Raw genomic sequence first — 51,182 nt, 5'->3', positions numbered from 1 at the left:
CCCGGTCCCGACCGGCTCGATCACCGAGTTCGTCGTCAGCCTCGACGAGACGGTCACCGAAGAGGAGGTCAACGCCGCCTTCCGCGACGCCGCGGACTCCGGCCCGCTCGCGGGCGTCCTCGGCTACACCGACGAGGAGGTCGTCTCCTCCGACATCGTCGGCCTCCCCTTCTCCAGCTACGTCGACCTCCAGTCGACGAACGTCGTCGCCGGCGGCAAGCTGCTGAAGATCCTCACCTGGTACGACAACGAGTACGGCTTCTCGAACCGGATGCTCGACATGGCCGCGTACGTCCACGACGAGGCGTAAGCGCGGCCTCCCGCCCGGCCCCGAACCGCTTCCCGACGGCACCGCGCCCCGGAGCGCCACCGCTTAAGTGACCCATCGACGACCGTTCATCCATGCCCACCTTCGACACCATCGACGACCTCCCGGCAGACAGTCGCGTCCTCGTCCGACTGGACCTCAACTCCCCCATCGAGGACGGCGAGCCGCAGGACAACCGCCGGTTCGAGCGCCACGCCGAGACCGTCCGCGAGCTGGCCGACGCCGGCCACCGCGTCGTCCTCATGGCCCACCAGGGGCGGCCCGGCCGCGACGACTTCACGTCGCTCGCCGGTCACGCCGACATCCTCGCCGACCACGTCGGCCGCGACGTGGCGTTCGTGGCCGACACGTACGGCGAGGCGGCGCTGGACGCCATCGACGCGCTCGGCCCGGGCGAGGTCCTCTTACTGGAGAACACCCGGATGTGCGACGACGAGCTCCCGGAGGCGTCGCCCGAGGAGAAGGCCGAGACGGAGTTCGTTGAGACCCTTGCTCCGCGCTTCGACGCGTACGTCAACGACGCCTACTCGGCGGCGCATCGGAAACACGCCTCGCTGGTCGGCTTCCCGCTCGCCCTCCCCGCGTACGCGGGCCGCGTGATGGAGACCGAGTACGAGGCTAACACCGCCATCGCGACCCGTGAGTTCGACGGCCCGGTCACGATGGTCGTCGGGGGGACGAAGGCGACGGACGTGATCGGCGTGATGGACGCCTTGGACGACCGCGTCGACCGCTTCCTCCTCGGCGGCGTCGCCGGCGAGCTCTTCTTACGCGCCGCGGGGCACCCCGTCGGGCGCGACGTGGGAGAGATGGACCTGTTCGACGAGCAGTGGGAGGGGAACCGCGAGCTGATCGAGTCGGTCCTCGACGAGCGCGGCGACGCGGTTCGGCTGGCGAGCGACCTCGCGTACGAGGGGGCCGACGGCGACCGCGCCGAGGTCGCCGTCGACGACATCGAGGAGAAGCGGGAGGCGTTCCTCGACGTGGGCGCCGCGACGGTCGCCGACTACGAGCCGGCGATCCGCGAGTCCGACGCCGTCTTCGTGAAGGGCGCGCTCGGCGTCTTCGAGGACGAGCGGTTCGCCGACGGCACCGTCGGCGTCCTCGAGGCCATCGCCGAGACTGACTGCTTCTCGGTCGTCGGCGGCGGCGACACCTCGCGGGCCATCGAGATGTACGGCCTGAGCGAGGACGACTTCTCGCACGTCTCCATCGCGGGCGGCGCGTACATCCGCGCGCTGACGGGCGAGCCGCTCCCGGCGGTGGAGGTCCTGGAGGCGGCGGCGGACCGGTAGGCGGGAATCGGTCCGGAGACGGGGCGAATTACTCCTCGACGTCCAGGTCGAACTGCTCGTTTTCCGTGACCGCGTTGAGGACGACGCTCGTGTTCGACTCGCGGATGTCCGCGTCCGTGAGGATCGACTTGATCTGGTCGTTCATGCCGTCCGTGTCGGTGAACTTCCCGATGGCGATCACGTCGTAGTCGCCGGTGACCTCGTAGACGCTCACCATCTGCTTCTCCTGGCGCAGCTTCTCGGTGACGTCCGGCAGCGCGCTCCCCTCGACTTTGAGCTGGAGCACCGCGGTCACGTCGTAGCCGAGCTTGTCGTAGTCGACGACGGGCGTGTACCCGCGGATCACGCCTTCCTCTTCGAGGTCGCGGAGGTGGTTCGAGACGGTCGTCACGGACACGTCGAGCTCGTCGCCCAGGCTCCGGAGGCTCGCGCGGCCGTTGCTGAGCAGCGAGTTGATGAGCTTCGCGTCGAGGTTTTCGTACGTCATCACACCCAACCACGCTTCCGGGGGTTTAGAATTTTACGAACGTCCAGCAGTTTTGCCTGTCCGGCGGTTCATGCGCCAAGCGATAAGGCCTTTATACTGGCAGATAACGAATCAAACGTCCAGAACATGACGGACGAACAAGCGAAACCGGACGGCGGCCTCACGGCCGAGGAACAGGCTGTACTCGACGAGATCGAAGAGAAGAACGTCGACTTTCTGCGGCTACAGTTCACCGACATCCTCGGCGTCGTGAAGAACGTCTCCGTGCCCGCCCACCAGGCGGAGAAGGCGTTCACCGAAGGCATCTACTTCGACGGCTCCTCCATCGAGGGGTTCGTGCGTATCCAGGAGTCGGACATGCGGCTCGTCCCCGACCCCGACACGTTCGCGGTGCTCCCGTGGCGCAGCGACGGCGACGGCGACAGCGGCGCCGCGCGGCTCATCTGTGACATCGTCGGCACCGACGGGGAGCCGTTCGCCGGCGGTCCGCGGCAGGTGCTGAAAAGCGTCCTCGCCGAGGCCGAGGAGATGGGCTACTCCGTCTCGATCGGTCCGGAGCCGGAGTTCTTCCTGTTCGAGAAGGACGAGGACGGCAACGCGACCACGATCCCGCACGACAACGGCGGTTACTTCGACCTCGCCCCGAAGGACCTCGCGTCCGACGTGCGCAAGGAGATCATCTTCACGCTAGAGGAGATGGGCTTCGAGATCGAGGCCTCGCACCACGAGGTCGCCGAGGGCCAACACGAGATCAACTTCAAGTACGACGACGCGCTCTCGACCGCGGACAACATCGCGACGTTCCGCGCCGTCGTCCGCGCCGTCGCCGAGCAGCACGACCTCCACGCGACGTTCATGCCCAAGCCCATCGCCGACATCAACGGCTCGGGCATGCACAGCCACATCTCGCTGTTCGACGAGGACGGCAACGCGTTCGCCGACGACGACGACGAGTTCAACCTGAGCGAGACCGCGTACCAGTTCATGGGCGGCATCCTGAACCACGCGCCCGCGTTCACGGCCGTGACGAACCCGACCGTGAACTCCTACAAGCGGCTGGTGCCCGGCTACGAGGCGCCGATCTACGTCGCCTGGTCCGACACGAACCGCTCGGCGCTCGTCCGCGTCCCCGACGCCGCGGGCGTCTCCGCGCGCTTCGAGGTCCGCAGCCCCGACCCGTCCTGTAACCCCTACCTCGGGATGGCGTCGCTCATCGCCGCCGGCCTCGACGGGATCAAGACCGGCGCCGACCCCGGCGACCCGGTCCGCGAGGACATCTACGAGTTCGACGACGAGAAGCGCCAGGAGTACGGCATCGAGACGCTGCCGCCGAACCTCGGCGCCGCCGTCGAGGAGCTGGAGGCCGACGAGGTGCTCCAAGAGGCGCTCGGCCCCCACACCTCCGAGAAGTTCGCCGAGGCGAAGTCCCAGGAGTTCAGCGAGTACCTCACCCAGGTGTCGCAGTGGGAGGAGGACCGCTACCTGGAGACCTTCTGAGGCGACGGCGCGGCCGCTCGGCGCACGGCACTCGTTCGACTCGCCTTCGATTTTTTTACGGTTCGCCGTCACGCTCCCAGACAGACCTCGGTACGTCCGGCTGGGCCGCTACGGCGCGTAGATGAACGTCGAGACCGCTCAGGCCGTCCGGCGCGCGTATCGGGGCAGCGCCGGTAGCGCGACGACGGCGACCACGGCGGCGGTGGTCGCGACCAGCGTCACGGGGAGGGTCCCCGCGAGCGCGTCGGCGCCGACCCAGAGCCCGCCCGTGACCGCCAGCGCCGGGACCGCGACCCGGACCGGGACCGCGGGCTCGTCGCCCTCGACGAGCCGCCAGCCGACCGCGCCGCCGGCGCCGGTGGCGATCCCGACCCCCGCCTCGACGACCTTGCCGGTGTACCCGCCGGCGACGGCGACGGCCAGCGCGCCGGCCGAGACGACCGCCGCGAGGAGGAACGCCGGCGCGGGGTTCAGGTCAGCGGTGGGGCCGGCGGCCGTCTCCGCGCTCGCCGAGCGGCGGACCCGCGGGTCGCCGGCCAGCCACAGCGCGACGGCGACCGTCCCCGCGCCGACGGCGAGCCCGGCGAGCACGTCGACGAGGAAGTGTACCTCGATGACCACCCGCGAGGCCGCGACGGCGACCGCGACCGCCCCGGCGGCGACGTAGCGGGCGCGGTCCGTCCAGAGCCGGTCGTACAGCAGCGCCAGCGCGAGGTACGCGGCCGCGCCGCCGGTGGCGTGGCCGCTCGGGAATCCGAACCCGTCGGAGAGCACCTGCGCCTCGTACCACCCGGTCAGCAGCGCGGGGAGCCACGTCGGCACGTCGGCGGGCGGCATCGCGCCGGGCGGCCGGGGGACAGCGAACCACGCCTTGCCGAGCGCCGTCGCGGCGTACGCGCAGGTGACGGCCGCGATGGCGGTCGCGCCGGCGCGGCGCGGCGACCCCGCGACCCCCTCGCTCGCGAACCAGTAGCCGACCGCGAGCAGCGCGAAGAGGAACCACGGGTCCGCCAGGTGGGTGACGGCCGCGAAGAGGACGACGACGAACTCGGGGAGGGCGTCGACGACCGCGATCTCGCCGAGCCCGCGGTCGGGGGCGACGATCCCCGTCACGGGTCGGTCACTCCGGGAGGCGTCGCCGGCGCGGCGGTCGCCGCGTCAGTCATCCCCGCGGCGGCGGGCGTAGTCGAGCGCCTTGCCGGGCGTCTCGATCAGGTTGAGGCCGATGCCGACGACGACGAATATCGTGTACAGCCCGAGCGTCGACAGCCCGAGGACGACGATGGCGCCGACCGCGTAGATCCCCTGTAGCGATGTCAGCGCCGCGAGCGTCAGCACCGTCCCGTACAGCAGCACGAGGTACGGCCCCCAGCCGCGGGCGTGACCGCGCCGCATCCGCGAGCGGACGTACCGCTTCAGCTCCGACTCGACCTCCGGTTTGTCGACCGTGCGGCGTTCCACGTCGTCCTCGAACTCGTCGAGCTGCGACCGCAGCTCGCGGACCTCCGCTTCGAGGGCGGCGACGTCCGGCGCGCCGCGCGGCCGTTCGCCGTCGTCCCCGTCGGGGTCCGACTCGCCGTTCATACCCGTGGGTCGGTCGCGGTCCTGTTGTAACTGCCGGTCCGCGGCGTCGTTCGGGAGGCCGGCGGGCCCGACCTCGCGCTCGTACGGGCGGCCGTCGCCGCCGTCGCCGCGGTCTGCGAGCACGACGTTGACCACGCCGCCGAGGACGACGACGACCGCCGCGAGGTACAGCCAGGTGACGAGGAGGAGGATCCCGCCGATGACGCCGTACGCCTGATACTGCGCGGCGCCCGCGGCATACACCTGGAACCCGGCCTGAAGCAGCGTCCAGCCGACGGCCGCGAACGCCGCGCCCGGCAGCGCCTCGCGGACGCCGACCGCCGGCTGCGGGAGGAGGTAGTACATCGGGAGGAACACGACCGCGAGGAGGACGGGCAACGCGAGGACGCTCGCGACCTCGACCAGCGGGAGCGCGTTCGCGGCCGCGACGAACGCGCCGACGGCGACCATCGCGCCGAGGCCGAGGCCGACGCCGACGACGACCGAGGCGGCGTCGGCGACCTGTTTGAGGAACCCGGGCGTCTGGTCGCCGCCGTACAGCGAGACGAACGCCGTGTCGAGCCCGCGGAACACCTTCAGCGTCGACCAGAGCAGCACGCCGACGCCGAGCAGGCTCGCGCCGGTCCGGCCGCCGGCCGAGGAGACCGCGAGGACGACCGCCTCCTCCCCGGCCGGCGTGAGGAAGTCACCGGTCGCCGCGACCAGCTGCGCGGCGATGGTCTCGCCGAAGACCGCGGTGGCGACGACGACGAGCAGCAGGAGCGCGGGGACGAGCGAGACGAACGCGTAGTAGGCGATGGCCGCGGCGAGGAACGTCACCTGGCGGTCGATCGCGAGGTCGGCGACGCGCCGGACCGTGCCGAACGCGCTGCGCGAGTGTCGGGACACGCCCGGCAGTTCGACCGAGGGCGACAAAAACCAGCGGGTGCCGGCCGCGCGACGGGGTCCCCGCCGAGGCCGGCGTCGTCAGTCCGCGTCCTCGCCGAGGACCGCCTCGCGCATTTCGGGGATCGAGGCCGTGCTCTTGACCGCCGTCCCGCGGTAGTGCGCGCGGCTCGCCTCGTGGCCGGCCCCGCGCAGGCGCTCGACGAACTCGTCCATCCCGATGGCGGGCTCGCCCCACTGCTTGTACAGCCGGTGCTGGTCGTAGTGCGTGGGGGTGTCGAGCTCGCGCGCGACGGTGCCCAGGAGCTTACGCGCGCGTTTCGCCTCGCCCATGTCGTCGGTCACCTCGCGGCGGACGGCGCGCGCGAAGTCGGGGTCGGCGACCGGCCCGAGCCAGATGGGGCCGGCCGTGAGGACGCGGTCGCCCCCGCACTCCGGACAGGCGTCGACCGGGTCGGCGACGTGCCCCGGCGTCGCCGCGCGCCAGAGGCAGTCCTCGCAGTGGTCGACGTACCCGACGCCATCGAGGCAGTCGTCCGCCGCGCGGGCGCCCGACTCCAGTTCGAGGTAGGTCCGCGCGTAGTGCCGGGAGACGTGCGAGAGGATCGGCGTCGCCGCCTTGTCGTAGCGCGCAGCGGTCCGGACGAGCGCCGAGATCAGCGTCCGGAGCCCCATCTCCGGGTGGTAGTCGGTGTTCCGCGGGACCGCGCCGTACTTGCGGATCCCGCTCTGGAGGTGGGCCCCGCACAGCGGCGCGGTGTCGGTGGCGGTGACGCAGACCAGGTTGCGCCCGTTCGCGAACGCCGCGTCCGCGAAGGGGATCGGCGTGCCGTACGGGTCGAGGTCGACGACGTCGAACGGGCCCTCGTCGTACAGCAGGGCGTTGACGTCGCGGTGGACCGCCTCGCCGTCGAGGTCGTTGGCGTCGAGGTTCGCGGCGGCGAGTTCGACCGCCTCCTCGTCGACGTCGGCGCAGGTAACCCGGTACCCCTCGGCGGCCGCGCGGACGCCTCGGATCCCCGAGGCGGCCATCGCGTCGAGGTACGAGGCCGCGCGCGGCTCGCGGTCGCGGTAGGCGCGCAGCGTCGCGACCGTCACGTCGCGGTTCAGCTCCTGGGTCGGGTTGAAGAAGACGCCGCCGCCGGTGCCCTCGCTGGCGCCGTCGCGCGCCTCCGGGACGGAGACGGTGAGTCCGCCCTCTTCGATGTCCATACCGTCGATTCGGCCAGCCCGGGCTAAAAGGACCCCGCTCCGGGACCGGCGGGCCGCCGAAGCGCCGAACGGCGCTCGGGGACGGAGACAATGAGTGGCTTTTACGCCGTCGGCGCGGAAGGTAAACGTATGAACGGAGACGCCGCACGGGGACGGCCCGCCGCAATCGACGACGGAACGGAGGGGCGAGGATGGTAAGTCCGGCGCGAGTGGACGCGATAACCGACATCGCGTACGGCGCCCTGATCGTCGTGTCGATCGTGTTGATCGCGACGACGCAGATGAACAACGTCGCGATCGCGTTCGGGATCGGGGTGTTCGCCTCCTACGTGATCCACGTGGTCTGGAAGATGGCGCGGTTCGACCCGGACTGGATGACCCGCGAGGTGGCGGACCAAGTCGGCAAGAAGGTCGAGGAGAGCGTCGGCGAGACCGTCGACAAGGAGGTCGAGAAGACCGTCGGTGAGACCGTCGAGAAGACCGTCGGCGAAACGGTCAACAAGGAGGTCGAGAAGACCGTCGGCGAAACGGTGAGCAAGGAAGTCGAGAAGACCGTCGAGGAGACCGTCGGCGAGAAGGTCGAGGAGACGGTGAGCAAGGAGGTCGAGAAGAGCGTCGGGGAAACCGTCGAGAAGACCGTCGGCGAGACCGTCAACAAGGAGGTCAGCGAGGTCGCCGACGACGTGAGCGACACCGTCAGCGAGGAGGTCACGGGCAAAGTCGAGGAGACCGTCGGCGAGACGGTTGAGAAGACCGTCGAGGAGAAGGTCGGCGAGGCCGTCGAGGAGAAAGTCGGCGAGACCGTCGAGGAGAAAGTCGGCGAGACCGTCGAGGAGAAAGTCGGCGAGACCGTCGAGGAGAAAGTCGGCGAGACCGTCGAGGAGAAAGTCGGCGAGACGGTGGAGAAGACCGTCGAGGAAACGGTCGGCGAAAAGGTCGAAGAGACGGTAGAGGAGACCGTCGAGGAAACGGTCGAAGAGACGGTGGAGGAGACCGTCGAGAAGACCGTCGGCGAAACGGTCGAAGAGAACGACGACGAGGAATCCGAGCGGCGCGGCGAGTCGTAGCTCCTCTCGGGCGGCGACGTCCGACTTCCGTGTCGGTGGCGTAGCGCGACCCGGTTCCCCGTCGGCCGCGTATCAGAGCGACTGACGCGACGGCGTCGGCGGGCGTCAGTAGTCGCGGTCGACGACGATCACCGGGTCGTCGGTCTCGTTCGCGATGCGGTCGGCGAGCGTCCCGAAGACGTGATCGCCGAGGGTGGACTCGGGTTCGTACATCACGACCGCGTCGTAGTCGGCCGCCACGCGGAGGATCTCCTCGTCGTGCTCGTCCCCCTCGACGACCAGCGTGTCGAGCGCCGCGGCGTCGAACCCGTCTTCGATCAGGCGGTCGCGCGTCTCGGAGACGATCTCCTCGCCGCGCTCGCGGGGCTGCTCGCCCTCGACGACGTGGAACAGCGTGATCCGCTGGGTCGAGTCCTCGCTCAACACGCGGATGAACCGCGGGAGCCGTTCGAACTCCGCCACGTCCGGGAGCGGCACGAGGATGCGCCGCACGCCGTCGGTCGGCGCGGGGTCGAGTTCGGCGGCGCACCCCTCGTCGGTCGCGACCTGCTGGATCGCGGCGGCCCGGTCCTTCCCGAACACCAGCCGCGTCCGGACTGACGCCCCCGCGTTGGCGAAGGCGTCGGCGACCTCGTCGAGCGTCGCCCGCGCCGCCTCGCCGAACTGCTCGCGGGCGGAGCTGGCCGGCGTCTGCTCCGGGAGGGCGTAGTGCCCGAGCACCACGACGTCAAGCGACGAGAGGTCCTCGATCAGCAGCGGCGACAGCGGCTCGGGGTCCGGGAGTTCGAGCGGCACGAGGATCGTGTCTGCCATGCGGCACGATTGGTCGGCGGGGACAATAAACGCGGAGATCCCGGGTCGAACGGACGAACCGGCGGCTGGGAGGGGCGGTACTCGACGCGAAAAGGATGTGTCGCGGAGCGCTACTCGTTGCCGAACATCTGGCGCATCATCGGGTGCATCTCCATCAGCTGCTCTTCCGCGATCTCCTCGTACAGCTTGTACGTGATAGAGACCGCCAGCAGCAGCCCGGTTCCGGAGACCTGACCGATGGTGCCGAGCAGGTTCGCCATCACGGCGAGCAGCCCGACGAGGGCGCCGCCGATGACCGTCACCTGCGGGATGTACCGCTCCATGACCTTCTCGACGACCTGCGGGTTCCGACGGAACCCGGGGATCTGCATCCCGGAGTTCTGGATCTGCTTCGCGGTCGCCTCCGGCCCCATGCCGGTGGTCTCGACCCAGAAGATCGCGAAGATGGCGCCGCCGACGATCATGAACGTCAGGTCGACGGCGAGCCGGACCGCGATCATCCACGGCTCCACGGAGGCCGGGATCTCGCCGAGGAACCACATCCACTGTCCGCGGCTCTGGATGGGGTTCAGGTAGTAGAACAGCCCGGAGATGGGCTGTCCGGCGTCGCTGTACTCGCCGAGGAACGCCGGCATCCCCGCCCACTGCGAGGAGAGGATCTGGCCGAGGAACTGGATGTTCGCCTGCAGCGCGCGAACGAGGATCATCGGCAGGACGGACGCGTAGATGAGCTTCACCGGGAAGCGTCCGCGAGCGCCCTTCACGCGGGCGTGCGACAGCGGGATCTCGACGCGGACGGACTCCGCGTACACGACGATCCCGAAGATGAACACCGTGGTGAAGAGTGCCAGAATGTTCCCGGGGTCGAAGAGGAGGTTCTGGAGCCCCTCGGCGGTGAACGGCGACATCGACACCGGCACGTTGCCGAAGATGACGCCGTACCAGCTCGCGAAGAAGCCGGACGCGCCGAGCGCCGAGAAGCTGAAGAAGCCGCCGACGATCTGCTGGCTCACCGACGCGATGATGAACAGCCCGACGCCGGAGCCGACGCCCCACTTGCTCACGATCTCGTCCATGAACAGGATGAGGATGCCGCCGACGAAGATCTGCGCGAAGATCAGCAGCTGCACGCCGAACGTGCCGATGCCGAGCGCGCTCGCGACCGCGTCGTCGGCCGGGAGGAAGCTCCCGGTGAACACCATCGGCGCCGCCGTCAGCGCCGAGACGATGATCACGAGCAGCTTCTGGAGGCCCTGATAGAGGACCTGGTCACGCGGGTCGTTCTCCGTGTCGAGCCCGAGGAGGTTCGCACCGCCCAGCAGCTGGAGGACGATGGACGCCGTGACGATCGGTCCGATACCGACCTGCAACAGCGACCCGGACGATCCGGCCAGCACCGACCGGAACTGCCCGAAGAAGTCCGACCCCTGCCCGACCGCCAACCCGAACGGGTTGATGTTGGTCAGGAAGAAGTAGACGATCAGGATTCCGGCCGTCCACGTGAGCTTCCGCTTGAACGGGACGTGCCCCGCGGGCCGCTCCACGACGGGCATCCGCGAGAGCACCGGTTCGGCGGCCTCCTTCCAGCTCATGTTACGCCTCGTCGTTCTCGTCGTCGGAAGTGTTTTCCGGTTCGTCAGCGGGCTCTTCGGCGCGCTCCGAGAGCGTCGCCTCGCCGCCGGCCTCCTCGATGAGCTCGACCGCACCGGCCGTGAACGCGTCGGCCGTGACGCGGAGCTCGCGCCGGACCTGCCCGCCGCCGAGCACCTTCACGACGTCCGCCTCGTGGCCGTCCTCGACGACGTCGCGCGCGTCGAAGACGTACGCGTCGCCGTCCTCCTCGGCGAGGCCGTCCGCGGCGTACAGCGCCGCGTCCTCGTCGAGCTTCTGGACCTTCACTTCGAGGACCTCCGTCTGGGCGTCCTCGGGCCGCTTGAACCCGTGCTTGCCGAGCGGGCCGTAGTTGTGGTACTCGTGTTTCGCGCGACCGGCCGCGCCGCGGCCGCCGCGGTGCCCGGCGCCGCGCCGGTTCTTGTGCGTGCCGCCGCCGTGCGTGCGAGAGCCGCGCTGTCGTCGTTTCTTGCTCGTCATCGCATCGCCTCCAGGAGACTGTCGATCTCCTCGGTGGTGTGTTTCCCGAGCTCGCCGCCCTCGATCACGGGGTGTTTGATGCCCTCGTGACCGCCGCGGGGCGCGTGGAGCCGGAGCGTCGGCGAGAGGCCCTGCTCGCGCAGGGTCGTCTCCTCGTCGACGAGCGCTTCGGCCAGCGCCTCGAGGTCGGCGTAGTCGGTGTTCGATCCGATCCACTCGTCGTCGACGTCGGCCGAGCCCTCGAGGGGCTCGCCGCGCCGCGCGACGGTCCGCGCGACGGCCTCGGCGCTCGGTTCCCCGAACGCGACGACGTCGTTGACCTTCGTGATCATGCCGCGGTACGAGTCCGTCTCGGGGACGAACGTCGCGTGGTTGACGCGCCCGACGTTCAGCATGTCGAGCGTGTCCTCGACGTCGTAGTCCAGGTTGACGTCGCCGCGGAGCTGAACGATCGCCTGCATCACTCGCTCACCTCGTCGTAGTGGACCTCGCGCGCGTGCTGCGGAGTGCGGGACTGCGCCGCGTTCTCCAAGGCGTTGAACGTCGCCTTCGCGAGGTTCACCGTCGTGCGAGTGTTGCCGTCGGAGTTCGTCCAGGCGTCCTCGACGCCGGCGAGCTCTAAGATGTTGCGGACCGTCTCCGCGGCCGCGAGGCCCAGCCCCTGCGGGGCGGGCTTGATCTCGACGGTGACGGAGCCGGCCTTCCCCTTCGCCGTGCGGGTCAGGGAGTTGGTGCCGCCGGGCTGGTCCTCCCAAGACCCGGAGCCGCGGTCGACCGAGATGATGTTCAGCTTCGCGACGTCGATCGCCTTCTGGATCGCGCCGCCGACCTGGTCGTCGCGGGCCTGCGCGTAGCCGAGGTAGCCGTCGCGGTTGCCCACGGCGACGACGCAGCGGAACTTCACGCGGCGACCGGAGTCGGTCATGCGCTGGACCATGTTGATGTCCAGCACCTCGTCTTCGAGCCCCGGGAGGAGCTGGTCGACAATCTCCGCCTCCTTCAGCGGGAGGCCGGAGTCGAGCGCCTGTTCCATCGACGTGATGTCGCCGTCCTGTACCTTGCGGCCGAGTCGCGTCCGCGGTTCCCAGCCGTCGTTGTGTCTACTCATGGTCCTCCTGGATTGTCGCGAGCACGTCGTCGAAGTGCTCGGGTAGCTCGCTGGCGTCGAACTCGCCGCTGTACAGCGGCTCGTCGAGCTGCTCTGCGTAGTCGGCGATGTGTTCGCCGCGCGTGCGCGACCAGTCGGCCAGCACGTCGTCGTTGTGCGGGATCTCGAGGCCCGCGTCGATCGCTCCTTCCTGTACCGCGAACGTCTTGTTGCCGGGCGTCGCCGTGTTGAGCCCGATGTCGAGGACGGCCTCGTCGAGGCCGGCGTCGACGGCGCGGGCGCCCGCGAGGAAGCCGGTGAGGTACGCGCTGGGGAGGTTGCCCGTGGGGGCGTCCCAGCCGTACTCGCCGAGCTCCTCGCTGGAGGCGGCCGCGTGGGTCTCGTCGCCGTCGGGTCCGGGGGTCACCAGCTGCGCCCTGACGTGAGCGTTGCTCACCCGGGCGACCAGGCGAGGCTTGCCCGATTTCAGCAGGCGCAACCTCTGATGGTAATCCGTCCGGACCTCGCGGCGGCGCCGCATCGGCACCTTGTATCGTGGTCCTGTCGCCATTAGTCCGTCACCTCGTAACCGTACTGCGTCTCGATGAACGCCTCGAGACGGGCGACGTCCTCGAAGTCTCCCCCGCTCGCCTTGTTGTAGAGCGTGCGGTACTCGGAGGCGTCGAGCACGTCTTCCTCGTCGCGAAGCTCCTTCAGGCGGGCCCGCTGTGCGCGGATGCGCGCCTTCCAGTCGTCTTTCGTGTTCTGCCGCGCGCCGGAGCGCCCCTTGCGGGAGCCGGCGCCGGACTGGTGTCCGTACGAGCGCTTGTCGGCGCGCTCGCGGGCGCGACCGCGCGAATTCGTCTTCGCGTCTTTCGCGCGGATCGTTCCCTGGTCGATGAGCTCGCGGACGTCCTCGCGGGTGATCGCGTCCGCGATCTCCTCCTGTGCGTCGGGGTCGAGCCAGACGCGGCCCTTGCCGACGTCGAGCTCGTCCGCTGCGAGCCGTTTCTGCGCCTTCAGATCACTCATCGTTGACCTCCACTTCGACGTAGGTCGGGTTCAGCACGCGGATGCCGCGCTCCTCCGCCTCGTCCTCGATCAGTTCGCGCTTGCGACCGCCGACCTTCGAGGCGATCCGCACCGCCTCCGTGTCGCCGTCGACGCCCTCGAGGTCGTCCGTGTTGTGAACGCGGACCTCCTCGAAGCCGCTCGGGTGCAGGTCGCGCGACGCCTTGGGCGAGCGGAAGCCGGCCTCGACGACCGGCCCCTTCGACTTCATGCGGCGGCGCTGCTTGGAGAGCCCGCCGCGCGGCTTGCGCCACGACGTCGGGATCCGCTTTTTCTTGTGGTAGTCCTGCCGGTTGAACTGCGGTTTCCCCTCGCGGTGCTTCTGCGCGAGCGCGCGAGCGGTCTCGTCGTCCAGTTCCGGCGTCTTGTCGGCGTGGCCGCGGGGGCGAAGCTCCGTCTCGACCGCCTCGGACTCCTCGGCCTCGTCGGCCGCCTCCTCCTCGTCGGTCTCGTCTTCGATCTCCGCGTCCGCCTCCTCGTCGACCTCCAGTCCGCCGACGTCGGCCTTGATACGCGCGGCGAGCGCGTTGCCGACGCCGTCGACCTCGGAGAGCTCCGACTGGGAGGCGGCCTTCACGTCCTCGACCGTCTCGTAGCCGGCCTCGCGAAGCGCGTCCGCCTTCGAGGGACCGACGCCGCTGATGTCTTCCAGTTCGTCTGCCATTGGTTAGGCACCTCCGGTGGGCTTCTCGACGATGTACACGCCGTCCTGGAAGACGCGCGTGTCCTTGTCGGTCACCTTCGTCAGCTGTTCGATGTCGGCGGCGGTCTGCCCGACGGCCTCCTTGTCGGATCCCGTCAGCGTGACCGTCTCGCCGTCGACCTGTACGTCCGTGTCTCCGCGGATCGGGGTGCGCCGCGCGGCGCTCTCTCCGAGGAAGTTCTCGATGACGACCTCGTCGCCCTCCACGTTCACCTGCATCGGGAAGTGGGCGTAGTACACTTCCATCGCGTACTCCCAGCCCTCGGTGACGCCGTGGATCATGTTGGCGACGTGGCTCTCGAAGGTGCCGACCGTGGCGTTGGTCTTGGCGTCCTCGTTCTCGGTCGCGATGACCACCGCGCCGTCCTCGACAGACACGTCGACGTCGGGGTACCAGAGGCGTCGCGTGACGCTTCCGTTGGGCCCCTCGACGGTGAGTTCGAGGTGGTCGGTCTCGGCGGAGACGTCGTCCGGAATCTCGATTTCGACTCTGTTCATTGTTAGTAGACGTATGCGATCACTTGGCCGCCGATGCCCGCTTCGCGGGCCTCGTAGTGGCTCATGACGCCGTGGCTCGTCGTGACGATGAGCGTCCCGTAGTCACGGGCGGGGAGGTATCGCTTCTCCCACTTCTCGAACTCGTCAGCGCCCGCCGAGTAGCGGGGCTTGACGGCGCCACACTCGTTGATCGCGCCTTTCAGTTCGACCTCGAACTTCCCGGCCTTCCCGTCGTCGACGTACTCGAAGCCGTCGACGTACCCGCGGTCGTAGAGGACCTCGAGGACGGAGCCGATGATGTTCGAAGCGGGCTCTACCGTGTACGACAGGTGGCCAACGCTCTCGGCGTTGTCCATGCCGGCGAGCGCGTTGGTGAATGGATCGTTTCCCGTCATGATCAGCTGTACTTCTCGAATCCCATGTCTCGGGCGACCTCGCGGAAGCACTGGCGGCAGAGGTTGATGTCGTACTTGCCGACGAGTCCCTGCTCGCGGTCGCACCGCCGGCACGTGTGCCGGGAGTCGGTGCGCTTCGCGGCGTGCTCGCCCGTGTCGTTGTTCGCTTCGCTCATTCGCTTACCTCGACGTCGAAGTTCGTTTCGAGGAACGCGGCCGCGTCCTCGGCTGTCATCCGGTGGCGGGCGGGGATGGTCCCCGTCGCCTTGTCGCGTTTCGAGACGCGGTAGCCGGGACGGACGATCGTTGTCGTCACGTCGAGGCCGTAGATCCCGGTGTTGGGATCGTACTCCTGGCTCGGGAAGTCGGTGTGGTCCTCGACCCCGAAGCTGAGGTTACCCGTGTCGTCGAACTGGCTCCGGCCGACGTCGACCAGGTCCAGCGCGGTCTCGAGGAACGCGTGCGCGTCCTCGCCCCGCAGCGTCACCTTCACGCCGATCGGGTCGCCCTTGCGGATCCCGAACTCGGCGATGGTGCGCTTCGAGGTGGTCCGGACCGACTGCTGGCCCGTGATCTCCTCGATGATCTGCTCGGCGTCGGCGAGGGGCTCTCCGCCCTGCCCGACGCCCATGTGGACGACGACCTTCTCGAGGTACGGCTCGCGCATCTCGTGGTCGGCGCTCTCGGCTTCACTCATCCGAATCACCCGCCTCGTCGTCGTCCGTGAAGTTCTCGTCGATCACGACGACGTACTCCTCGATCGTCTCGTAGCCGCCGTCGTCGCTGGCGACGGTGACGGTGTTGTCGCCGGAGCCGAGCGTCACGTCGATGTCGTCGATCTCGCCGATCTGACCGGCGTGCTGGCCGGCGACGGCGGTGACCAGCGCGCCCTCCTCGTACTCGAAGTGGGCGACGATCTCCTTCGTCTCGTTGTCGACGACGATCGAGTCGTTCGTCTCGTAGTCCGCGTCGTCGTCCACGCGGACGTTCGTCCCGTCGTGGAGCGTCAGCTGGACGACCCCGCCGGGGACGACGGTCTTGTTCGTGATCTTCCCGAGCCGGCTGCCCGCGGCCTCCTCGTCGACGGGGGTCAGCGCGAGCCGACCGCCCTCGTCGGGGAAGACGCGGAAGTACTCCCCGCGCTCGGGGAACGCCAGGATGTCGAACATCCCGATCGGACGCTGCTCGTCCGAGATGGCGTCCCCGTTGACGAGGATCGAGTCGTTGTTCAGCGCGTAGCGCGCCTCCTTCGTCGAGTCGACGTAGCCGAGCACGTCCCGCAGCAGGACGACGAGGGGAACGCCCGCCTCGCCGTGCGGGCCCGCGCCCGCCTTCACCGTGAACGTGTTCGTCTTGCGCTCGACCGGCCAGGAGTTCGGTACTGACAGTCGCTTCTGGTGTCGCGTCATTCGTTGTCCTCCTGGAGCCGCGCCTCGCGGCGCTCGTCTTCGAGGTCCAGTTCGGTCACCCGGACGTTGCTCGCCGGGATGGGGCGGGGAACCTCCTCCCCGTCCGCCTTCTCGACGGTGACGTCCTCGACCGTGATCCGCTCGGCGGACAGGTCGACGGAGACGACCTCCGCCTCCGTGCCGGCCGCGTCGCCGCGAAGCACCTCGACGGTGTCGCCGGCGTTGACGCGGACGTTCCGCTGTCCGTACTCGTCGCGGAGATCCTCGGTGAGGGTGGCCCGGACCTGGTTCTGCCGCTCGTGGAGCGGCGCGGTCTCCGACCGTTTTCGTTGTTTGCGTGGCTGGTTCGTCATAGTTAGACGATCATCGTCGCGGTCGAGGCGATGCTCCCGAATCGTTCGGCGACCTCGCGGGCGACGGGGCCTTTGATCTCCGTGCCCCGCGGCTCCTCGAGGTCGTCGATGATGACGGCCGCGTTGTCCTCGAACTTCACGCGCGTGCCGTCCGGACGGCGGATCGGCTTGCGCTGGCGGACGACGACCGCCTCCAGCACCTGCCGCCGCATCTCCGGCGTCCCTTTGGTGACCGAGACGGTCACCTTGTCGCCGATCCCCGCCTTCGGGTGGCGGTTCTTCGTGCCGGAGTAGCCCGACACGGAGATCACCTTCAGCTCACGGGCGCCGGTGTTGTCGGCGCACGTGATCAGCGAGCCCTTCGAGAGCCCCTGCGTGACGTCGGCCTTGAGCGCCTCCATCACTGATCACCCGACAGGATCTCGACGACGACGTGGGACTTCGTCTTCGAGAGCGGTCGCGTCTCCGCGATTTTCACTTCGTCACCGACTTCGAGCGAGTCGAGCACGCCCGGCACGTGGGCCGGGATGCGCGAGCGACGCTTCATGTACCGGTCGTATTTCGGTACGAACACGTCGTACTCTCGCTCGACGATGACGGTCTTTTCCATATCCGTCGACACGACCGTTCCCTCGCGGGTCTGGCCGCGGACGGAGAGCTGCCCGTAGAACGGGCACTTCTCGTAGTCGTAATCCTCCGGGTTGTCTGGCTCCGGAGGCGTGGGTACGTCGATTCCTATCGCCATTGTGTGGCACCTCGTTCGGTGCGTTCGGCGGGCCGATGTCGCAACCGATCGCCATCCACCGTCGCGTAGACCGCGTCTTTGCACTCGCCTCGTCGGCTCGCCGGGCCCGCGCCGTCACCGTCGACGGCGCTTTCGGACCCGGACGGGCCAGACTGACGGGGGCGGACCCCCGTAGTATCCGACCCGAGTTGGGACGCGGACCCCGGCGACCCTCCGTCGCCGGCGGCTTCATCTGTGCGAGCGGTCGGCGTCTCGACGACGCCGAACTCGAACGTCGCGCCCGACTTGGGCACGCGCTTGTCCCCCGACCCCGTCCGGACCACGAGGGTGCCGAACGTCTCGTCGAGCACGCGACCCGCGATGCCCACGTGGGCGTCGCTGTCGGCGTCGACCACCCGAACCGGGAGGCCGACGAGCTCGTGTCGAACGAGCGTGTCGGGGGAGATCATCTTACTGTTCCTCGTCGTCGAAGTCGCCTTCTTCCGCCTGGATCGTCTTGATCCGCGCGATGGTCTTCTTCAGCTCGTTGACGCGGCCCGGGCTCTCCGGCATGCCGCCGGCCGCCCGCTGCGCCTTCGAGTTGAGCAGCTCGGTCTCGAGCTCCTCGAGTTCGACCTGCCGCTCCGCCGCGGTCATGTCGCGGATCTCGTCGGTGTAGAGGATCGCCATTTACTCGTCCCCCTCGTCTTCCTCGTCGGCCGCCTCCATCTCCGCGACGAGGTCGGCCGCCTCGGACTCGATCTCTTCGTCGAGGTCGTCGAGCTCGTCGGCGTCGACGTCCTCGTCGACCGGTTCCTCCGCGGCGACGTCGGTCGCCTCGGCGGCCGTCTCCTGGGTCTCCTCGACGACCTCTTCGACGACCTCCTCGTCGATGACCTCCGCGGGGTCCTCGTCGGGGACGTCGACGTCGGCGTCGCCGCCCACGTCCGGGACCTCGTCGGGGTCCTCTTCGAGGAGCGACTCGACGCCCTCGTCGGCGTCGGCGTCGACCGCCGCCTGCTCGACCTCCGGGACCTCGGCGTCCTCGCGGACCTGGAAGTCGTCCGGGAGCGTCGCACCCGGCGGGATGATCTTGACGTTGACGCCGATCGTCCCGAGCTTCATGACGGCGACGCCCTGGCCGTGGTCGACGACCTCCTCTGCGGGCTCGCCGTTGTGCTTGATGTAGCCGCGGTTGAATTTCTCGACGCGCGAGCGCGCACCGGTGACCTTCCCGGACAGGACGATCTCGGCGCCCAGCGCGCCCGCGTCCATGATGCGGTCGATCGTGGTGTGACCGGCCTTCCGGAAGTACCAGCCGCGTTCGAGGGCGTTCGCGAGACGGTCCGCGACGATCTGGGCGTTCAGGTCGGGCTCGTCGACCTCCTGAACGTCGATCTGCGGGTCGTCCATGTCGAAGCGCTCCTCGAGCTCGGTGGTGATCTTGCGGATGTTCTTCCCGCCCTTCCCGATCACCATGCCGGGCTTTTCGGCCTTCAGGACGATCTGGGTGCCCATCGGCGTCTGGGCGACGTCCATCCCGCCGTAGCCGGCGCGGCCGAGCTCGTCCGCGAAGAACTCGTTGATCTGGGAACGGCGAAGGCCGTCCTCGATGAATTGGTGTTCGTCAGCCATTAGTTGTCAGCCTCCGGCTCCTCGATGATCAGTTCGACGTCCGCGAGCGTGGTGTTCCACTCCGTCGCGCCCGCGGCGCGGGGGTTCCGGCCGGGTCGCTCGCCGACCTTGTGGGGGGCCACGTGTTTGATGACCATCTCCTCGCCGTCGAACCCCTGTTCGTCGGCGTTGTTCTTGACGTTCTCCAAGAGCTTGAGGAAGTCCTTGGCGGCCTTCTCGGGGTACCGTCCCGCGTCCCAGCCGTCGACGTCGGAGCGGTGTCCCGCGCCGGCGTTGTGCTGGCGCATCGGGACGGACGACTCCTCGTCGATGACCTCCTGGAGGAACTCCTCCGCGTCGGCGACCGTCTCGCCTTTGATCTCTCGGGAGATCTCCTTGCTGTCCTTCACGCTGATGGGCCGGTCGCGGAGCATCCCCTTGGCGGTGGTCTCCGGGTCGGCCTCGACGCTGTAGTTGATTCCCATGGGTTACTTGAGGGGCACGAACTTCGAGGACCGGGTCGCGCCGATGCCGGCCTGACCGTGTTCGACGGTGCTTCGGGTGAGGTGGAACTCACCGAGGTAGTGCCCGATCATCTCGGGTTCGACCTGAACGCGCTCGAAGCTGTGTCCGTTGTACACGGCGAAGGTGACGCCGACGAACTCCGGCAGGACCGGCATGTCGCGCAGGTGCGTCCGGATCGGGTCGTCCGCCGTCGTCTCCTTGTCGCGGCTCCGGACCGTCTCCAGCAGCTTCTGCTGTTCGGTGCTGAGACCGCGAACGATGCTTCGCCGCTGGCGTGCGGGGAGCAGTTCCGCGACCTCCTCTACGTCCATCTCCTGCAGCTCGTCGAGCGAGTGACCGCGGTAGGCGAACTCCTTGCCCTCGCGGCCGGTTCGGTAGTCTGAACTCATTTGTTGCCACCTCGTCCGGTGCGCTTGGATGCGATGTCACCGACCTTGCGTCCCGGCGGGGCGTCCCGCGAGACGGACTTCGGCTGGCCGGGGTGTTGGCGACCACCGCCACCGAAGGGGTGGTCGACGGCGTTCATCGCGACGCCGCGCACGCGCGGGTACTTGGTGCCGCGCGCTTTCATCTTGTGGTGCTTGTTGCCGGCCTTGACGAAGGGCTTCTCCGTCCGGCCGCCGCCCGCGACCACGCCGATCGTGGCGCGGCACTGGGGGTCGAGCCGCTTCACTTCGCCGCTGGGGAGCTGGACGACCGCGACGTCGCGGTCGTGGGTGAGAAGCGTCGCGGACACGCCGGAGGCGCGCGCGAACTTCCCGCCGTCCCCGCGGTTGCTCTCGACGTTACACACGGGTACGCCCTCGGGGATCTCCGCCAGCGGGAGCGTGTTGCCCGGCTTGATCTCCGCCGAGACGCCGACCTGGATCGTCTCGCCGACGCGCACGCCTTCCGGGGCGAGCACGAGGCGACGGTCGTCGTCCTCGAACTCGACCTCCGCGAGGGGGGCCGAGCGGGCCGGGTCGTGTTCGATCCCGACGATCTCGCCGGTGATCGTGTCCACGTCTTCGAGCTTCTTGTGCGACAGTTCCGCCTTGTAACGGTGCGAGGGGGCCCGGAACGTCGGGCCGCCGCGTCCGCGCCGTTGTCCTTGGATTCGTCGTCCCATCTCAGAACACCCCGATGCGCGAGGCGATTTCGGTCGCGTCGTCGTCCTCCGACAGGGTGACGATCGCCTTCTTCTCGCCCTGCGGCGTCACCTGCGTGTTGACGTTCGCGACGCCCACGTCGTAGCGCTCGGCGACCTCGGAGGTGATCTCCGGCTTGGTCGCGTCGACGTCGACGAGGAACAGCAGCTTGTTGTTGAAGTCCATCTCGTTCATCGCCTGCTCGGTGACGATCGGATGCTCGATGATCGAGTTCATCGGTCGGCCACCTCCGCGACGGCGCTTTCGGTCCACAGCGTGAGTCGGCCCGGATGCGCGCCCGGCGCGAGGTCCTCGGCGTTGACCTCGCGAGCGGTCGCGACGTCGACGCCCGCGAGGTTGCGGGCGGCGCGGGACGGCTCCTCGCTGGTGACGACGAGAACGGACTTGGGCTGGCGGTACTTGCGGCCGCGGGCCTTCCCCTGTCCGGCGCGGACGGAGCGGCCCTCCTCGGCGCGCTCGATGTCGGCGTCGACGCCGACGGCCTCGAGGACGCCCAGGGCCTCCTGGGTCTTCTTCAGGTCCTCGAACTCGTCGCTCATGACGAGCGGGAGGTCGAGGTCCTCGTCGAACGCGTGACCGCGCTCGGCGACGAGCTCGGCGTCGGTCGTGGCCGCGATGGCCGACCGGATGGCGAGCTGTCGCTCCTTGTCGTTCAGTTGCTTCGACTGGTCCTTCTCGGCCTTCGGCGGGTGCGCGGCGCGGCCCGACACGGCGTGCGGGACGCGGCGGGCGACGTTCTCCTGTCGCGGCACGTGCGCGAGCCCGCGCCCGGAGCCGAACGACTCGGCGGGCGTCCGCAGCCCGGCGAACTCGTCTGCCCCGTAGGCCTGCTTCCGGTTTGCCTGGGCGGCGCCGACCGCGCGACCGATGAGGTCCGGTCGGAACGCGGTCTCGAAGACGGCCGGCAGCTCGATGCTGCCCGCCTCGTCGCCGTCCAGGTCGTGTACTGTTGCGTTCATTGGTTATCCCTGGTTGGATTCGGTGGAAACGTACCGGACCTCGGGGTCGAGGCGCGGCTGGTCGTTCGGCCGGATGGCCGGGCGGAACCGCAGCAGACGCTGGTCCGGTCCGGGCAGCGAGCCCTTGATGAGCGCGTACTCGCCGTCGACCTCGCCGTAGTTGACGAAGCCGCCGTCGACGGAGGCGTCCGACCCCTCGCCGAAGTCGATGAGGCGCTTGTTGAGCTCGGTGCGCTGGTGGTAGCCGGTCTGGCCCTGCTGGGGCACGGTGGAGCGGACGCGGGAGGGGTTCCACGGACCGAGGTTGCCGATCCGGCGCCGCCATCCCTGGCGGGCGTGTTTGCCCTTCCGCTTCTGAACGCCCCAGCGCTTGACGGGACCCTGCGTCCCCTTCCCCTTCGTGATGCCGGAGACGTCGGTGTACTGCCCGGCGCGGAAGACGTCGCCGAACTCGTGGGCGCCGCCCTCGGCGACCAGGTCCAGCGCGAAGTCGGCGCGCTCCTCGAGGGAGCCGCCGCCGACGCGCGTCTCCATGACGTCGGGCTTCTTCTTGGGGACGTTCGAGAGCTCCGAGGGCGCCGTGTGCGTGATGACGCGCACGTCGTCGACGACGCCGTCGTCGAGCAGCGCGCGCAGCTCGTCGGCGTTCTCCTCGAAGGTGTCTTCCGCCGGCAGGTCGAGCGCGCGGTCGAGCTCCTCGTGGAACTCGGTCGCCCAGACCTCTTCGACCGGCTTCTGTCCGTACGGCGTGTCCTCGTAGGCTCGGACTGCGACGGCGTACATCGGCGGCGTCTCGACGACGGTGACGGGGACGGCCTCCTCCATCCCTTCACGCGGCGAGTTCGCCTCGTCGTTGACCATCATGACGTGGGTCATCCCGGCCTTGTAGCCGGCGAATCCCTGCAGCGCAGGGGCCCCGTCGTCGTCTGGCCACGAACGGATGCGCGGCACCTCGCTGTCTGCGCGGGTGCGCGGGCCGTAGCCCAGCGAGCCTTTTCGTGGTCGGCTTGGTTGTGGCATGTGTTTACTCCGTGAGTGTGAGCGAGCCGAGGGTCGCGAACAGAGCCTCCTCCGTCCGGACGACCTCGCTCGCTTGTGCCGGGATCGTGTTCAGCCAGAGGTCGAACCCCGGATCGGGTTCGACCGAGCGGCCGTCGGCGACGGCCGCCCGAATGCGGTCGGGCGAGAGCCCGAGCATCTCCGGAAGCCCCCGCTCGGGCGCGCCGAAGGCGACGGTGTAGCCGCCGGCCTCCCGCGCGTCCGAGACGAGGTCGCCGAGCCGCGAGACGGAGAGTTCCGCCCCGTGTCGCGACGTCGCGACGGCCAGTCCGTCGCCGGCGAGCGCTTCCGACAGGTCCGCGGCCACGACCTGGAAGCCGACCTCCGGCTTCCCGGTGATGCGGGCGCGGACCGGTTCTCTCGAAGAGACCCTGATGGTGACGCGCTCCCCCCGCTCGACCTCCATTCCGGAGGGGACGAGCAGGGAGATCGGGTGTTCCCGCAGCGGGGAATTGACCCGGACGCGGCCTTCAGGTCCGACCTCGGTCACGAGTCCCTGTGTTTTCGACTCTCCCCCGCTAGGGGTCGAGCCGGTCCGCCACGGCACGCGGAGCGGGGGAAGCACGCCGACGTACCGGAGCTCGTCGCGTTGCCCCCAGAGGTCCTTTCGGAGCTCCGGCGGCGTCGCGGCGTACCCCAGCACGGTGCGGACGTACTCCCCGCCCCGTCGACCCTCGCCTTCCCTGTCGGGGAAGACGGCGAGCCGATCCGCCCGGAACACCGCCGCCGCACGGGCGACGTAGCCGAGTTTGCGAGTCGCCTCGCGGTCGTCCTCGGCCTCCCGGACGAGCGAAGACGGAACACATATCGTGAGCCCGTCTTCGGTACGCATCGTGGCGAGACTGTACACCTCGATTTCAGACGGCACCGTAAAAGGATAGCGGTCCCGATTTCGGGCTGTGCCGCGTTCACACGGGGTTTGGCGCGGGATCTGGCCTCCGAATCGTGCCAACCGTCACCGCGGTGACCGGGGCCGATCCCGAACGACCCGAGCGGTCGAGGTCACGCCGGGACGATCCGGGCGACCGGCGCGTCGCCGGCGTCGACCGCGACGTAGAGGTGCCCGGTCTCGGGCTCGACCGCGACCGCGCGCATGCGCCACTCCCGGTCGTCGAGCAGCGGTTCGCGCTCGGTCACGACCGCGTCCTGTCCGTCGCCGTCGACGGTGAACCGCCCGAGGTACTGCGCCGCGAGCGTGCCCGCGAACAGGTCCCCGCGCCACTCTGGGAACGCGTCGCCGTCGTAGAAGACCGCGCCGCTCGGCGGGAAGCCCCCGGAACCGCACGGCCAGTAGTGGACCGGCGCGGTCACGCCGTCGCGCTCGCCGTGCCCCGGCGCGACCGGATCGTCGGTCCCGTACCGGCACGCCTCGCTGGCGACCGGCCAGCCGTAGTTGCCGCCGGCCTCGATCACGTTGATCTCGTCGCCGTCGCGCTCGCCGTGCTCGCACTGCCAGACCGCGCCCGTCTCGGGCCGCACCGCCATCGCCTGCGGGTTCCGGTGCCCGTAGCTGTACAGCGCGTCCGCGGCGTCCGCGTCGCCGGCGAAGGGGTTCTCGGGGTGGGGGTCGCCGTCGGGCGTCAGCCGCAGCGTCGCGCCCAGGTCGTTCGAGCGGTCCTGCGAGACGTGGTCCGGTCCGAAGTCGGTGTCGCGGCGGTCGCCGACGGTGACGAACAGCGCGCCGTCGGGGCCGAACGTCACCCGCGACCCGAAGTGGAGATCCGTGCCGCGGAACGGCTCGGCGACGAACAGCGCCTCGAACCCGTCGAGCGCGGGCGCGTCGCCGTCGAGCGAGAGCCGGCCGGCGCCGAGGTGAGTGGTCGCGCCCTCCGCGCCGTCGCCGGCCGGACTGTCCGCGGCGCGCGCCGAGTACGTCAGGTACACGCGCGGGTCGGCGGGGTAGTCGGGGTGGACCGCGACGTCGAGCAGGCCGCCCTGTCCCGCCGCGAACACCTCGGGCGCGCCCGCGATCGACTCCATCGTCCCGTCAGCGGGGTCGACGAGCGAGAGCCGCCCCGGGCGCTCGGTGACGAGCAGGCGACCGTCGCCGGGCAGGAACGCGAGCCCCCACGGGTTCTCGAACCCCTCGGCGACATGTTCGACGTCGTAGTCCACGTCGCCGCCGTCGTCCGGCAGAGGGTCCTCGTCGGGGGCGTCGCTCCCGTCGTCGTTGGGGCCGCTTCCGGTTCCGTCGCCGAGACAGCCCGAGAGCGTCTGGAGGGCGGCGGCGCCGGTGAGCCCGCCGGCCGCGCGGAGGGCGGTGCGTCTGTCGATGCGGTCGGAAGAGTCGGGCATCGTTCGAGTTCGGATCGACGTGGGGGCGCGACGCCGATGACCCTTCCGCCGGCGCTCGTTCGGAACCCTTATATCTCCGACCCGGGCTACAATCGGATGCGAAGCACGCACCGGTAGTGTAGTGGTATCACGCAACCTTGCCATGGTTGCAACCCGAGTTCAAATCTCGGCCGGTGCACTCCTTTCAGTCGTGCCCCGGCCTGACTCCCGCTCGCTGCGCTCGCGGGAGTCTCGGCCGGTGCATTTTGCGAACGAAGTGAGCAAAATCACCGAGAGAGATTTGAACGCTATCAGTAGCCAGTAACCGGACGACTGAGCGGTGGCGAACACTTCCAAAGCCCCAGCCGCGAGGCGGGCTGACTCTCGCTGCGCTCCTCGCTCGTTCACTCCGTTCACTCGCTGTGGTGCTTACGTCGCCTCAGCCCGCCTCGCGGCTGCCCCTTTGAGTCCGCCCCGCCTCGCACGGCAGCCGCACCTCGCGCCTCCCCAGCCTCGTCGGCCTCCCTCCGGTCGGCCGACTCCCTCGCACGCGCCGCTCGCGCCCGGCGGGCGCTCACGGGCGCGCGCCACAGCATCTTTTGATCGGGGAGCGTTCCCCGACCGGTAGTTTCAATCGGCGATCCGGCGAACCCCTGTCGCGTGACCGTTCCAACGAAGACGCTCCCGAGCGGCGCGGAGCTACCGGCGCTCGGACTCGGCACGTACGACCTCGACGACCGCGAGACCGTCGACAGCGTCCGCGCGGCGCTCGACGCGGGCTACGGCCACATCGACACGGCCGAGGGGTACAAAAACGAGGAGGCCATCGGCGACGCCCTCGCGGCGAGCGGCGTCGACCGCGACGACGTGTTCCTCACCTCGAAGGTGCTCGCGAAGAACCTCAACTACGAGTCGGTGATCGCCTCGTGCGAGGCGTCGCTCGACCGCCTCGGGGTCGAGTACCTCGACCTGTACCTGATCCACTGGCCGAACCCCGCCATCTCGCTGCGCGAGACGCTCCGCGCGATGGCCGAGCTTCGCGACCGCGGGCTCGTCCGCGACATCGGCGTCTCGAACTTCAGCGCGTACCAGCTCAGCTGCGCGCACCACATCTCGGACGCCCCCATCGCGGTGAACCAGATCGAGTTCCACCCGTGGTTCCAGCGCCCGGACCTCGTCGAGTACTGCCGCGAGACCGACACCGTGGTCGAGGCGGCGGCGCCGCTCGCGCGGACGGACGTGTTCGGCGACGAGGTCGTCGCGGAACTGGCCGAGAAGTACGACAGGCATCCCGCGCAGGTCGTCGTGCGGTGGGCGATCGACCGCGGCGTCGTCCCGCTCCCGCGCTCGTCGACTCCCGAACACGTCCGGGCCAACGCCGAGATGGACTGGGAGCTGGACGACGCCGATCGGCGGCGGCTCGACGGGCGCGACCGGGATCGGCCGGTGTACGACACCCCGGCCCGTGACTGGACGAGCGACGTGTACGGGATCGAGCAGTAGCGGGCCCGAGGTTACGCCGCGTCGCCGAGCGCGACCGGCTCGCCCGTCTCGGCCGACTCGTAGACGGCGGCGAGCGCGCGGCTGTCGGTGAGCGCGTGCTCACCGTCGGCGTGGAACGGCTCGCCCGCGAGCAGCTGGTGGCCGAAGTACGCGAACTCCGCTTCGATCTGGTGGACCTGGTCGAACTCCACGTCGACCCGGGTGCCGTCCCGGACGACGGCGAAGCCGCGGTCCTCGCGCTCGTAGAACGCCGGGTCCAAGATCAGTCTGGCGTCCGTGCCGGTGACCTCCAGCCGGCTCGCGTGCTGGGCGTTCTGACTCACCGAGCACTGCGCGTCGACGCCGCCGGGGAACTCCAGCCTGAAGGTCGCGTGCTCGTCGACGTCGGCGAACGCCGCGTGCTCCGAGCGCGTGCGGCCCGACACGCGAACCGGGTCCTCGCGGAGCGCGAACCGCGTCGTGTTGATCGGGTACACCCCCAGGTCCATGACCGCGCAGCCGCCGGAGCGGTCCGGGTCGAGCCGCCACTGGTCGTGGTCGCCGCCGAGCTCGCCGAGCATCGTCTGCGTCATCGTCGCGTGGACGCCGACCACGTCGCCCGCGACGCCCGCGTCGATGAGGTCGCGGAGCCGCCGGACGGCCGGATCCGTCTGCATCCGGTAGCCGACCATCAGCGGCACGTCGGCGTCGCGGCACGCCGCCACGAGCCGGCGCGCTCGCTCCGGCGTCGCCTCTAGCGGCTTCTCGCAGAGGACCGCCTTCCCCTGGTCGGCGGCGGCCTCGACGTACTCCAGGTGGGTCGCGTTCGGCGTCGCGACGTACACCGCGTCGTATGCGTCCGCGACCGCGCCGGCGCGGAACTCGTCGGGCGTCACGCCGGTCGCCTCGCGCTCGGCGGCGACCGCCTCGACGGCGGCGGCGTCGACGTCGGTGACGACGGTCGCCTCGGTGTACGCCGACCGCGCGATCCCCGGCAGCGCCCACTCCCGGGCGAACCAGCCGAGCCCGACGACCGCGACGCGGACCGGGTTGGTGACGGCGGCCGGGTCGAGCGTCTCCCAGTCCCGGCGCGTGAACTCGTCGAGGTACTCCGCGAAGGCGGCTTCCATGCCGGCCCCTCGGCGCGGGGGCGTCAAATAACCACGGCGACGCCGTCCGCCGGCGGGCGTCCGGGCCCGCGCCGCTCACCACTCCCCGTCGTAGTCCACCCGCGGCCGCGCGGCGTCGACCCCGAGGTCGCGGAGCGCCCCGGTCGCGCGCTCGACGGGCGCGGGGTCGACGCGGTCGAGCGCGTCGTCGGCCGCCGCCGCGAACCGGACCGTCCAGTCGCCGTCGACCACGACCGCCGCGCGGCGCGGGACGTCCGAGTGGCCCTCCCACGAGTCGGCGAGCAGGTCGTACGACTCGGCCGCGCCGCCGTGGAAGTCGGCGACGACCGGGAATGAGAGGTCGAACCGGTCGGCGTACGCGAACGCGGCGTACAGCGAGTCGCCGGTGAGCGCGACGACGGCGAGGTCGTCGCGGTCGTCCCAGCCGGCGTCGCGGACGGCGGCGAGCTCGGCCGTACACGTCGGGACGAACGTCGCGGGCGCGAACAGGAGCGCGACCGCGTCGTGCGCCTCGACGAGCCGGAACAGCGCGAGTTCGACGGCGGCGCGGTCCGCGGAGCCGTCGCCGACCGCGTCCCGCCCGGCCGGTCCGACCGCGACCGCCGGCGCGGCGAAGTCGGGCGCGGTGGCCCCCTCGTCGATCACGTCACAGCACCGTCCCGTGTTTCTTGTCGGGCAGGTCCTTCCGAACGTCCTCGTAGAAGTCGAACCGCGCGGCCAACTCGGCGCGGAGGTCGGACGGGGGAACGATCTCGTCGATCACGACCTCGCTGGCCATCCGGTGGACGTCGATCCCCTCGCGGTACTCCTCGCGCAGGCGCCGTTCCTCGGCCGCGCGCTCCTCCGGATCGTCTATCTCGGCGAGCTTCCGAGCGTAGACGGCGTTGATCGCGGCCTCGGGACCCATGATCCCGATCTCGCCGGACGGGAGACCGATGACGCTCTCCGGGTCGTAAGCGGGCCCGCCCATCGCGTAGATCCCCGCGCCGTACGCCTTCCGGACCACGACGGTCTGCTTCGGCACCGTCGCCGAGGAGGTGGCGTAGATCATCTTCTTGCCCTTCTCTAAGATCGCGTCCTTCTCGACCTGCGAGCCGGCCATGAAGCCGGGCGTATCACAGAGGTACAGTATGGGGATCTCGTAGGCGTCGCAGGTCCAGATGAACTCGGCCGCCTTCTCGGCCGCGTCCGGGAAGATGGCGCCCGACCGCTCCGTCGGCTGGTTGGCGACGACGCCGACCGGCCGCCCGTCGATCCGGCAGAACGCCGTGACGATCTCCGAGCCGTACCCCTCCTTCAGCTCGAACACCGACTCGGCGTCGGCGATCCGGTCGAGGAGGTCGTGGGCGTCGTACGGCCGGTTCGGCGCCTCGGGGATCAGCTCGTCAATCCCGTCGGGCGAGTACTTCGGCGGCTTCGTCTCGCGCGTCGGGGGCTTCTCGCCGGCCCGGTCCGGGAGGTACCCGATCAGCTCGGCGACCAGCTCGCGGGCGTGCTCCTCGTCGCGCGCGATGAGGTCCGCGGAGCCGGACTCCTCGGCGTGGACGCGCGGGCCGCCGAGGTCGTCTAAGTCGATCTCCTCGCCGGTGACCATCTCGACCATCCGCGGGGAGGCGATCGCCATCGCGGACATCCCCTCGACCATCACGGTGAAGTCGGCGAAGACGGGGGTGTAGGCGGCACCGGCGATACACGGGCCGTAGAGGACGCAGATCTGCGGCACCGCGCCGGACAGCATCGAGTGGTTGTAGTAGTACTTCCCGATCCCCTCGCGGTTGGCGAAGAAGCCGGTCTGCTGGTCGATCCGGCCGCCCGAGGAGTCCATCAGGTAGAGGACCGGGTTCCCCGTCTTCAGCGCGCGCTGTTGCATCCGGAGGAACTTCTCGACGCCCTTCGACGCCATCGACCCCGCCTTCACGGTGAAGTCGTTGGCCATGAAGTGCACGTCGCGACCCTCGAACTCCGCGGCGCCCGTCAGCAGGCCGTCGCCGGGGAGGCGGTCGCCGCCCGCCTCGTTCCGCTCCCCGTCGTCGCCCGCGGGCGCGTCCGGGTGCCAGTCGTCGAAGGCGGCGAACTTCCCGTCCTCGAACGTCACGCCCGCCGGGTCGCCGTCGGCCGCGTCCGCGTCGCCGGCGCCGCGGGTCCCGCCCTCGCCGCCGAACCAGAGGTCGAGGCGGTCGCGGACGAACAGCTTCCCCTGCTCCGAGAGCCGGTCGCGGTACTTCTCCGGGCCGCCCTCGCGGATGTCGGCTATCTCGGCGCGGAGGTCGCGCTCGCGGTCGGTCGGCCCGAGGTCGTCGTCGAGCGGGTAGCTCGGTTCGGACGGCTCGGCGCTCGCGACCGGCGTCTCCCCGTCGCCGACGTGGACGTCGACGTCGACGCCGAGGTGTTCGGCGAGCGACTTCGCTATCGCTTCGGCCTCCTCGGGGGTCGCCGCCGCGCCGACGTGGACTTTCATGGACGCAAGATTTGCGGTAGATCCTAAACAGTTTTCCATGCGAGATTCGGCCCGGACCGCCGGGACCGCCCGCGCGGAGCCGCCGCCTCGGTCGCCGTCCTAGTCGCCGACCGCCGCCTCTAGCCGGTCGATCAGCGCCTCGTTGCCGACGTACAGCGGCGTGCGCTGGTGGACCGCCTCGGGCTCGACGTCGAGGATCGAACCGGTCCCGTCCGAGGAGGCCCCCCCGGCGCGCTCGATGACGTAGGCGATGGGGTTCGCCTCGAACTGGAGGCGGAGCTTCCCCTCCGGCGCGCTCCGGAGCGCGGGGTACGCGAACACCCCGCCGTAGGTGAGCACCTGGTTCACGTCACCGACCATCGCGCCGCCGTAGCGGAGCTTCAGGTCGTCCTCGACCGCCCGGGCGTACGCGCGGAAGTCGGCGGGCCAGTCGGGGACGCGCCCGCCGAACCCGTAGACGGTCGGCGTCGCCGGGAGCGTCAGATCGCCCTCGACGACCGAGCGCTCGACCCCGTCGCCGTCGGGCGCGCGCTCGACGACCTCCTCGCGGACGCCCGCCTCGTCGGCGACGACCATCGTCGTGATCGGCCCGTAGAGGACGTAGCCGGCCGCGACGAGGTCTCGGCCGCGCGCGGGAAGCGGGGCGTCGTACACCCCGACGACGGTCCCCATCGCGTTGTTCGACCGCAGGTTCGACGAGCCGTCGAGGGGGTCGATCGCCACGGCGTAGGCGTCGTCCGGCCCGCCCCCGACCGCGCCGCCCGCGTCGACCGCCTCCTCGCGCTCCTCGCTGACGAACGAGCCGACGCCGTCGACCGCGGTGATCGCCTCGCCGAGCAGCTCGTCGGCGTACAGGTCGCCCGCCAGCACCGACTCGCCGGAGGCGTTCTCCGTCCCGCTCTCGACGCGCCGGCCGGGGAGCGCCGCGCGGATCTCGGGGGCGGTCGCCGCGACCGCGTCGAAGACGGCCGCGACGGTCGGGTCGGAGGAGGCCATCAGTCGTCGCTCTCGGCGATCGCCAGCGCCTCGGCCGGGTCGACCTCGTCGAAGATCACGGCCTCCAGCGCGTCGAGGATGCGCTCGGGCTCGTCGCGCTGGAAGACGTTGCGGCCGACGGCGATGCCGGTGGCCCCCGCGTCGATGGCGTTCGAGACGTTCCGGAGGAACGCCTCATCGTCGCGCATCGTCCCGCCGGACATCACCACGTCGGCCGGCCCGGCCATCTCGACGGCGTCGCCCATCGCCTCGGCGGAGCCGGGGTACTTCACCTTCACCACGTCGGCGCCGAGCTCCAGGCCGAGCCGCGCGCCGTACGAGATCACGTCCGGGCTCCCGTCGTTGCGGAGCCCCTGTCCGCGCGGGTACGACCACATGACGACGGCCATGTCGTGTGCGCGGGCGCCCTCCTGGGCCTCGCGGAACTCCTCGGCCATCTCGACCTCGTGGTTCGACCCGCCGTAGACGGTGAACCCGACCGCGTCGGCGCCCAGCTCGGCCGCGTACTCCGCCGTACAGTTGACCGCGCTGTCCGGCTCGCCCATCCAGAGGTTCGAGGTCCCGTTGAGCTTCAACAGGAGGTTCACCTCGTCCTCGTAGTGGGGGTAGTACGCCTCCGCGAGCCCCTTCTGGACGGCCAGCGAGGTGACCGCCTCGTGGGTGGCGAGCTCGAAGACCCGCTCCGGGTCCGCCGTGTCCGGGTTCGGCTCGAAGTCGACCGGCCCGTGTTCGAGCCCGTGGTCGTACGCGAGGATGAGCGACTTACCGTCGCGCGAGATGTCGTCGGCGGCGTGAGGAAGCATCGGGCTAATCATACGCACACATATATAAAAAGGACGGTGGTGAATGGGGTAGTGTTCAGATAAGCTGGTTCCATGCGAAAGCGAACGATCTGAGCCACTTGTCGGCAGTTTCTGCTTCGGCGTTACTGAAACAGTTTGAGAAACAGATAGTTCGACGTTTTATCCCACGAAAGACACGTTCGACGCTGTTCCGATTTCCATGTCGTTCGTATCTGAAATTGAGGTCGTGTTTGCGACAGGCTCGCTGAAGTGAAGCTGATCCATCGACGAGAACTGTTGCGTCATCTATGTCGTGTTTGTCACGGAGATCAGCGAAAAACCGATCCGCGAGGGCGTTATTTGTCGTCGGCTCAAGCTGTGTGTGGAGCAGATCGTTCGTTTCCGGATCGACAGCAGCGTACAGCCAATATTGTTCATCGTCAAGTCGAATCACCGTCTCATCGACCGCGACGTGATTCGGGCTCCGACCAGATTCCGGCTGTAGATCGGCTTTGTGAACCCAGTTATGAACGGTTGATCGAACTCTTTCAACACCGAATACCTCAAGAAACGAAACAGTATTCGAAAGCGATAATCCTGCTAAATGAAGCTGAATACTGAGCTTCATCAATAGCTGCGGTGTTGCCTCTCGCTCCACAAACTCTAAGTTGATCTCGTCTAAACAGCCGCTGAGGCGGTCGTTTTCGGGCATAGAACACTTTGAAAACGCACCGCCTCACATTTCAAACCTTATCTGAACACCGCCGTGAACGGCGACCGTTCCGTCGAGAGAGTGGCTGAAATGAGGCCGCTACTGCCCCTTCGCGTGGATATTAGATAACAATAACACTACGGGAATAGTAAATTTCTGGCCGTCATGAACGGTGTCTGAAACTCTTCGCAGCGGATCGCGGGCGGGGTGAGTCAGTGTTGGGCATCGCGCGCCGCTGCGTGCCAGCGGTTGACACGGTCAGGGTCGAGCGCTAACACGTCGGCGACGCGGTCGGGATCCGCCGCTGCGAGGCTCCGGACGGAGTTGATCCCGGCGTCCGCCAGTAAGTCGACCGCGTTCCCGTCGTCGGCGACCGCCGAGAGCGTCGACAGCGGCGTCGGCGCTGACCGCTTGCGCCACGCCGCCTCGGCCGCGGCGGGGTCACCGCTTCCGTCGGCCGCCGCGGCGTCGTCGAGCGCGTCGTCGTCGCTCGGGGGAGCGTCGGCAGCGCCACCGACCGACGGCCAGTCGCCGGTTGCCTCCCAGTCGCCCGTAGTCGAGTCCGCACCGTCGCCCGCGTCGTCCGGTTCGGGGTCGACCGGTTCGGAGCCGTCGGACGCCCAGTCGCCGGCGCTGGCGGCCACCCAAGCCGCTTCCTCGCTGCCGAGTCCGCGGACCTGCGATGAGCGGCGGTCGAGTCCGTCGCCGGCCTCGAACGACCACGACAGGGAGTGCTCGCGACGGATCTTCGCCGCGACGCCGGGGTTCACGCCGGCGTCGACGAGGCCGCGGTACGAGACGCCTTTCTCTCGGAGTGTGGCGGCGGTCAGGTCGGCATCCGAGAGAACCCTCTCGGTCGCCGGCCCGATCCACTTGAGGTCGACGAGTTCTTCGCGCCCGCGGTCCGCGGCCTCGTCGTTCATCTCGATTTAAACTTAGCGGACGTTCTTAAGAATCTTCCCCCGACGACGACGCTGAATGATAATTAGCGGGACCGTAACGCGTCCGTGACGTGTCGCCGCGGCCGGGACGCGGAGCCGCGTCGCCTCCGCAATACTTACGATCCGCGCGGGGGTTGGACATGGCATGCCGTCACTCTCTGAGGTCGACGCGATCGGTGTCGTGGGGGCCGGGACGATGGGCAACGGGATCGCGCAGGTCGCGGCGACCGCGGGCTACGACGTGGTGATGCGCGACGTGGAGGCGGAGTACGTCGAGCGCGGCCTCGACAGCGTGGAGGACAGCCTCGACCGGCTGGCCGCGAAGGACGCGCTCGACGAAGAGCCGGACGCGATCCGCGACCGAATCACCGGCACGACCGACCTCGACGACCTCGCGGCCGCCGACCTCGTTATCGAGGCCGTGATCGAGGACCTCGACGTGAAACGCGACGTGTTCGGCGACCTCGACCGCGTCACCGACGACGGCGTCGTCCTCGCGACGAACACCTCCACGCTGTCTATCACCACCATCGCGAGCGCGACCGACCGCGCGAGCGACGTGGTCGGCCTCCACTTCATGAACCCCGTCCCGATCATGGACGGCGTCGAGGTCGTCGTCGGCGAACGCACCGACCCCGCGGTCGTCGACTTCGCGCACGCCTTCGCCGAGGACCTCGGCAAGGAGACGTGGGAGGCCGACGACAAGCCCGGCTTCGTCACCAACCGGATCCTGATGCCGTGGATCAACGAAGGGATCCGCGCGTACGACGAGGGGGTCGCCGACAAGGCCGACATCGACCGCGGGATGAAGCTCGGCACGAACGTCCCGATGGGCCCGCTCGAACTCGCCGACCACATCGGCCTCGACGTGGCGCTCGACGCCAGCGAGACGCTCCACGACGAGCTCGGCGACCGCTACAAGCCGGCGTACCTCCTCAAGCGCAAGGTCGAGGCGGGCGACCTCGGCAAGAAGACCGGCCGCGGCTTCTACGAGTACGAGTAGTCGGAGATCAGTTCCCGAAGGGCGCTACGCGCCCTTCGCGCCGCCGTCGCGGTCGTCGTCGGCCGTCCACCGGCGCGCGCCGGGCAGCAGCCCGACGAGCTTCGTCACGTAGCCGAACCGGAAGAGTCCGAGCTGCGAGAGCGTCCCGAGGGCGAACACCGCGAGGAACGCGGGCGCGGAGAGGTCGAAGAGGAGGGGCTCGACGGTCGTCTCCGCGGCGGCGGTCTCGAAGCTCGCCGGCGTGAGCGACCGGGAGGCGAACGCCGCGCCGATGAGCGCCGTCGAGACCACGAGCGTCGTCCGCGTGAGGACGAACCCGAACAGCGCGCCGACCGCGACGCCGGCCAGCGTCGCGCCGACGAGCAGCGCCGTCCCCTCGAGCCCCGCCGCGTCGGTCGCGTAGAACGGACCCACCGCGAACCGCCCGGCGAACCCGCCGACCACGGCGCCGATTCCCAGCACCGCGAACGAGAGCCCGGCGTACGCGAGGAAGCCGCCGAGGAGGCCGCCGACCGCGACCGCGCCGGCGGTCAGGACCGCGCCGTCGACCGCGACGAGCCCGACCACGTTCGGCGCGAACAGGTAGCCGGCGCCGGCGCCGACGAGCAGCCCCGTCAGCGTCACCGCGTAGACGGAGACCGCCGCGCCGACGAACGCGAGCGCCAGCCCCGCGAGGACCAGACCGCCGTTGAGTGGGGTGAGCATGTCCGTGAAGTGGCGCGCGCTGGTACTTAAATTGTCGTAGCCGCGGCGACGGGAAGCGCGCGACCCGAGGCGCGACCCGCCGTCACCGCGCCCGACTCGCGGCCTGTCGGTCGAGGTAGCGCGTGTAGCCGCCGACGGCCAGCCCGAAGCCGACGACGAGCAGGACGAACCCGAGGAGGCGGCTGGTCCCGACGGTCATCACCGTTAGGACGACGCCGAACAGCAGCGCGAACACGCCGGCGACGACGACGCCCACGTCCAGCAGCGGGGAGGGCTGGATGGTCCGGCAGTGCGGGCAGATCCGCGCGTCGGCGGGGATCGGCTCGCGGCACTCGACGCAGCGGAGGCGGTCGCTCGACACGCCGAGCGGTTCGGCCGCGACCGACTAAAACCGCTGGGGGTCGCCCCGGCGCTCGCTCAGTCCACCCTCTCCCCCGCTCAGTCCGCGCCCGCCGCGGCGCTCGGCTCGTCGCCGACGTCGAGCGTCTCCTCGACCTGCGTGAACACCGCGACGAGGCCGAGCGCGGCGGCCGCGGCCCCGACCGCGAACGGGACGACGAAGCCGAAGCCGTAGAGCCAGCCGGAGGCGAGGGGCCCCAGGGCGACGCCGAAGCCGAAGCCCATGGTGAGCACGGAGAGGGTCGTCCCCGACTCGCCCTCGCGGGCGAGGTCACCGGCGAGCGCGAGCGACGGCGCGAACACGCACGCGACCGCGATCCCCTGCCCGAGGCGGATGAGCATCATCAGCGCCGGCTCCGTCACGATCCCCTGGAGGAGGGTGGTCGGGACGAGGAGGACGAACCCGGCGAGCAGGAACGGCCGGCGGCCGATCCGGTCGCTGGCGCGTCCCACCGGGACCTGGAAGATCACGTTGGCGATCGTCACGGCCGCGAACTGGGCGCCGAACCAGATCGGCGCCTGGTCCAAGCGGACGTTCACCTGGTTCTGGAGCGTCGCGAACAGCGCGATACACGCGCCCATGGCGACGGTCGCGAGCCCCAGCGTGAACACGGGGTCGAGCAGGCGGTCCTCGCCGCGGACCCGGATCGACACGTCGTCGCCCGCCTCGGCCTCGACGTCGGCGTCGCGGACGAGGAAGAACACGAGCGTGAAGCTGAGGTACGCCCCGGCGCAGGCCGCGACGAACGCCGCGTCGAAGCCGTCGAGGACCGGGAGCCCGACCGCCGAGAGGTCGTACGGCCCGGCCTCGACGACGGCGCCCGCGAGGACGGGCCCGAAGCCGAAGCCGATGAGGCGGAAGGTGTTGTACACGCCGAAGTTCCCGCCGCGGTCGGTGTCGCTCGCGGCGTACTCGTTCACGAGGGCGACCGTCGCGGGGATGATGAGCGCCGCGCCGAGCCCCTGGACCGCGCGCAGCGCGACCAGCACGGGATAGCTCGTCGCGACCGTGTACAGCCCGCTCGCGGTCCCGAGGAGGAGGATACCGGCGAGGACGAAGGGGCGTCTCCTGCCGACCCGGTCGGACAGCCGCCCGGTGAACGGCTGCGAGAGGCTGTTGAGGAAGCCGAAAAGCGAGAGGACGATCCCGATGAGCAGCGGCTCGGTCAGCGTGACCGCGGCGGCGCCGACCCCGATCTCCGCGCCGAGGAGCCCCTCGATGTCGACCACGTCGCTCGTGATGTACAGCGGGAGGACGACGATGAGGAAGGAGTTCCCGGCCGCGCCGACCATCCGCGCGAGCGCCAGCACGATCACGCGCCGGTCGGTCTCGGCGATGTCGGTGAGCGACCCCATTCACTCCGAGTTCGGAACGGAGGATAAAGGCGCTTGTGAACGGGGGGAGTCGATCCGCTTTCGGGCGGGTCGGCGGTCGCCCGGGGCGGAGTGGCGGGGCAGAGGGCCGGACAGCGCTCAGGCCGTCGCGGGCGTCCGCTTGTCGACCCCGCGGACCTCGAACCGCGCGCCGCCGTCCGCGCCGGTCGTCGCGTCGACGGTCCAGCCGTGCGCGGTGGCGATCTCCTGGACGATCGCGAGTCCGAACCCGGTGTTTCCCCCGGAGTCGCTCTCGCCGGGCTCGAAGAGGGAGTCGGCGACTGCGGAGTCGATCCCCGGCCCGTCGTCCTCGACGTAGAAGCCGTCGGAGAGGTCGCCGACGCGGATCGAGACGTCCCCGCCGACGTGGTCGACCGCGTTGCGAATCAGGTTCTCGAAGAGGTTCCGGAGCCGGTCGGGGTCGGCGAGCACCTCGCGCTCCGTCTCGACGGAGAGCGTCGCGTCGGCGGTGTCGACGGTCGACCAGCTGTCGGCGACGACGTCCGCGAGGTCGACGTGTTCCGGGTCGCCGACCGTCTCCCCCTCCCGCGCGAGGGTGAGCGTGCGCTCGACGATCGACTCCATCCGTTCGAGCGCGTCGAGCGCGGCGTCGAGGTTCGCGGCGTCGTCCGACACCTCGCGGGCCAGCTCGACGCGCCCCTGCGCGACGTTGAGGGGGTTCCGAAGGTCGTGCGAGACGATGCTCGCGAAGGAGTCGAGCCGGTCGTTCTGCCGTTCGAGCGCCGCCTCGCGCTCCTTGAACTCCGTGATGTCCTCCTGGAAGCCGACCCAGTGCGTCACGGTGCCGTCCGCGTCGCTGATCGGGGCGATGCTCACGCGGTTCCAGAACTCCGTCCCGTCCTTCCGGTAGTTCAACAGCTCGACGCTCGTCGACTCCTCGGCGTCGATCGCCTCGCGGAGCTCCTGAACCGACGCTTCCTTGGTGTCCGGCCCCTGAAGGAACCGGCAGTTGACCCCGATCGACTCCTCGCGGTCGTACCCCGTCATCTCGACGAAGCGGTCGTTGACGTACACCATCGGGTTGTCCTCCTGTTCGGGGTCCGTGATGGTGATCCCGACGGGCGCCTCGTCGAGCGCGCGGGTCTTCGTCTCCAGTTCCTCGCGGCGCTCGCGCTCGTCGGACACGTCGCGGAGGATGCCGACGCTGCCGTCGAACGACTCGCCCTCGTACGGGAGCGCCGCCATGTGGTCCCGGCAGGGGATCGGCTCGCCCTCCTTGGGGACGATGTCGACGCCGAAGTGCTGGACGTCGGGCCCGTCGGACGAGAGGATCGTTCCGAGCCGGTCTTCCGCCTCCTGAACCGCGGCGTCGTCCTTGATGAACCCGGGCGTCTCGCCGATGATCTCCTCGCGGTCGTACCCGGTGAGCTCGGCGAACGGCTCGTTGACGAACCGGAACTCGCCGGTCTCGTCGACGACGTAGACCGGGTAGCCGAGCGCCTCGATGACCGTCGAGTAGCGGTCGGCGATCTCCTTCGTCCGGTGCTCCTCGACCGCCTGGTCGACGCGGTTCGCGAGCCGGCGGAGCTGCTCGGGACCGCCCTTCTGGAAGTAGCCGGTGACGCCGGCGTTGAGCGCCTGGCTCGCGATCTCTTCGCTCCCCTTGCCGGTGTACAACACGAAGGGGACCTTCTGGTGGCGATCGCGGAGGGTGTCGAAGAACTCCAGCCCGTCCATCGCGGGCATGTCGTAGTCGCTGACGACGCAGTCGAAGGCGCCCTCGCCGAGTCGGTCTAACGCCTCCTCCGGGTCGGTCACGCTCGTCACCGAGACCGCGTCGAGCTCGCGCTCGAAGTACGCCTCCGTGAGGTCGAGGACCGAGGGGTCGTCGTCGACGTGTAGCACGTCGATCGCTCTGGGCATACGCGACGTTAGGGCCGTGCGTAATAAACGACTACCGCCCCGGCTATCGGATCTGGATCCGGGCCCGCTCAGGCGGGGGCGGCGTCCACTTCCGGCGCGCGTGGCTGATTCTTAAGTCCGCGGAGCGCGGAGCCGAACGCGATGACCGGCGGGACGCCCGTCGCCGGGGAGACGCTCCCGGGCGCCGGCGACGACGGGGACGACGGCGCGGACCGCGTCGTCTGTCACGTCGACATGGACTGCTTTTACGCCTCCTGCGAGCGGCTGCGGCACCCCGACCTCGCGGGCGAGCCCGTCGTGGTCGGGATGGGGTACGAGCCGGGCGAGTCGATCGGCGCGGTCGCGACCGCGAGCTACGAGGCCCGCGCGTTCGGCGTCGACAGCGCGATGCCGATCTCGGAGGCCCTGGAGCTGCTTCCCCGTCGCGCCGACGCCGACCCCGACGACCCGGACGCGCCGGACCCGGCCGAGACCGGCCGGTACCTCCCCGTCGACCTCGACTTCTACGAGGAGGTCGCGAGCGAGGTGAAGGCGGTGCTCCGCGACTGCGCCGACACCCGCCGCGAGGTGAGCATCGACGAGGCGTACCTCGACGTCACCGACCGGACCTCGTGGGCGGTCGCGGGCGACGACCCGGACGACCCGCCGCCGAGCGGCGCCGCGGGGCCGAGCGAGGCGCGGACGCTCGCCGAGGGGTACGCCCGCCACGTGAAAGACCGGATCGAGCGCGAGGCGGGCGTGCCGGCGAGCGTCGGCGTCGCGCCGAACATGTCGGCCGCGAAGGTCGCCAGCGACGCCGACAAGCCCGACGGCCTCGTCGTCGTACCGCCGGGGTCGGTCGCCGAGTTCCTCGCGCCGCTGCCGACGGCCGACGTCCACGGCGTCGGTCCCGTGACCGAGGAGACGCTGGCGGACCTCGGGATCGAGACCGCGGGCGACCTCGCGGCCGCCGACCGCGACCGCCTCGCCGAGGAACTCGGCGAGCGCGGCCCGGAACTCTCCCGGCGCGCCGCGGGCGACGACGACCGCGAGGTGACGCCGACCGGCCTCCCGAAGAGCCTCTCGCGCGAGTCGGCGCTGCCGACGACCGCCGACGAGGCGACGAAGCACGAGACCGTGACGGCGCTCGCCGCGGACGTGGCCCGCCGCGCCCGCGAGCGCGGCTGCCTCTACCGCACCATCGGGATCAAGGCGGTCGAGCCCCCCTTCGACGTGAACACCCGAGCGCGGAGCCTCCCCGGGCCCGTCGACGACCCGGACCTCGTCGAGGAGGTGGCGCTCGACCTCCTCGGCGAGTTCGACGAGACGCGGGTCCGCAAGCTGGGCGTCCGCGTCTCCAAGCTCGACTTCGCTGAGACCGATCAGGCGACGCTCGGCGGGTTCGAGGCGGCGGGGGACGACGGCGATCGCGAGCGCCGGGGCGGGCGCGAGCGCCGGGGCGACTCCGAGCGACGGAGCGGTCGCGAGCGCGGCGGGGCGGGCGACGGCGGCAAGCTCACCGACTGGGTCGACGGCCCGCCGGACCGGGGCGACGGGGAGGAGCCGACCGCCGAGCGCGACCGCCGAGACGCCGACGAGGGACAGGCGTCGCTCGGCGACTGGGGCTGAGCGCCCCGAGCGACCGCCGCCGGCGCGCTAAGGTTTTTCGGCCGCGACGGAGATCGGTCGCGCATGCCCACCCCGCGCGCGCTCCTCTTCGGCTCCGACCGCGACCGCCCGCGACCCGACCCGCGGCTCGCCGCGCCGCCGCTTTGTTTCGCGCTCGTCTTCGTCGCCTACGCGGTCGGCGTCTTCGAGGTCGCGGGCGGAGTGATCCTCGTCGCCGGGGACGCGACCGCCGTCGGCCTGCTCGCGGCCGCGGCGCTCGCGGTCCGGCGGAGCGGACTGGTCGCCTCGTGGGCGGCCGCCGTCGCCGCGCTCCTCGGCCACCGCGTCGACCACTACCTGCTGGGGCTCTCCGGGCGCTCGCTCGGCGAGCGGGTCGTCGCCCTCCTCGCGGTCGACGGCCTCACCGTGATCGGGGCCGCCGCGCTCGCGGCGGGCACCCTCGGCTGGGCCGCCGGGACGGCGGGCCGCCTCGTCGTCGGGCGCGTCCGAGACGCGTGACGGGCGGCGGGAGCGCGCGTCCGGGGCGCGCGACGGAGCCCGAGTCGGTGCGTCCGGGACCGCGCGACGGCCGGGTATTTACGCGCCGAGCGACGACCGCGACCATGGACGACCCCGACGACCTCGCGTGGGAGACGCTCGGCTCGGCCGTCGACTACACCTGCCCCGGCTTCGACGTGCGGCGCGACGAGGTGCGGTTCCCGGACGGCGAGACCGACGGGTTCCACTACGTCGACGAGCCGCCGGCGGTCGTGGTGCTGCCGCTGACGCCCGACGGCGACGCCGTCGTCATCGACGAGTGGCGGCAGGCCGTCGGGCGCGTGAACCGCGGAATCCCCGCGGGGACGATGGAGCCCGAAGACGGAGACGGGGGCGCGGACGGCGGCGTCACCGACGAGGCGGTGGAGCGCGCCGCGGCCCGCGAGCTGGCCGAGGAGACCGGGTACGAGGCCGACTCGTTCGAGCGGCTGACGACCGTCGAGCCGACGAACGGGATGGCGAACGCGGTTCACCACCACGTGCTGGCGACCGGCTGCGAGCCGACCGCCGACCGCGACCTGGACCACAACGAGTCGATCTCGGTCGAGACGGTGCCGTACGACGACCTGCTCGCCGCGGTCGTCGACGACGGGCTGCGCGACGGCCGGGCCGTCACTGCGGTGCTGTGGTACGAGCTGCTCCGCCGGTGACCGGCGCGCGGACGCCGGCGAGGCGACCGTCCGCGACGCTTCCGACACGGACAACCATTTTGCCGAGCGCCGCCTACTCCGGGCGATGACAGATCCCTCCAGCCGCGACGCGTCCCCGGACGGCGGGGTTCACGACGAGTTCGACGACGTCGACCCCGACCCCGTCGCCGACGACGCGGGCGGCCCGGGGGACGCCGGCGGGTCGCCGGCCGTCGCGGTCGCGACCGCCCTGCTTCTCGGCGTCCTCGGCCCCGTGATCGCGCTCGCGAGCGGCGTCGCGGTCTTCGCGATCGACGCCGCGGCCGGCGGGCTCTCGCTGGTCGCGAGCGTCGTGCTCACGCTGATACTCGGCCAGTACGTCGCCTTCGGCGGGCTCGCGGTGGGGTACCTCGCGTGGCGCGGCCTCGACCGGCGTGGGATCGTCTCGTACCTCGGCGTCCGGGTGCCGAGCCTCAAGGAGCTCGGGATCGTCCTCGGCAGCTGGGTCGTAATCTTAATCTTGGTCCTCGTGGTCTCGACTATCGTCCAGCTGCTCGGGACGGAGACGGCTGCGAACCAGAGCGCGGAGCTGGCGATGGGGAACCCGGCGATCATCCCGCTGTTCGTCGCCGCGTCGTTCCTCGTCATCGGCCCCTGCGAGGAGATCCTCTACCGCGGCGTCGTCCAGGGGCGGCTCCGCGAGTCGCTGCCGGCGGCGCCGTCGATCCTGCTCTCGGCCGCCATCTTCGCGACCATCCACGTGATGGCGCTGACCGGCGGGCTCTCGGCCCGGCTCACGACCGTCGCCATCCTGTTCGTGCCGAGCCTCGTGTTCGGCGCGGTGTACGAGTACACGGAGAACCTCGTGGTCCCGGCGCTGCTCCACGGCCTCCACAACGCCGTGATCTTCACCGTCCTCTACGTCACGGTCACGCAGATGGACCCGAGCGACCTGCCGGCGGCGCTCGGGTTCCTCCCCGTCTGAGCCGCGGTCGAGCGAGCCGGCTCAGTACAGGTCCCCGAGATCCTCCTCGACGTGCGAGTGCTCTTCGGCCGGGAACTCGCCGCTCGTCACGGCCTCCCGGTACGCCTCGACGGCGCCGACCATCTCGCCGCGCACGTCGCCGAACTGCTTCGCGAACGGCGGCGACCACTCGCCGAGGCCGACCGCGTCGTTGATCACGAGCACCTGCCCGTCGCAGTCGGAGCCCGCACCGATGCCGATCGTCGGGATGTCGAGCGCCTCGGTCACCGCGCCCGCGAGGTTCGCGGGGACGTGCTCCAACACGAGCGCGAACGCCCCCGCGTCGGCGTGCCCGCCCGCCAGCTCGATTATCTCCTCGGCGGCGTCCTGCTCGGTCCCCTGCCGGGTGTAGCCGCCGAGCCGGTTCACGTGCTGGGGCGTCAGGCCGAGGTGCGCCATCACCGGGATCCCGACCTCGGTCATCCGGCGGGTCGTCTCGACGGTGTGGGGGCCGCTCTCGATCTTCACCGCGTCCGCGTTCGCCTCCTTCAGCAGGCGGCCGGCGTTCCGGACCGACTCGGCCTCGTCGACGCCGAAGGAGAGGAACGGCATGTCGGCGACGACGAGGGCGTCGTCGGTCGCGCGCGCGACCGCCGCGGTGCGGCTCGCGACCTCGTCGAACGTCACGGGGAGCGTGGAGTCGTAGCCCAGGGCGGCGTTGCCCATGCTGTCACCGACGAGGACGACGTCGATCCCGGCCTCGTCGACGATCGCCGCCGTCGGGGCGTCGTAGGCGGTGAGCATCGTGATCGGATCCTCGGCGTCCCGGAGTCCCCGCGTCGTGGTCATGCCTCGGAGTCGGCCGCGCACCGCCCTAAAATCGTCGGGAACCGGACAGCGAGTCGGCCGCGCCGTCGCCGCCGGACGCGTCGGCGCCCCGACCGACCGCCACCGATTTGCCGCTCCGCCGCCGAGCCCGTGGCGTGCAACCAGTCGAGCGGGCCGAGTACGAGGGGATCGACTACGCGTGGGTGATGCAGACGACGTTCGTCGTCACCATCCTCGTCGGCGCCCCCGTCGTGGCCCTGCTGTCGACGACCGTCGCGCTGGAGTCGTGGGGCGCGCGGGCCGCGTTCGCGGTCCGGGTCGGCGCCCCCATCTGGTTCGTCACCGCGGTCGCCGTCGCGGTGTACGCGAGGCGGAACGACGCCGGCGACGGCGGATCGGCCGACGACGACGCCGAGCCCGAAGCAGGCGGCGACGACGCCGGGCCCGAAGCAGGCAGTGAGGACGGCGAAACGGAAGAGAGAGATGACGACGGCGAGACTGGGTGAGTCGGGGCGACGCGCGCCGGCCCCGCGGTGCGACGATCCGTGCCGCTACTCGGCGAGCAAGTCCGCGGCCCACGCGAAGTCGACGCCGCCCCGCTCGGCGGCGACCGCGTCCCGCCGCGAGTCGCCGACGAACAGCGCGTCCTCCGGGGCGGCGCCGAGCCGGTCGATCGCCGCGAGCAGGGACGCCGGGTCCGGCTTGTGGCTCCCGACGGTGTCGCGGCCGACGACGGCGTCCCCGGCGATCGCGTCGGCGATCCCGTGCGTCTCGACCGCGATCCGACACGCCTCCTCGCAGTTGAGCGAGCAGACGCCGGCGCTGGGCGGCGAGCCGACCGCGCCCTCCGGGCCGCCGGCCGCGAGCCGGTCGCCGAGCGGGAGCCGGGTCGACTCGCGGGCGCCGGCGCGCTCGTGGAGCGCGATCGCCTCCTCGACGGCCTCCCGGATCCCGTAGTCGTCGGCCGCGCCGAGTAACCCCCACAGCTCCTCGGTCGGAGGGATCAGCGCGCGCTCGGCGTACACGTCGAGGACCGCCTCCGCGACCGCGTCCCAGTCGACCGCGAGCTCGACGAGCGTGCCGTCGAGGTCGTAGACGACCGCGTCGTAGCCGGCGAGCCGCGAGTCGACCGCGCTCACTCCCCGAACACCCCGCGGGCGATGATCGTCTTCTGGATCTCGGTCGTCCCCTCGTATATCTCGGTGATCTTCGCGTCGCGGTAGAGGCGCTCGACGTCGAACTCGGTCGTGTAGCCGTAGCCGCCGTGGACCTGGACCGCCTCGTTCGTCACCGACATCGCGGCCTCGCTCGCGCGGTACTTCGCCTTCGAGGCGGCGACGCGGTAGTCCTCGCCCGCCTCCGCCTGCCGGCAGGCCTCGCGGACGAGCAGCCGCGCGGCCGACACGTCGGTCGACATCTCCGCGAGCTTGTGCCGGATCGTCTGAATGTCGCCGATCGGGCGGTCGAACTGCTCGCGCTCCTCGGCGTACGACTTCGCCTCGTCGAGCGCGGCCTGCGCGACGCCGACCGCCTGCGCCGCGATGCCGATCCGCCCCTCTGTGAGCGTCCGGAAGGCCGCGGAGAGCCCCTTCCCCGGCTCGGTGAGCCGGTTCTCGGCGGGGATCCGGCAGTCGTCGAAGGTGATCCCGGTCGTGTCCGAGGCGCGGAGCCCCAGCTTTTCCTCCTTCTTGCCGACCTCGAACCCGTCGGCGTCGGCGGGAACGAGGAACTGCGTGACGGCGTCGTCGTCGGAGTCGCGCTCGTCGTCGACGACCTTGGCGAAGACGACCGCGACCCCGCCCCGCTTCCCGTTCGTGATCCACTGCTTCTCGCCGTTCAGCGCGTACTCGTCGGCCTCGGGATCGTACGTCGCGGTCGTCGACATCTGCGCCGGGTTCGACCCCGCGTGCGGCTCGGAGAGGCAGAACATCCCGACCGGGCGGCCCGTCTCCGCCATCTCCGGGAGCCACGCCTCGCGCTGCGCCTCCGTGCCGAACTCGGCGATACAGGAGGTCGCGAGGCAGTGGACGGACAGCGCGGTGGCGACCGCGAGCGACCCGTGCGCCAGCGCCTCGTTGGCGACCGCGTAGGTCGTCTCGTCGGCGCCGAAGCCGCCGTACTCCTCCGGGACGGTGAGGCCGGTCAGGCCCAGCTCCGCGAGCCCGTCCCACACCTCCTCCGGGAACGTCTCCGTCTCGTCCGCCTCGGCCGCGGTCGGGCGGACCTCCTCGGCCGCGAACTCCGCGACGAGGTCGCGGACGGCCGCCTGCTCGTCGGTGAGCGCCGATCCGACGCGTGCTCCGGTCATGTCACCGACTTCGGTCCCTCACCGAAAAAGGTGCGCGATCGGCGGGGGGTCCGGCCGTGGGAGGCGGGCGACCGCCGCCGACCGCTACGCCCCCGCGTCGCGCGCCTCCCAGAGCGGGTACAGCTCGTCTCGCGGCGGTTCGGCGAGGGGCTCGCCGTCGATCCGGACGGTCCCCGCGGCCGGCTCGTCGGCGGGGGACTCGACGCGACCGATCGCGGCCCCCTCGATCTCGGCCGCGTCGAGCGCGTCGAGCGCCTCGTCGACGCGCTCCGGCGGGACGGCCGCCAGCAGCGCGCCGGAGCCGAACGTCGCGAGCGGGTCGACGCCGAGCGCGTCACAGCAGGCCCGCGTCTCGGGCCGGACCGGGACGGAATCGCGGTCGACGGCGAAGACGGCCTCGCTCGCGGCCGCCGCTTCGACGAGCGCGGTCGCCACGCCGCCCTCGGTCGGGTCGTGGAGCGCGGTCGCGGCGTCGCGGACCGCCGCCGCGTCGGGCACGACGCTCACCTCGCCGAGGAACTCCGCGGCCGCGTCGAGCGTGGCGGGCGGGACGCCCGCCTCGCGGCACGCCTCGCGGAAGTCGGTCGCGAGGATCGCGGTCGCCTCGATCCCCGCGCCCTTCGTGAGCAGGAGCCGGTCGCCGGGCTCGGCGCCCCCGCTCGACACGAAGCGGTCCGTCGTCCCCATCGCCGTCATCGCGCAGAGCGGGCGGGCGAGCGCGTCGAGCACCTCGGTGTGGCCCCCGACGACCGCGCAGCCGAGGTCGCGCGCCGTCGCGTCGACCTGGTCGACGACCGCCCGAAGCCGGTCTGGGTCGTCGTCCGGCAGGAACAGCGTGTGCGTGAGCCACCGGGGGTCCGCGCCGCTCGCGGCGACGTCGTTACAGGCGACGTGGACGGCGAGCGTCCCGACCGACTCCGCGGCCAGCGAGAGGGGGTCGGCCGCGACGACGAGCGTCTCGCCGGCGCCGGTCAGGTCGATCGCGGCCGCGTCCTCGCCGTAGGCGGGACCCTGCGCGACTGCGGGGTCGTCGGCGCCGGTCGCCGCGAGCGCCGCCGCCAGCGCCTCGGGGCCCAGCTTGCCGGTCATCGCTCGCGGAGCCACGCCGCGACGGCCTCGGGGTCGGCGTCGAGCCCGCCGCCCTGCGCGAACGTCGGGCCGCCCCCGCCGCCCCCGCCGAACTCGTCGGTGACGGCGCCGACGGCGTCGCCCGCGTCGACCGCGTCGCCGTCGGCCGCGACCACGACGAAGGGGGCGTCGCCGGTCCCGACCGCGGCGAGGGCGTCGAGGTCGTCGGCCGCGACCGCCGCCGTCGCCGGCTCGCGGAGCTCGTTCGGGTCGGCGTCGTCGACGGTCCCGACCGCCCAGCGCGCGCCGCCGACGTCGGCGGTCGGGAACTCGCGCAGGCGCGCCGCGAGCAGTTCCTCGCGGGCGTCTCGGAGCTCCGCCTCCAGCCGGTCCGCCTCGTCGCGGAGGCGGGAAACGGCGTCGGGGAGCTCGCCGACACGCGCGTCGAGCGCCGTCGCGGCGTCGAGCGCGGCGGCGTGGACCGCGCCGAGTTCGTCTATCGCCGTGGGCCCGACTGCGAACTCGACGCGGGTCACGCCCTCGCCGGGGTTCGACCGCTCCAACACCGCGATCGGGCCGATCTCCGACGTGTTCGCGACGTGCGTCCCGCCGCAGGCGGCGACGTCCCACGGGTCGTCGGCCTCGCCGACCGTCACGACCCGGACCGCGTCGCCGCCGCTCATCGCGCCCTCCTCGGTCTTGGTGTTGAACGCGATGCCGTCGACGTCGCGGGCCTCGCCGGCCGAGTGCGTCGCCCACGAGACGGGCAGCGAGTCCCAGACGGCGCGGTTGGCGAGCCGCTCTAACTCGATCAGGTCGCCGTCGCCCAGCGGCTCGGCGGTCGTCAGGTCGACGCGGACCTTCGTCTCCGCGATGTCGAACCCGGCGTAGCCGAGGTCGTCGGCGACCCGGCGCGCCGCCCCGTACAGCACGTGCGAGGCGGTGTGCGCTCGGGCGCAGTAGGTGCGGAAGGCGTCGTCGATCAGGCCCGTGACCTCGTCGCCGGGCGCGAGGGCGGCGTCCGCGTCGGGGTCGAGCGCGTGGACGACCGCTCCGTCCCGCTCGACCACGTCGTCGACGAGGTGGCCGTCGAGCGTTCCCCTGTCTGCCGGCTGGCCGCCCGACGCCGGGTAGAAGTACGTCTCGTCGAGGACGACCTCGCGGCCGTCGACGGACTCGACCGTCGCTTCGAACTCCCGGACCGTCGGCTCGGCCGGCGCGCGTGACGCGGTCATTGCCGGGTCGTGGGGGCGGTCGGATAAATAGGTGGCCGCCGAGGAATTGCTTATAAGTGAACGAGGCGGTGCGGCGGCGCGTGCCTACGAGCGGCCGCCACCGGCGGCAGCGAGGCGCGACGCGCCTCTGGCAGCCGGCGGCGCGGCCGCCGGCGACGAGGCTGGGGAGGCGTGAGGTGCTGTGCGGTACGGGGGCGGGACTCGAAGGGGCAGTCGCGAGGGCGCCACAGACGACGTGATACGTGAGCGGCGAGCGCGGCGGCGGCCTCCGGCCCTATCCATGCCCTTCGTTCGTACGGAGGCCCGGCTACCGCTCACGACCAGTTATAAATCGTAAGACCGCGTCTCCCCTCAGCCCTCCAGTTCGAACGCGACCTCGACCTCGGCCTGGTACTCGCGGTCGGCCGCGCCCTTCAGCTCCACCCCGAACTCTTCGACCTCCACCCAGTAGACGTTGTCGAGGGTGTCCTCGGCGCGGTCGATTGCGTCGTCGGCCGCGGCGTCGAAGCTCTCCTCGCTCGTCCCGATCAACGTGATCTTCTTGAACACCATGTCGCGTGCTGGTAGGGCACACGGGGAGATAAAAATACGCGTCGCCGCGGCGGCCGTGTCGGGCGCGAGCCCGAGGTCTTCCCGCCGGCTCGCCGACTACCCGTCCACGGTCGCGCGGCCGATGACGGTCTCCATCTCCAGTTCGTAGAGGGTGAACGCGACGTCCTCGACCGCCTCGTCGAAGAGGCGGAAGGGCTGAAACCACTCGTTGAGCGTCGCCTCGTCGACCCGTCGCTCGGACCGCGAGACCGGTCCGCGGACGTGGACGCTCCACGACTCGTCCGTCGACGCCGCGTAGCAGACGAACGTGGCGGTGTCGGTCGCCGCGAGGAAGCGCCCCTTCTCGCCGTCGCCGTCGTGGTCGCTCACGCGGAGGAGGAGGCGGTCGCCGTCGTGGTCGCTCACGCGGAGGAGGAGGCGGTCGCCGTCGTAGTGGTAGCTCAGCGGCGTGGCGTACGCGTCGCCGTCGCTCGCCAGCGCCAGGACGCCGTGTTCGCCGGCCCGGAGGCGGGCCTCGACGTCGGACTCGGACATGCCGCTGGTGTAGACGTACTCGACGTGCTCCATGCGACCCGTACGCGGCGGGGTCGCAAATAGACACCTCCGGGGCGGGCCGGCCGGGAGGCGGAGAGCGTCGTCGGCACGGCGGTCGCGCGCGGCTACGGGCTTCCGGGCGCGCCCTCCATCACCGCGAAGTCCTCGCCGTCGCGGTCGATGCCGATCACCGCCCAGTCGTAGGGGGGCTTCGCGGCGACGAGCCGTTCCTGGAGGTCGGCCGCGCGGTCGCGCCACGTGACGAAACACCGGAGTCGCGCCGCGTCGTCCCCGTCTGCGAGATACGGGTCGAGGTCGTCGTCGTCGAGACAGAGCACCGTCACGAACACGCGCCGCCACTTGCGTTCCGCGACGAACTCGCGTCCGCCGTCGGAGACGGTGTATCCCAGTTCGCGGAAGACGTCTCTGGCCTCGGTCGTCGGGGGGATGCTCGCAGTGGCCATCTACGTCGAAGTTCGGCACCATCCGTGATAAACCTTCTCACGATTTCGAGCTCAGAGAATCGGGCGCACCCCCCGCAGCGGTCCGGAGAGCCCCGAACGCGGTCCCGAGCCGGAGCCGACCGCGCCGCCGGAGACGGCCGTCGACCGGAGATTCGTGGCCGCTGACGACGACCCGTCCCTGTCCGCTGACAGCGGCCTGCCCCTACCCCTGACGGCGACCCGCAGGCCGCCTCACTCGTGGGCCGCGTCCCACTCGTCCGGCTTCCGGAGGTTGCCGCACTCGGTACACTGGATCCGGCCCATCGTGTCCATCGCCGTGTCGAACGACTCGCAGTTGCCGCAGCGGAACCCCCAGCGGGACTCGCCCGCCTCGTCCGCGAACACGGGGTAGAAGGGCCCGTCCGCGCCGCGCTCGGTCCGCGACCGGTCGGTGTACACCCGCTCGCCGCTCGGCGTCGTCGTCGCTTCCAGGGTCATGGCTCCCGCTACCCGGCGGAGCGACTTAAGCGGGGGACTCGCGAGACGGGGAGGAACGGGAAATCGAAACGCGCGCTACGTCCGGAAGGACTCGCCGCAGCCGCACTCGGAGACGACGTTCGGGTTCTCGACCTCGAAGCCGGCGGCCTGGAGGCCGTGCTCGTAGTCGAGCGTGCTCCCGCCGATGTAGTTCTTGCTCGCGGGGTCGACGAACACCCGGAGGCCGTGGTGCTCCACGACGAGGTCGTCGTCCTCCGGCTCCGTGTCGAAGCGCATCCCGTACGACAGCCCCGCGCAGCCGCCCTGCTGGACGAACAGCCGCAGCCCGGCGACGTCGGTGTCGAGTCCCTCGCCTTCGAGCAGCGAGAGGGCCTCCTCGGCGGCGTCCGAGGTCACCTCGATCGCCGGGTCGCTCCCCTCGGTCCCGGTGTCGGCCGGTTCGGTACTCATACCACCCGGTTCCGTTCGCACGGTGAAAACCCTGCCGGCGGAATCCCGCGGCCCGTTGTCGCTGACGGTTACGTTCGGCGTCCCGGCCCGGCCGACCGTGCGCGGTACGTTTGTGTAGCTCGGACGCGTACTGACCCCGTGAACGCCCCGTCAGAGGCGGAGTTCGCCCGGCGATACCGGTCGCTCTCCGGCGCCGAGCGCCGCGAGTTCGTCGCCGCGCTGTGGACCGCTCGCGGCTGGGAGCGGGTCGACCGGGCGGACGAGTCGAACGTCGTCGTCGTCCGACGCGGCGGCCGGGAGCGGCGCGTCGCGGTCGGGACGCCCGTCCCGGCCGACGCCGACGCCGTCGTCGGCGACGGGGCGCGACGGCTCCTCTCCGCCTCGCCGCGTCGGCGGGCCGAGGCGGTCGACGCGACGTACGTCTCGCCGTCCGACCTCCGCGAGCGGCTCCTCTACGGGCTCGGCCGGGACGCGGCGGACCGCCTGTTCCGCGAGCGGTTCGGCGTCTCCCTCGCGACCGCCGCGTCGGCCGACGACGGAGGCCGCGAGGGCGTCCGCGGTCGCCTCGCGCGGGTCCGACGGGC

At 70.7% G+C, this 51,182-nt stretch carries 64 protein-coding genes and 1 tRNA gene (2 of these 65 cut by a window edge); 13 read left to right on the top strand and 52 right to left on the bottom strand.

Features of this window, described 5'->3' with window-relative positions; all coding sequences use genetic code 11:
• Together gap and EXE48_RS06345 are read left to right on the top strand one after the other, a co-directional pair.
• Positions 1-310 carry the end of a type I glyceraldehyde-3-phosphate dehydrogenase gene (gene gap / locus EXE48_RS06350; RefSeq protein ID WP_137711007.1) on the top strand. The gene continues 743 nt to the left of window position 1, outside the view, so 310 of the gene's 1,053 nt are visible here — the last part of the coding sequence; its start codon lies beyond the left edge, outside the window; its stop codon occupies positions 308-310.
• A 92-nt stretch (positions 311-402) separates the two neighbouring features.
• Entirely contained in the window at positions 403-1,623 is a 1,221-nt protein-coding gene (locus EXE48_RS06345) for a phosphoglycerate kinase (RefSeq protein ID WP_137711006.1), read from the top strand.
• A gap of 28 nt (positions 1,624-1,651) precedes the next feature.
• Here EXE48_RS06345 and lrp read toward each other — a convergent pair whose 3' ends face one another.
• Positions 1,652-2,110: an HTH-type transcriptional regulator Lrp gene (lrp, locus tag EXE48_RS06340; RefSeq protein ID WP_004597351.1), complete on the bottom strand. Its 459-nt coding sequence runs from the start codon at positions 2,108-2,110 to the stop codon at positions 1,652-1,654.
• Positions 2,111-2,236: 126 nt separating this feature from the next.
• Here lrp and glnA point away from each other — a divergent pair, with 126 nt between their 5' ends.
• Positions 2,237-3,607, top strand: a complete 1,371-nt coding sequence (gene glnA, locus EXE48_RS06335; protein WP_137711005.1) for a type I glutamate--ammonia ligase — start codon at positions 2,237-2,239, stop codon at positions 3,605-3,607.
• 138 nt (positions 3,608-3,745) lie between these two features.
• Here glnA and EXE48_RS06330 read toward each other — a convergent pair whose 3' ends face one another.
• From EXE48_RS06330 to EXE48_RS06320, 3 genes are all read right to left on the bottom strand, one after another.
• Positions 3,746-4,720, bottom strand: coding sequence for a phosphatase PAP2 family protein (locus tag EXE48_RS06330; RefSeq protein WP_137711004.1), 975 nt, complete (start codon positions 4,718-4,720; stop codon positions 3,746-3,748).
• A 45-nt stretch (positions 4,721-4,765) separates the two neighbouring features.
• Positions 4,766-6,079, bottom strand: coding sequence for a YihY/virulence factor BrkB family protein (locus tag EXE48_RS06325; RefSeq protein ID WP_137711003.1), 1,314 nt, complete (start codon positions 6,077-6,079; stop codon positions 4,766-4,768).
• Between the two features lie 78 nt (positions 6,080-6,157).
• Positions 6,158-7,288, bottom strand: a complete 1,131-nt coding sequence (locus tag EXE48_RS06320) for a tRNA (guanine(26)-N(2))-dimethyltransferase (protein ID WP_137711002.1) — start codon at positions 7,286-7,288, stop codon at positions 6,158-6,160.
• 191 nt (positions 7,289-7,479) lie between these two features.
• Here EXE48_RS06320 and EXE48_RS06315 point away from each other — a divergent pair, with 191 nt between their 5' ends.
• Entirely contained in the window at positions 7,480-8,355 is an 876-nt protein-coding gene (locus tag EXE48_RS06315; RefSeq protein WP_137711001.1) for a DUF445 family protein, read from the top strand.
• 105 nt (positions 8,356-8,460) lie between these two features.
• Here the strand turns inward: EXE48_RS06315 and EXE48_RS06310 are convergent, their stop codons facing one another.
• The 27 genes from EXE48_RS06310 to EXE48_RS06180 form a co-directional block, all read right to left on the bottom strand.
• Positions 8,461-9,168, bottom strand: coding sequence for a universal stress protein (locus EXE48_RS06310; RefSeq protein WP_053770532.1), 708 nt, complete (start codon positions 9,166-9,168; stop codon positions 8,461-8,463).
• Between the two features lie 110 nt (positions 9,169-9,278).
• Complete coding sequence (gene secY / locus EXE48_RS06305; protein WP_053770531.1) at positions 9,279-10,760, bottom strand: preprotein translocase subunit SecY; 1,482 nt, start codon at positions 10,758-10,760, stop codon at positions 9,279-9,281.
• A 1-nt stretch (position 10,761) separates the two neighbouring features.
• Complete coding sequence (locus EXE48_RS06300; protein WP_121600043.1) at positions 10,762-11,259, bottom strand: uL15m family ribosomal protein; 498 nt, start codon at positions 11,257-11,259, stop codon at positions 10,762-10,764.
• Positions 11,256-11,720 (bottom strand): 50S ribosomal protein L30, encoded by a 465-nt coding sequence (locus EXE48_RS06295; RefSeq protein ID WP_053770529.1) that lies wholly within the window; start codon positions 11,718-11,720, stop codon positions 11,256-11,258. The genes EXE48_RS06300 and EXE48_RS06295 overlap by 4 nt, the downstream gene beginning before the upstream one ends.
• Complete coding sequence (locus EXE48_RS06290; RefSeq protein WP_121563055.1) at positions 11,720-12,367, bottom strand: 30S ribosomal protein S5; 648 nt, start codon at positions 12,365-12,367, stop codon at positions 11,720-11,722. Before EXE48_RS06290 ends, EXE48_RS06295 begins: the two co-directional genes overlap by 1 nt.
• The gene (locus tag EXE48_RS06285) at positions 12,360-12,917 is read right to left on the bottom strand and encodes a 50S ribosomal protein L18 (protein ID WP_121563056.1); all 558 of its coding nucleotides are present in this window, start codon (positions 12,915-12,917) and stop codon (positions 12,360-12,362) included. The genes EXE48_RS06290 and EXE48_RS06285 overlap by 8 nt, the downstream gene beginning before the upstream one ends.
• Entirely contained in the window at positions 12,917-13,378 is a 462-nt protein-coding gene (locus tag EXE48_RS06280; RefSeq protein ID WP_053770527.1) for a 50S ribosomal protein L19e, read from the bottom strand. Before EXE48_RS06280 ends, EXE48_RS06285 begins: the two co-directional genes overlap by 1 nt.
• Positions 13,371-14,081 carry a 50S ribosomal protein L32e gene (locus EXE48_RS06275; RefSeq protein ID WP_137711000.1) on the bottom strand — a complete coding sequence of 237 codons (711 nt, stop codon included), beginning with the start codon at positions 14,079-14,081 and terminating at the stop codon, positions 13,371-13,373. Before EXE48_RS06275 ends, EXE48_RS06280 begins: the two co-directional genes overlap by 8 nt.
• A 3-nt stretch (positions 14,082-14,084) precedes the next feature.
• A complete protein-coding gene (locus EXE48_RS06270; RefSeq protein ID WP_053770525.1) occupies positions 14,085-14,618 on the bottom strand; it encodes a 50S ribosomal protein L6 in 534 nt (177 codons plus the stop codon).
• Positions 14,619-14,620: 2 nt separating this feature from the next.
• Complete coding sequence (locus EXE48_RS06265; protein ID WP_004597419.1) at positions 14,621-15,013, bottom strand: 30S ribosomal protein S8; 393 nt, start codon at positions 15,011-15,013, stop codon at positions 14,621-14,623.
• Positions 15,014-15,015: 2 nt separating this feature from the next.
• Entirely contained in the window at positions 15,016-15,189 is a 174-nt protein-coding gene (locus tag EXE48_RS06260; RefSeq protein WP_004597423.1) for a 30S ribosomal protein S14, read from the bottom strand.
• Positions 15,186-15,710: a 50S ribosomal protein L5 gene (locus tag EXE48_RS06255; protein WP_121600040.1), complete on the bottom strand. Its 525-nt coding sequence runs from the start codon at positions 15,708-15,710 to the stop codon at positions 15,186-15,188. Before EXE48_RS06255 ends, EXE48_RS06260 begins: the two co-directional genes overlap by 4 nt.
• A complete protein-coding gene (locus EXE48_RS06250) occupies positions 15,703-16,422 on the bottom strand; it encodes a 30S ribosomal protein S4e (protein WP_121600039.1) in 720 nt (239 codons plus the stop codon). The genes EXE48_RS06255 and EXE48_RS06250 overlap by 8 nt, the downstream gene beginning before the upstream one ends.
• Positions 16,419-16,775 (bottom strand): 50S ribosomal protein L24, encoded by a 357-nt coding sequence (rplX, locus tag EXE48_RS06245; protein WP_053770522.1) that lies wholly within the window; start codon positions 16,773-16,775, stop codon positions 16,419-16,421. The genes EXE48_RS06250 and rplX overlap by 4 nt, the downstream gene beginning before the upstream one ends.
• A gap of 2 nt (positions 16,776-16,777) precedes the next feature.
• Complete coding sequence (locus EXE48_RS06240) at positions 16,778-17,176, bottom strand: 50S ribosomal protein L14 (protein WP_004597429.1); 399 nt, start codon at positions 17,174-17,176, stop codon at positions 16,778-16,780.
• Positions 17,176-17,520, bottom strand: coding sequence for a 30S ribosomal protein S17 (locus tag EXE48_RS06235; protein WP_053770521.1), 345 nt, complete (start codon positions 17,518-17,520; stop codon positions 17,176-17,178). The genes EXE48_RS06240 and EXE48_RS06235 overlap by 1 nt, the downstream gene beginning before the upstream one ends.
• On the bottom strand, positions 17,511-17,969 hold the full coding sequence (locus tag EXE48_RS06230) for a ribonuclease P protein component 1 (protein ID WP_053770520.1): 459 nt from the start codon (positions 17,967-17,969) through the stop codon (positions 17,511-17,513). Before EXE48_RS06230 ends, EXE48_RS06235 begins: the two co-directional genes overlap by 10 nt.
• Position 17,970: 1 nt before the next feature.
• Positions 17,971-18,189 carry a 50S ribosomal protein L29 gene (gene rpmC, locus EXE48_RS06225; protein ID WP_121563060.1) on the bottom strand — a complete coding sequence of 73 codons (219 nt, stop codon included), beginning with the start codon at positions 18,187-18,189 and terminating at the stop codon, positions 17,971-17,973.
• Positions 18,190-19,134: a 30S ribosomal protein S3 gene (locus tag EXE48_RS06220; protein WP_053770518.1), complete on the bottom strand. Its 945-nt coding sequence runs from the start codon at positions 19,132-19,134 to the stop codon at positions 18,190-18,192.
• Positions 19,134-19,598 (bottom strand): 50S ribosomal protein L22, encoded by a 465-nt coding sequence (locus tag EXE48_RS06215; protein WP_053770517.1) that lies wholly within the window; start codon positions 19,596-19,598, stop codon positions 19,134-19,136. Before EXE48_RS06215 ends, EXE48_RS06220 begins: the two co-directional genes overlap by 1 nt.
• 3 nt (positions 19,599-19,601) lie before the next feature.
• Entirely contained in the window at positions 19,602-20,027 is a 426-nt protein-coding gene (locus tag EXE48_RS06210) for a 30S ribosomal protein S19 (RefSeq protein ID WP_053770516.1), read from the bottom strand.
• On the bottom strand, positions 20,024-20,746 hold the full coding sequence (locus EXE48_RS06205; RefSeq protein WP_049897897.1) for a 50S ribosomal protein L2: 723 nt from the start codon (positions 20,744-20,746) through the stop codon (positions 20,024-20,026). The genes EXE48_RS06210 and EXE48_RS06205 overlap by 4 nt, the downstream gene beginning before the upstream one ends.
• Before the next feature lies 1 nt (position 20,747).
• On the bottom strand, positions 20,748-21,002 hold the full coding sequence (locus tag EXE48_RS06200; protein WP_053770515.1) for a 50S ribosomal protein L23: 255 nt from the start codon (positions 21,000-21,002) through the stop codon (positions 20,748-20,750).
• Entirely contained in the window at positions 20,999-21,745 is a 747-nt protein-coding gene (gene rpl4p, locus EXE48_RS06195; protein ID WP_137710999.1) for a 50S ribosomal protein L4, read from the bottom strand. The genes EXE48_RS06200 and rpl4p overlap by 4 nt, the downstream gene beginning before the upstream one ends.
• 3 nt (positions 21,746-21,748) lie before the next feature.
• Positions 21,749-22,765, bottom strand: coding sequence for a 50S ribosomal protein L3 (locus EXE48_RS06190; RefSeq protein ID WP_137705196.1), 1,017 nt, complete (start codon positions 22,763-22,765; stop codon positions 21,749-21,751).
• Positions 22,766-22,769: 4 nt separating this feature from the next.
• A complete protein-coding gene (locus EXE48_RS06185) occupies positions 22,770-23,636 on the bottom strand; it encodes a putative RNA uridine N3 methyltransferase (RefSeq protein WP_053770982.1) in 867 nt (288 codons plus the stop codon).
• Between the two features lie 170 nt (positions 23,637-23,806).
• The gene (locus tag EXE48_RS06180; RefSeq protein ID WP_137710998.1) at positions 23,807-25,099 is read right to left on the bottom strand and encodes a PQQ-dependent sugar dehydrogenase; all 1,293 of its coding nucleotides are present in this window, start codon (positions 25,097-25,099) and stop codon (positions 23,807-23,809) included.
• 107 nt (positions 25,100-25,206) lie between these two features.
• On the opposite strand from EXE48_RS06180, the gene EXE48_RS06175 reads away from it, so the two are divergent.
• Positions 25,207-25,277 (top strand) — tRNA-Gly (locus EXE48_RS06175).
• A 461-nt stretch (positions 25,278-25,738) separates the two neighbouring features.
• Positions 25,739-26,581, top strand: a complete 843-nt coding sequence (locus EXE48_RS06170) for an aldo/keto reductase (protein WP_121600036.1) — start codon at positions 25,739-25,741, stop codon at positions 26,579-26,581.
• 11 nt (positions 26,582-26,592) lie between these two features.
• Here the strand turns inward: EXE48_RS06170 and gfo6 are convergent, their stop codons facing one another.
• The 7 genes from gfo6 to EXE48_RS06135 all read right to left on the bottom strand — a co-directional run bounded on the left by gfo6 (position 26,593) and on the right by EXE48_RS06135 (position 33,561).
• Positions 26,593-27,690 (bottom strand): D-xylose 1-dehydrogenase Gfo6, encoded by a 1,098-nt coding sequence (gene gfo6 / locus EXE48_RS06165; RefSeq protein WP_137707305.1) that lies wholly within the window; start codon positions 27,688-27,690, stop codon positions 26,593-26,595.
• A gap of 75 nt (positions 27,691-27,765) precedes the next feature.
• Complete coding sequence (locus EXE48_RS06160) at positions 27,766-28,335, bottom strand: redoxin domain-containing protein (RefSeq protein WP_137705199.1); 570 nt, start codon at positions 28,333-28,335, stop codon at positions 27,766-27,768.
• 1 nt (position 28,336) lies between these two features.
• Positions 28,337-30,148: an acyl-CoA carboxylase subunit beta gene (locus tag EXE48_RS06155; RefSeq protein WP_137710997.1), complete on the bottom strand. Its 1,812-nt coding sequence runs from the start codon at positions 30,146-30,148 to the stop codon at positions 28,337-28,339.
• Positions 30,149-30,247: 99 nt separating this feature from the next.
• The gene (locus EXE48_RS06150; RefSeq protein ID WP_137710996.1) at positions 30,248-31,144 is read right to left on the bottom strand and encodes a class 1 fructose-bisphosphatase; all 897 of its coding nucleotides are present in this window, start codon (positions 31,142-31,144) and stop codon (positions 30,248-30,250) included.
• A complete protein-coding gene (locus tag EXE48_RS06145) occupies positions 31,144-31,947 on the bottom strand; it encodes a class I fructose-bisphosphate aldolase (protein WP_053770506.1) in 804 nt (267 codons plus the stop codon). Before EXE48_RS06145 ends, EXE48_RS06150 begins: the two co-directional genes overlap by 1 nt.
• 55 nt (positions 31,948-32,002) lie before the next feature.
• Positions 32,003-32,638 (bottom strand): IS6 family transposase, encoded by a 636-nt coding sequence (locus EXE48_RS06140; RefSeq protein ID WP_137710995.1) that lies wholly within the window; start codon positions 32,636-32,638, stop codon positions 32,003-32,005.
• Between the two features lie 212 nt (positions 32,639-32,850).
• Positions 32,851-33,561, bottom strand: coding sequence for a helix-hairpin-helix domain-containing protein (locus tag EXE48_RS06135; RefSeq protein ID WP_121600030.1), 711 nt, complete (start codon positions 33,559-33,561; stop codon positions 32,851-32,853).
• Positions 33,562-33,724: 163 nt separating this feature from the next.
• On the opposite strand from EXE48_RS06135, the gene EXE48_RS06130 reads away from it, so the two are divergent.
• Positions 33,725-34,582 carry a 3-hydroxyacyl-CoA dehydrogenase family protein gene (locus EXE48_RS06130; RefSeq protein WP_121600029.1) on the top strand — a complete coding sequence of 286 codons (858 nt, stop codon included), beginning with the start codon at positions 33,725-33,727 and terminating at the stop codon, positions 34,580-34,582.
• A gap of 24 nt (positions 34,583-34,606) precedes the next feature.
• Here the strand turns inward: EXE48_RS06130 and EXE48_RS06125 are convergent, their stop codons facing one another.
• The 4 genes from EXE48_RS06125 to EXE48_RS06110 all read right to left on the bottom strand — a co-directional run bounded on the left by EXE48_RS06125 (position 34,607) and on the right by EXE48_RS06110 (position 38,944).
• On the bottom strand, positions 34,607-35,287 hold the full coding sequence (locus EXE48_RS06125) for a phosphate ABC transporter permease (protein ID WP_137710994.1): 681 nt from the start codon (positions 35,285-35,287) through the stop codon (positions 34,607-34,609).
• A gap of 82 nt (positions 35,288-35,369) precedes the next feature.
• A complete protein-coding gene (locus tag EXE48_RS06120; protein ID WP_121600027.1) occupies positions 35,370-35,648 on the bottom strand; it encodes a zinc ribbon domain-containing protein in 279 nt (92 codons plus the stop codon).
• A gap of 77 nt (positions 35,649-35,725) precedes the next feature.
• Positions 35,726-37,042 carry an MFS transporter gene (locus EXE48_RS06115; protein ID WP_137710993.1) on the bottom strand — a complete coding sequence of 439 codons (1,317 nt, stop codon included), beginning with the start codon at positions 37,040-37,042 and terminating at the stop codon, positions 35,726-35,728.
• A gap of 117 nt (positions 37,043-37,159) precedes the next feature.
• A complete protein-coding gene (locus EXE48_RS06110; RefSeq protein WP_137710992.1) occupies positions 37,160-38,944 on the bottom strand; it encodes a PAS domain S-box protein in 1,785 nt (594 codons plus the stop codon).
• Between the two features lie 141 nt (positions 38,945-39,085).
• Here EXE48_RS06110 and EXE48_RS06105 point away from each other — a divergent pair, with 141 nt between their 5' ends.
• The 4 genes from EXE48_RS06105 to EXE48_RS06090 all read left to right on the top strand — a co-directional run bounded on the left by EXE48_RS06105 (position 39,086) and on the right by EXE48_RS06090 (position 42,703).
• Positions 39,086-40,552, top strand: a complete 1,467-nt coding sequence (locus tag EXE48_RS06105; protein WP_137710991.1) for a Y-family DNA polymerase — start codon at positions 39,086-39,088, stop codon at positions 40,550-40,552.
• A gap of 63 nt (positions 40,553-40,615) precedes the next feature.
• A complete protein-coding gene (locus EXE48_RS06100; protein WP_137710990.1) occupies positions 40,616-41,050 on the top strand; it encodes a hypothetical protein in 435 nt (144 codons plus the stop codon).
• A 104-nt stretch (positions 41,051-41,154) separates the two neighbouring features.
• Positions 41,155-41,739 carry an NUDIX hydrolase gene (locus EXE48_RS06095; RefSeq protein ID WP_053770497.1) on the top strand — a complete coding sequence of 195 codons (585 nt, stop codon included), beginning with the start codon at positions 41,155-41,157 and terminating at the stop codon, positions 41,737-41,739.
• Between the two features lie 85 nt (positions 41,740-41,824).
• Entirely contained in the window at positions 41,825-42,703 is an 879-nt protein-coding gene (locus EXE48_RS06090) for a CPBP family intramembrane glutamic endopeptidase (protein ID WP_053770496.1), read from the top strand.
• 21 nt (positions 42,704-42,724) lie between these two features.
• Here EXE48_RS06090 and panB read toward each other — a convergent pair whose 3' ends face one another.
• Entirely contained in the window at positions 42,725-43,531 is an 807-nt protein-coding gene (panB, locus tag EXE48_RS06085) for a 3-methyl-2-oxobutanoate hydroxymethyltransferase (protein WP_053770495.1), read from the bottom strand.
• A 134-nt stretch (positions 43,532-43,665) separates the two neighbouring features.
• Here panB and EXE48_RS06080 point away from each other — a divergent pair, with 134 nt between their 5' ends.
• Complete coding sequence (locus EXE48_RS06080) at positions 43,666-44,016, top strand: DUF5822 domain-containing protein (RefSeq protein ID WP_137710989.1); 351 nt, start codon at positions 43,666-43,668, stop codon at positions 44,014-44,016.
• A gap of 45 nt (positions 44,017-44,061) precedes the next feature.
• Here EXE48_RS06080 and EXE48_RS06075 read toward each other — a convergent pair whose 3' ends face one another.
• The 9 genes from EXE48_RS06075 to EXE48_RS06035 form a co-directional block, all read right to left on the bottom strand.
• Entirely contained in the window at positions 44,062-44,649 is a 588-nt protein-coding gene (locus tag EXE48_RS06075) for an HAD family hydrolase (RefSeq protein ID WP_053770493.1), read from the bottom strand.
• Complete coding sequence (locus EXE48_RS06070; RefSeq protein ID WP_137710988.1) at positions 44,646-45,818, bottom strand: acyl-CoA dehydrogenase family protein; 1,173 nt, start codon at positions 45,816-45,818, stop codon at positions 44,646-44,648. The genes EXE48_RS06075 and EXE48_RS06070 overlap by 4 nt, the downstream gene beginning before the upstream one ends.
• An 84-nt stretch (positions 45,819-45,902) precedes the next feature.
• Complete coding sequence (locus EXE48_RS06065; RefSeq protein WP_137711042.1) at positions 45,903-46,907, bottom strand: AIR synthase-related protein; 1,005 nt, start codon at positions 46,905-46,907, stop codon at positions 45,903-45,905.
• Positions 46,904-48,121, bottom strand: coding sequence for an alanyl-tRNA editing protein (locus EXE48_RS06060; RefSeq protein WP_137710987.1), 1,218 nt, complete (start codon positions 48,119-48,121; stop codon positions 46,904-46,906). The genes EXE48_RS06065 and EXE48_RS06060 overlap by 4 nt, the downstream gene beginning before the upstream one ends.
• Before the next feature lie 351 nt (positions 48,122-48,472).
• Positions 48,473-48,673 carry a dodecin gene (locus EXE48_RS06055; protein WP_053770490.1) on the bottom strand — a complete coding sequence of 67 codons (201 nt, stop codon included), beginning with the start codon at positions 48,671-48,673 and terminating at the stop codon, positions 48,473-48,475.
• A 96-nt stretch (positions 48,674-48,769) separates the two neighbouring features.
• Positions 48,770-49,240: a pyridoxamine 5'-phosphate oxidase family protein gene (locus tag EXE48_RS06050; protein WP_137710986.1), complete on the bottom strand. Its 471-nt coding sequence runs from the start codon at positions 49,238-49,240 to the stop codon at positions 48,770-48,772.
• A gap of 92 nt (positions 49,241-49,332) precedes the next feature.
• Positions 49,333-49,671, bottom strand: coding sequence for a DUF7116 family protein (locus tag EXE48_RS06045; protein ID WP_053770488.1), 339 nt, complete (start codon positions 49,669-49,671; stop codon positions 49,333-49,335).
• 231 nt (positions 49,672-49,902) lie between these two features.
• Complete coding sequence (locus EXE48_RS06040; protein WP_137710985.1) at positions 49,903-50,148, bottom strand: DUF5816 domain-containing protein; 246 nt, start codon at positions 50,146-50,148, stop codon at positions 49,903-49,905.
• Positions 50,149-50,223: 75 nt separating this feature from the next.
• Positions 50,224-50,598: a HesB/IscA family protein gene (locus tag EXE48_RS06035; protein WP_137710984.1), complete on the bottom strand. Its 375-nt coding sequence runs from the start codon at positions 50,596-50,598 to the stop codon at positions 50,224-50,226.
• Positions 50,599-50,736: 138 nt separating this feature from the next.
• Between EXE48_RS06035 and EXE48_RS06030 the strand changes: the two genes are divergently transcribed.
• Positions 50,737-51,182: the beginning of a hypothetical protein gene (locus EXE48_RS06030; protein WP_137710983.1), read on the top strand. It continues 1,009 nt past the right edge of the window; the window shows 446 of its 1,455 coding nt (coding positions 1-446); its start codon is at positions 50,737-50,739; the stop codon falls past the right edge of the window.

The sequence above is a fragment of the Halorubrum sp. ASP1 genome (assembly GCF_005435135.1).
GTDB lineage: Archaea > Halobacteriota > Halobacteria > Halobacteriales > Haloferacaceae > Halorubrum > Halorubrum tropicale.
Note: the sequence above shows the minus strand (reverse complement) of the source record. Positions and strands in the feature narration are given on the sequence as shown.

What these genes read in the sequence shown, in the direction of transcription:
- EXE48_RS06345 (WP_137711006.1), top strand. Translation starts at nt 403, where the DNA reads ATGCCCACCTTCGACACCATCGACGACCTCCCGGCAGACAGTCGCGTC.
- lrp (WP_004597351.1), bottom strand. Translation starts at nt 2,110, where the DNA reads ATGACGTACGAAAACCTCGACGCGAAGCTCATCAACTCGCTGCTCAGC.
- glnA (WP_137711005.1), top strand. Translation starts at nt 2,237, where the DNA reads ATGACGGACGAACAAGCGAAACCGGACGGCGGCCTCACGGCCGAGGAA.
- EXE48_RS06320 (WP_137711002.1), bottom strand. Translation starts at nt 7,288, where the DNA reads ATGGACATCGAAGAGGGCGGACTCACCGTCTCCGTCCCGGAGGCGCGC.
- EXE48_RS06315 (WP_137711001.1), top strand. Translation starts at nt 7,480, where the DNA reads ATGGTAAGTCCGGCGCGAGTGGACGCGATAACCGACATCGCGTACGGC.
- EXE48_RS06310 (WP_053770532.1), bottom strand. Translation starts at nt 9,168, where the DNA reads ATGGCAGACACGATCCTCGTGCCGCTCGAACTCCCGGACCCCGAGCCG.
- secY (WP_053770531.1), bottom strand. Translation starts at nt 10,760, where the DNA reads ATGAGCTGGAAGGAGGCCGCCGAACCGGTGCTCTCGCGGATGCCCGTC.
- EXE48_RS06300 (WP_121600043.1), bottom strand. Translation starts at nt 11,259, where the DNA reads ATGACGAGCAAGAAACGACGACAGCGCGGCTCTCGCACGCACGGCGGC.
- EXE48_RS06295 (WP_053770529.1), bottom strand. Translation starts at nt 11,720, where the DNA reads ATGCAGGCGATCGTTCAGCTCCGCGGCGACGTCAACCTGGACTACGAC.
- EXE48_RS06290 (WP_121563055.1), bottom strand. Translation starts at nt 12,367, where the DNA reads ATGAGTAGACACAACGACGGCTGGGAACCGCGGACGCGACTCGGCCGC.
- EXE48_RS06285 (WP_121563056.1), bottom strand. Translation starts at nt 12,917, where the DNA reads ATGGCGACAGGACCACGATACAAGGTGCCGATGCGGCGCCGCCGCGAG.
- EXE48_RS06280 (WP_053770527.1), bottom strand. Translation starts at nt 13,378, where the DNA reads ATGAGTGATCTGAAGGCGCAGAAACGGCTCGCAGCGGACGAGCTCGAC.
- EXE48_RS06275 (WP_137711000.1), bottom strand. Translation starts at nt 14,081, where the DNA reads ATGGCAGACGAACTGGAAGACATCAGCGGCGTCGGTCCCTCGAAGGCG.
- EXE48_RS06270 (WP_053770525.1), bottom strand. Translation starts at nt 14,618, where the DNA reads ATGAACAGAGTCGAAATCGAGATTCCGGACGACGTCTCCGCCGAGACC.
- EXE48_RS06265 (WP_004597419.1), bottom strand. Translation starts at nt 15,013, where the DNA reads ATGACGGGAAACGATCCATTCACCAACGCGCTCGCCGGCATGGACAAC.
- EXE48_RS06260 (WP_004597423.1), bottom strand. Translation starts at nt 15,189, where the DNA reads ATGAGCGAAGCGAACAACGACACGGGCGAGCACGCCGCGAAGCGCACC.
- EXE48_RS06255 (WP_121600040.1), bottom strand. Translation starts at nt 15,710, where the DNA reads ATGAGTGAAGCCGAGAGCGCCGACCACGAGATGCGCGAGCCGTACCTC.
- EXE48_RS06250 (WP_121600039.1), bottom strand. Translation starts at nt 16,422, where the DNA reads ATGACGCGACACCAGAAGCGACTGTCAGTACCGAACTCCTGGCCGGTC.
- rplX (WP_053770522.1), bottom strand. Translation starts at nt 16,775, where the DNA reads ATGACGAACCAGCCACGCAAACAACGAAAACGGTCGGAGACCGCGCCG.
- EXE48_RS06240 (WP_004597429.1), bottom strand. Translation starts at nt 17,176, where the DNA reads ATGGAGGCGCTCAAGGCCGACGTCACGCAGGGGCTCTCGAAGGGCTCG.
- EXE48_RS06235 (WP_053770521.1), bottom strand. Translation starts at nt 17,520, where the DNA reads ATGGCGATAGGAATCGACGTACCCACGCCTCCGGAGCCAGACAACCCG.
- EXE48_RS06230 (WP_053770520.1), bottom strand. Translation starts at nt 17,969, where the DNA reads ATGATCTCCCCCGACACGCTCGTTCGACACGAGCTCGTCGGCCTCCCG.
- rpmC (WP_121563060.1), bottom strand. Translation starts at nt 18,189, where the DNA reads ATGGCGATCCTCTACACCGACGAGATCCGCGACATGACCGCGGCGGAG.
- EXE48_RS06220 (WP_053770518.1), bottom strand. Translation starts at nt 19,134, where the DNA reads ATGGCTGACGAACACCAATTCATCGAGGACGGCCTTCGCCGTTCCCAG.
- EXE48_RS06215 (WP_053770517.1), bottom strand. Translation starts at nt 19,598, where the DNA reads ATGGGAATCAACTACAGCGTCGAGGCCGACCCGGAGACCACCGCCAAG.
- EXE48_RS06210 (WP_053770516.1), bottom strand. Translation starts at nt 20,027, where the DNA reads ATGAGTTCAGACTACCGAACCGGCCGCGAGGGCAAGGAGTTCGCCTAC.
- EXE48_RS06205 (WP_049897897.1), bottom strand. Translation starts at nt 20,746, where the DNA reads ATGGGACGACGAATCCAAGGACAACGGCGCGGACGCGGCGGCCCGACG.
- EXE48_RS06200 (WP_053770515.1), bottom strand. Translation starts at nt 21,002, where the DNA reads ATGAACTCGATCATCGAGCATCCGATCGTCACCGAGCAGGCGATGAAC.
- rpl4p (WP_137710999.1), bottom strand. Translation starts at nt 21,745, where the DNA reads ATGAACGCAACAGTACACGACCTGGACGGCGACGAGGCGGGCAGCATC.
- EXE48_RS06190 (WP_137705196.1), bottom strand. Translation starts at nt 22,765, where the DNA reads ATGCCACAACCAAGCCGACCACGAAAAGGCTCGCTGGGCTACGGCCCG.
- EXE48_RS06185 (WP_053770982.1), bottom strand. Translation starts at nt 23,636, where the DNA reads ATGCGTACCGAAGACGGGCTCACGATATGTGTTCCGTCTTCGCTCGTC.
- EXE48_RS06180 (WP_137710998.1), bottom strand. Translation starts at nt 25,099, where the DNA reads ATGCCCGACTCTTCCGACCGCATCGACAGACGCACCGCCCTCCGCGCG.
- gfo6 (WP_137707305.1), bottom strand. Translation starts at nt 27,690, where the DNA reads ATGGAAGCCGCCTTCGCGGAGTACCTCGACGAGTTCACGCGCCGGGAC.
- EXE48_RS06155 (WP_137710997.1), bottom strand. Translation starts at nt 30,148, where the DNA reads ATGAAAGTCCACGTCGGCGCGGCGGCGACCCCCGAGGAGGCCGAAGCG.
- EXE48_RS06150 (WP_137710996.1), bottom strand. Translation starts at nt 31,144, where the DNA reads ATGGCCTCCTCCGACCCGACCGTCGCGGCCGTCTTCGACGCGGTCGCG.
- EXE48_RS06145 (WP_053770506.1), bottom strand. Translation starts at nt 31,947, where the DNA reads ATGCTTCCTCACGCCGCCGACGACATCTCGCGCGACGGTAAGTCGCTC.
- EXE48_RS06140 (WP_137710995.1), bottom strand. Translation starts at nt 32,638, where the DNA reads ATGCCCGAAAACGACCGCCTCAGCGGCTGTTTAGACGAGATCAACTTA.
- EXE48_RS06135 (WP_121600030.1), bottom strand. Translation starts at nt 33,561, where the DNA reads ATGAACGACGAGGCCGCGGACCGCGGGCGCGAAGAACTCGTCGACCTC.
- EXE48_RS06130 (WP_121600029.1), top strand. Translation starts at nt 33,725, where the DNA reads ATGCCGTCACTCTCTGAGGTCGACGCGATCGGTGTCGTGGGGGCCGGG.
- EXE48_RS06125 (WP_137710994.1), bottom strand. Translation starts at nt 35,287, where the DNA reads ATGCTCACCCCACTCAACGGCGGTCTGGTCCTCGCGGGGCTGGCGCTC.
- EXE48_RS06115 (WP_137710993.1), bottom strand. Translation starts at nt 37,042, where the DNA reads ATGGGGTCGCTCACCGACATCGCCGAGACCGACCGGCGCGTGATCGTG.
- EXE48_RS06110 (WP_137710992.1), bottom strand. Translation starts at nt 38,944, where the DNA reads ATGCCCAGAGCGATCGACGTGCTACACGTCGACGACGACCCCTCGGTC.
- EXE48_RS06105 (WP_137710991.1), top strand. Translation starts at nt 39,086, where the DNA reads ATGACCGGCGGGACGCCCGTCGCCGGGGAGACGCTCCCGGGCGCCGGC.
- EXE48_RS06100 (WP_137710990.1), top strand. Translation starts at nt 40,616, where the DNA reads ATGCCCACCCCGCGCGCGCTCCTCTTCGGCTCCGACCGCGACCGCCCG.
- EXE48_RS06095 (WP_053770497.1), top strand. Translation starts at nt 41,155, where the DNA reads ATGGACGACCCCGACGACCTCGCGTGGGAGACGCTCGGCTCGGCCGTC.
- EXE48_RS06090 (WP_053770496.1), top strand. Translation starts at nt 41,825, where the DNA reads ATGACAGATCCCTCCAGCCGCGACGCGTCCCCGGACGGCGGGGTTCAC.
- panB (WP_053770495.1), bottom strand. Translation starts at nt 43,531, where the DNA reads ATGACCACGACGCGGGGACTCCGGGACGCCGAGGATCCGATCACGATG.
- EXE48_RS06070 (WP_137710988.1), bottom strand. Translation starts at nt 45,818, where the DNA reads ATGACCGGAGCACGCGTCGGATCGGCGCTCACCGACGAGCAGGCGGCC.
- EXE48_RS06065 (WP_137711042.1), bottom strand. Translation starts at nt 46,907, where the DNA reads ATGACCGGCAAGCTGGGCCCCGAGGCGCTGGCGGCGGCGCTCGCGGCG.
- EXE48_RS06060 (WP_137710987.1), bottom strand. Translation starts at nt 48,121, where the DNA reads ATGACCGCGTCACGCGCGCCGGCCGAGCCGACGGTCCGGGAGTTCGAA.
- EXE48_RS06055 (WP_053770490.1), bottom strand. Translation starts at nt 48,673, where the DNA reads ATGGTGTTCAAGAAGATCACGTTGATCGGGACGAGCGAGGAGAGCTTC.
- EXE48_RS06050 (WP_137710986.1), bottom strand. Translation starts at nt 49,240, where the DNA reads ATGGAGCACGTCGAGTACGTCTACACCAGCGGCATGTCCGAGTCCGAC.
- EXE48_RS06045 (WP_053770488.1), bottom strand. Translation starts at nt 49,671, where the DNA reads ATGGCCACTGCGAGCATCCCCCCGACGACCGAGGCCAGAGACGTCTTC.
- EXE48_RS06040 (WP_137710985.1), bottom strand. Translation starts at nt 50,148, where the DNA reads ATGACCCTGGAAGCGACGACGACGCCGAGCGGCGAGCGGGTGTACACC.
- EXE48_RS06035 (WP_137710984.1), bottom strand. Translation starts at nt 50,598, where the DNA reads ATGAGTACCGAACCGGCCGACACCGGGACCGAGGGGAGCGACCCGGCG.